Origin of the sequence: Yersinia sp. IP36721, from assembly GCF_003634395.1 — a bacterium.
GTDB lineage: Bacteria > Pseudomonadota > Gammaproteobacteria > Enterobacterales > Enterobacteriaceae > Yersinia > Yersinia entomophaga.
The window spans coordinates 1-57,671 of record NZ_QCZL01000007.1; the positions used below are offsets into that span (position 1 = coordinate 1).

A 57,671-nucleotide genomic window follows, 5' to 3' on the forward strand; every position below is an offset into this window, starting at 1 on the left:
AAGATCAACCCCCTGCAGTTTATGAAAGTGCCTGGTTCATGAGGCACGCTACCGTCTAGGAAACTGGGGTCTATTCAAATAGCTCTAAATCAGTTATCGCTGATACATAAAAATTACCGCATCGACTACCATCTTCTGAGCTATCAGTGATCGCGTAGGAATATGATTTGTTTTATATTTACCTACTTGTATATTCATCCGCCCGGCCTGATGAATTCCTACACTCACGCTACCCCGTTTCCTAATATGCCCCTCATTTACTTCTGAAATGGTAAAGCAATTAAACGGGCCAATGACGCCACATTTTCTGCGGCAATACAGCTGAAATGATTTCCTTCAATATGAGTTACTTTCATTGTCCCTAAACAGATCTCACGCCAAAACGCTAATGTCTGACTATCAATTCCTGGCGCGAAATCATAACCTTGCTGAGGTAGCAAAAAACGAATATCACCCAAATAAGGTGTGGGCGTGAAGCGCCCAGAGAGAAAGCTTTGGCGAAAGACGGTAAAAAGCTCCATAGCCTTCTCCACCGGCATAGTTTGCCCAATGTGACGTGCCTTAGCAGCAACATAACATTCAAATCGTTGACGGCGAGTTTGGGTGTTCAACGTTCTAAACAGTTCGCCTACCTGATCCAAGTTTCCCCCGTTACCTATCGTACCTAACGAATCCATGGGGATGACCCCATTATTAGCTTCAATAACCTGCATAAAACCCTGAACCAATAGGCTGCTATTTATGGCACCTAATTCTAACTGCTCTATTGAGATACTCAGATTGGGCAGAAACAACATTTCGATCATCAATTCATCGTGGACTTCAAAGCGCACCGGATGACTGCTGACTAACACCAAGTCCAGGATGTTAACGCCACGGTCTTTTAAACGTCGGGCAACTTCAACGGCATAAAGCCCTCCCAGACAGTACCCTAAAAGTTGGAGCTGTTGATATCCGGCAGCAAGTAAGAAGGTGGCATAATCATCCGCAATTCGTTCAACCAACCTTTCTGTATCTAGAGCACAATATTTCTTATCGTCAGCGACGCTAATACCGATCACCGCCCCCACAGATTGCTCAGCCATTTCCGTCAATAACGGTTGGAAGCTGTCCATTGAACCTAAACCCGCGTGAAAGACTATGCGGGTAACATCGGTATTACCTCCTCCATAGTGATAAAATATGCCGTTACTTCGAAAGGGTTTAGTATTTTCTCCGCCAATAGCAGTGTGCTGATGGCCAATATTCATTGCCGACATTTTGGGGTAATGCCAAATAAATTCTGCCAGTGCTTCAATGGTTGGTTGATTTAGCATTAGATATAACAATGCATCAAAAGGGATCTCGTCAACACCATATGGCGCTCCTTTTAGCTGTTCACGCATTCTCCTGGCCATCCGCGCCATAATCAGAGAATCGGCCCCCATTTCATACAGATTCTGCGATTGTGTCAGTTGCGTCACCCCTAACGCATTTCTCCACATTTCAGCCAGCTTGTTATTTAATAGATTCGCATTACCCGATGTCGTTGGCTGGCGTTGATAATGTTGCCACGCAGCCATTTGCCACCGACGTAATTGTTTGCGATCCAGCTTACTGTTGGCGGTTACTGGTAATTTATCCACTATTTGCCACTGCTCCGGAATCATATAATCAGGAAGCCGCATCCGAAGAAAGGCACCGATCTGAGTCACTGTAAGAAAAGCACGCTGAGTTTTTAACCGCGCGGCAAATATATGCTGCCCCAAAGAAAACAGCGGATGCGACGATTCGGGTAAGCAAATAACTTCTCCGTCGGTATAGTTAGCAAGCCGGGTCAGCCAGTCGTTTCGGTTTAAATAAGCGGCCTGAGAACGTGATAACCCCGTTTTGCTCTTCATCATAAAAGCCTGTGAAGCCAGTATCCACGGATGTTCCTGCGTGGATTCAGCCAGGATTAGCCAGGCGCCCGGCGCTGCCAGCTCAATCAATTGGCATAAGGCCTCCTCCAGATGACTGATGTTTCCCAGCACGCCATCGACTAGCACAATGTCAAACCCATTTGGCTGTAGCCCCTGACTGCGGTAATCCTGTTCAATATCGAATCGGGTGAATGAGATATCGGGAAAACTACCGAAATTTGCGCGTGCTTCCGAAAGGAAAAAGGTGGATATGTCGGTGAACAGATAATCAACGGAATAGTTACGAAAAATCGATAATACTGCCTGAGTCATCGAACCACTTCCTGCGCCGACCTCAAGTATTCGTAAACGTCGATTAGATAAACGATCTGACGCAATATTGCCGATTAGATCACGCACCGTATCATTGAGATACTGCGCCATCATATTTTCGCAATACAATGCCTGAACGACAGCCATATTGCCCTGTGGTAGCAACAGGTTTTTGGCATCCAGCGTCCCCTTCAATAGCGCCGGTAAGCTGTCAGCACAACGTTTCAGATAGCCAAGAAACTCCGAGTTGGCCAGAACGTTATTCCATAAACATTCAGCTTTTCGCCAGCGATGATGCCCCTCATTTTGATTTATTCGGTTAGCCAGCATGACGGAACCATCAGAGTTTTTTAGTAACCATTTTTCAGTTAATAGCACCGCAAACCATCGTTCTATGAGCCAATAGAAATCGGGGGAGATCGCACTATCACCTATCCATTGTTCTGTCTTTTCCCTGTCATTTAGCGCAAATAGCCCTAACTGTAATAGAGCCGAACGCATTGAGTCCAACATAGCCTCGTTGAGTGACTCTAACGCAGCAACAACTTGAGAAGCGGTGTATTCATATAAGATATGTTTAGTGCGGTACTCCAACCTATTTCGTCGCTCAAGGTTAAAGTGTATTGGTATCGGATCAGGCTGAACGGTGGATTGGCGTGTTTCTACTGCGGCAAAGAGTGAAATATGACCTTCAAACTCGCTGATCGCCACCCCAGCGGCGGCTACGCCTGGATGCTGACACAGTACCGATTCAATTTCACCCAGCTCAATGCGTTGTCCGTTGATTTTGGTTTGGCAGTCTTCACGCCCCAGAAACTCAATTTCGCCTCCTGGAAGATAGCGCCCAAAGTCGCCACTGCGAAACAACCGAGAATGTGTTTCCTTATGGGTTATAAAGCGCTGGGATGTTGTGAATTCATCCCCTATATAGCCTATCGCTACCCCGTCACCACCGATATAAATCTCACCTTTACTCCAAACCGGGCAATCATGCGTGTTCTCATCCAGAACGTGCAATCTCTGATTGGCTAAAGGAAAACCGTACGGAATACTGCGCCACCCCGGTTGAGCGCCTTGATAACAATGATAGTTTGACCAAATCGCGGCTTCCGTCGCCCCACCCAATACAACCAGTTGAAGCTGTGGGAACCGAGCCTTTAGGGCGTCAGGTAAACCAGGCCGCACCCAGTCGCCGGATACTAATGCCAAACGCCAAGCTGGCATACGAATCGGTGGCATACTGGTTAAATAAGTCTCCAGCATTTGGATCATTGCTGGAACCGTATTCCATAGCGTGATGCTATGTTTGAGCATTAATTCAACCCAATGAGCCGGGTCAGATGCGGATGCACGATGAGATCGCGGATAAACCAAGGAGCCTCCAACAGAAAGCAGGCCGAGTGCATCATAAATCGAGAGGTCAAAATCCAAATGAGCCAAGCCCAACACTCGATCCTGAGAGGAAACTTTAAACTTGCGGTTAATATCCAATATGGTATTTAGCGCGGAACGATGAGATACCGTTACGCCCTTGGGTTGCCCCGAGGAGCCTGATGTATAAATGACATAAGCTGGCGATTCTGACGTTATTGTCGGAACCATGATGTCATGACACTGAGATTTAAGACGATCAATATCTACCCGTTTCAATTCTGCAGGCCAACGCATGGTCATCTCTGACGTGGTCAATACCAGCCTGCATCCGGCATCTTTAAGGATGAAAAAACGGCGTACTTCCGGTTGCCCTACATCAATTGGGACATAAACAGCACCCACGGAAAAAATGCCTAATAACGCCGATATCTGTTCCGCACCTTTATTCATCACCACCGCAACGCATTCACCGCTACGACATCCTAACAGTTGCAAACGATTCGCCACCGCCCTGGCTCGTTCAGCCAATTCGCCATAGCTAACTGATTGTTGTGAATCGATAACAGCTGCGGCTCCCGGCGTTCGTTCAGCCTGCTGAAATATGGCCTGATGCAACAGCTTCGAGGTGATTTTCATCATGGTACTGTTGGCTTTTTGCCGTTCTTTTCGCTGCCATGCCGGAAGCGGTAGCTGATATTTTTGCCGCCAGAGACCAACGGAATCAACGAGCCCAAGCAACAACTCGGTGAAGACGTCAAACATGTCATCCGCCATTCCCATAGGAAATATTCCCTCACGGATATCCCAGTTAATCTGTAATCCGTGCGCGTCATCTGCCGCTTGGCAATCAATAAATACCTGAGGTGCCTGCGTGATACCGCGCCCATCCAAACGACCATCGCTACTCAGCAAAGAGTTATAATCCCTTAGCCCAATTGCGCTGGTGAATACAACCGGCATGAGCGCGGCCCCTCGCCCTTTCTGCCTAACCAACTCCCGCAACACCTCAATGCCTGAAAATAGACGATGATCCAGATTAGCAAAAAGCTGTGCGCTGATAGCGGCGGCCTGTTGCGCAAAAGAACTATCTGACTGCCAGTCAACGGGAAATAGACTGACGGATGTAAAATTTCCAACGACCTGCTCTATTTGCGGATAGGCAGCCAAACGATTTAGCACCGTTAAGCTCAGGCAAAACTTTTTGTTCAGACTCCAACGCGCAATAACCGCAGAGAAAGCGGTTAATATAATGGAGGTAGGACTTAACCCGTGTGCCGTTGCATGCTGCTTTAAATCCAGCCAGTCCTCATTATCAAGCCTCAGATGACGCCGCCGAAAACGGGCATTCTCAGGTTGAGGAAGATGTTCGGCGCGCGGCAACTCAGGGGCAGAGGGGAAATTAGCCAAGCTTTGCAACCAATATTGCCGATCGCGACTGTACGTTGGGCTACCGCGCAACTTCCGCTCTGCTAGTAAATAATCCCGGAAAGTGACATCTATCGGATCTAAGGCTTTGTCAGGTTGGGCATACAGTCCTTCAAATTCAGCTAAAAGAAGGCAAATACTGGACCAATCGGCCATTAATAAATCCACCGACAAATGTAATACGCTGTATTCAGCAGTTCGGCTGATTCTTATTTCAAACAGTGGCCACTGTTGCGGATCGTATTTCTTGTGGCTGAGTTCAGCTCGTATTCGATCCAACGCGGTTTGCGCTTGCGCGCTCGTAAGGTTCCTCATATCCCCACAGGGAATGGTAAAAAAGGGAACCTTAGATAAAATCCGCTGACTGTCGCTGGCTTCCATCACGACTCGCAGCATATCATGCCGCGCAATGAGCTGATTCCAAACGTTTTCCGTTCTTGTAGCAACTAAATCTGGATAGGTGACCTCCAGATAGACGTGGCACCCAATGCCGCCGTAGCCATAAACATTTTCACGCCCTAAAAGATAATTGGCCTGCACATCTGTCAGAGGAAAAGGCTGGTAACGCTCAGCGGTATTTTCAAGCAGAATGAATTTATCCCGTTCTGCCAACAACTGGTTTAATAACAATAGCTTGGCTGCTCGTAACGATTTCAAATCCGCTGGCGTCAGTGAACCTTCAGGTGCCCGATAGTGCAACTCTCCATCTTCCTCCCACAGCACGAGCCCCGCAGCTCGCAACCGAGAAAGCAATACCGCCGCAGTGTCATCTGATGCCATATGATTCCCTCTGATTAAAAATCCTTTATTGTTCATTCATTAACTGGGCGAATATTTGTATCATCCCGATTGGTTCATTGCGCCCTCTCCGTTAACGACGCCCCTAGTTACGCCAGATAAATCAATTTTCCCTCAGTGCTGGACAGCTAAAATGACACCGCATAAACGGTAAGCGTCTGGTATATTCCCCCAACCATGTGGTGATGATTTGAAATCACAAGATGAATATCCGTAAGTGCAATAGCAATAATAGGAAAAGTTAATAGTTAAAAAAACATATCTAAAGCGACTCCCCTGGTGCGCCATTACACGGATGGACTTATTACAAAAAATTAAAATGCTGATTATACTTCACAATAGTTTTAGAGATTTTCGACAAACAAAAAAACGAAAGTAAACTTCAAGAAAATCTCATCATGACCCAACAAACAATTGAAGCGTTACATATCAACATATCACCTGAACATAAAAAAACAAATATTAATTATCATGTACTGGACGTTAACCATTTCTTAGCCATAAAAATAAAAGGATGGTAATTCTAATAAAAAACATTATCCATAAATAATTCATTATTAATAACTAGGTATTTATATCTATTTAACCGTCGGGAAAAGTCGTCACTGACATCAGGGAACGCCTGATAGAGAATCAATTACAGTTAACAAACCGACTCCGCTATCCCACTGAAAGATATTAAATAATAAAAAAAGCAAACACCTAAAACACTAACACTCGCTAGTGAGCTAATATGGCGAACACATCGCCCGTTATTAATCTTATTAAGCCGCGAGTAAATAGCTGTCAATTTCATCAATCAAAATGAAAACTCCCCTACTAAACAGACATTAAATGACACCATCGAAGATTAAAAAATGTAGATATAAAAATGCACAATGAAAAACGTCATCGGAATTTCTTTATATTATTAGATACCGATAAACACATGAAATATTAAAGCTCTTCATGTTAATAACATAAATCATCATTGCCCAACAAAGGGAGCCCCCCCTTTATTGGTGCGTGTAAATATCATTCAAAAAACATACCCGTTGATTATCAAACTAAACTGCGGATAATAAATCAACCCAAATTAGCTGGCTATTCGCGACCAGGGGACGCAATTGTCCCCCTCTAATCATTGGCGTCCACCAACAACCCTGTTGATGAGATAACCGGCGGCTTTCCTCGTGTTGAATCTGCCAATCACCGCGAACCACATACACCACACCGGCACGACTGACGGGCAATGGCTGCGCACCAGAAATGATGCAGACATCCGCGCGCCAGCAGCCTCTTCGCGTCATGATATTAAAATCCTGACTGTTACCTCCGAGCAATGTCGCCTCCAGCGCAATATCCCCCGGGAACGAGAATGGCTGTAAAGATTGAGCGAGTTCGTGATCAATATGACCCTCTGCGCTAAATAACCTGACTCCGTCACCCGCCAATAAGGTTATCGAACGTTCAACCTCAGGAAAGGTGGAGAACGGCCCGTTTTGTTCAATGGTCGCAATGCTGGCTCGCCAGCCAAAATCCTCGCCACCTACCGGCCAGCAGGCAATTTCACGGGTTTCTCCCCCGCCATTGCGCCAGCGACTCACGGGTAAACTGGCATAATCAAAAAATGTCAGACTCATTAAGAAGCCTCCCGCAGGCAGTCTTTCAGCACCGCCAAAAATGCCTGAGCGCTCAGCTGCTGTAACGGATGGAAACCGCCAATAATCACCGGCTTACCACCTACGTACACATCGCGGATCTGCGATTTATCACCGGCAAAAAGCCAGCGATTCAGTAACGACGATGAAGGTGTGCCGGCAATGTAAGGATCGTCACCGTCCAACACCAACCAATCGGCTCGATAGCCGACCGCCAATGCTCCAATTTGGGTACCGCAGGCCTGCGCACCGCCGGATAACGCCTGGCTATACAGCAAATCAGCCACCGCCGGTTGCTCAGGGCTGGTCAAGCGATTACGCCGCTGATCTCGTAGCCGCTGCCCATATTCCAGCCAGCGCAGTTCTTCCACCACATTGAGTGAAACGTGACTATCGGAACCAATTCCCCAGCGCCCATGATGTTGAATGTATTCAACCCCCGGGAAAATACCGTCGCCCAGATTGGCCTCTGTGGTTGGGCAAAGCCCCGCTACTGCATGACTGGCAGCCAGCGCGGATAATTCGTCATTATCCAGATGAGTGGCATGCACCAGACACCAGCGGCTATCTACCGGTAAATGATTATATAACCAAGCCACGGGTCGTTGACCGCTCCATGCCAGACAGTCATTCACCTCTTTTTGCTGCTCAGCGATATGAATATGCACCGGCAACTGTTTATCCGACACGGCCAGTATTTGCTGCATTTGCTCCAACTCTACCGCTCGCAGCGAATGAAAACATAACCCTTGATTTTGTAGTGGTTGATGCCGTATCTGTTGGGCAATTTTCTGCTGTTGCTGCAAATAACTCTCTACATCCTGAATAAAGCGCCTTTGACCGGGCTGCGCGGGCTGCCCGCCAAATCCGGCGTAGCGATACAACACAGGTAACAGCGTCATGCCAATCCCGGCTTGTTCCGCAGCCTGACTGAGTTGCCCGGTCATTTCCCCGCTATCTGCGTAAGGTTTACCATCCGGGGCATGGTGCAAATAATGGAACTCAGCCACCTGAGTGTAACCGCCCTTCAGCATCTCAATGTACAGCTGACGGGCAATAATACCGACCTGCTCAGGGGTCAGACGCTGGACTAATCGGTACATTAAATCGCGCCATGTCCAGAAGCTATCCTGCGGATCTCCGGCAATTTCAGCCAGCCCCGACATCATGCGCTGAAAAGCGTGGGAATGAAGATTAGGCATACCGGGCAGGATTGGCCCGCCTAGCAGCAGGCAGCCAGCGTCGCGTCCACCGGTGATAATTTGCGAAATATGCCCCTGTGCGTCGACCTCCAAACGAACATCCGTGGCCCATCCGTCGGGTAAAAAAGCGCGTTTGGCAAAATATGCAGGCATAGTGAATCCCAAGGTTGTGATGACACTCAAACGCGCCGAGACACAGTCGCGTCAATAAATTAATTCGCTTACTTGTATATACATATACATACGCTAAATTCAACCGTAGACTTATCTTATTATTATTTCTTTGACGAGGTTAACGCCGTGGCTGAACAACAGTGCCTATTACAACTCACCAGCGTTATGGATGACGCTCCTGCCCCTATTTATCTGAGGGTTAAACAGGCCATCATTCGGCAAATCCGTTCTGGCGCTTGGCAACCCCATCAGCGCGTTCCCTCAGAAAGTGAATTAGTGGCGGAATTAGGCGTTAGCCGCATGACCATCAACCGCGCGTTACGGGAACTCACCAGTGAGGGTTTTCTGGTTCGAATGCAAGGCGTGGGCACCTTCGTGGCCGAAGCCAAGGCACACAGTGCATTGCTGGCCGTACACAATATTGCTGATGAAATTGCCGCGCGCGGGCATCGCCACAGCAGCAAAATTCTACTGCTGGAAGCTCGTCCCGCTACGGAGGAAGAAGCAATCGCCTTGGGCATTCTGGCCGGACAGCAGCTGTTCTACTCCCAGATTGTTCACTTTGAGAACGATATTCCGGTGCAGGTAGAAAATCGCTGCGTCAACCCGCTGACCGCTCCCGATTATATGCAGCAAGATTTTAGCCGCATCACACCCTACAGCTATCTGACGCAGGCCGCGCCATTGACCGAAGGCGAGCATATTGTCGAGGCCGTCATGCCGGGGCCGGTAGAACGTAAGTTACTGGCGTTAAATGAAAATGAGCCATGTTTATTGATTCGCCGTCGTACCTGGTTCGGCAAAGCCGTAGTCACTTCCGCTCAACTGCTGTACCCCGGTTCCCGCTATCAACTATTTGGTCGTTTTACACCACAGGGAACCCTAACATCCTGATAACAAATTAAAGGTGTGATAGCGCAAATTGCTGCATGTTGCCGGTTGCTGACCTTGGATTTATAGGCTAGGTTGTCTTTGATTGTATATACAACTGTATCGCCCCGCGGGGCGGAGGATAAAGATGGCGTCTGTAATTTACTGCGACAGCTTGTGGTCTGGAGCCGATATCGTCACTATGCGCGGCGGCCACTATCACACTATTAGCGACGGTGTGATTGCCGTTCATGATGGGAAAATTATCTGGATTGGCACGCGCGCCGCTTTGCCTGCCGTGAGAGCCTCGCGGGAAATGACTTTTCCCGGCGGAATCATTACTCCCGGCTTAATTGATTGCCATACACATCTGGTTTTTGGCGGCGACCGCAGCAGCGAATTCGAACAACGCTTAAACGGCGTGAGTTATGCCGAGATCGCCGCTCAAGGCGGTGGGATTATTTCCACGGTAAATGCAACGCGACAAACCAGCGAAGATGAACTGCTGGAACAGGCGTTGTTTCGCATTAAACCGCTGCTGGCCGAAGGCGTTACCTGTCTGGAAATCAAATCCGGCTACGGTCTGAGTTTGCAAAGCGAGCTGAAAATGCTGCGGGTCGCTCGCCGGCTTGGCGAAATGCTGCCGGTCGAGGTAAAAACCACCTGTCTGGCTGCCCACGCTCTGCCGCCGGAATATGCTAATCGAGCCGACGATTATATCGATCTGGTGTGTAATACCATTATTCCGCAGGTTGCCGAAGCCGGGCTGGCCGACGCGGTTGATGCTTTTTGCGAACATTTAGCGTTTTCACCCACTCAGGTAGAGCGAGTTTTCCATGCGGCAAAAACGGCGGGTTTACCGATCAAACTCCATGCGGAGCAGCTTTCCTCATTAGGTGGCAGCACGCTGGCAGCGCGGCATCACGCTCTGTCTGCCGATCATCTGGAATACGCCACCGAGCAAGACGCACAGGCAATGGCCGCATCGGGCACTGTCGCGGTGTTGCTGCCCGGAGCCTATTACATGCTGCGAGAAACCCAGTGTCCTCCGGTAGCGCTTTTCCGTCACTATCGCGTGCCTATGGCGTTAGCCAGCGACGCTAACCCCGGCACCTCTCCGGCGCTGTCATTACGCCTGATGTTAAACATGGCCTGTACGTTATTTCGCATGACGCCGGAAGAAGCGCTGGCTGGCGTGACCTGCCACGGCGCGCAGGCGCTGGGCGTTCAGGAAACACAGGGAACTCTGGAAGTCGGCAAACTCGCCAACTGGGTACACTGGCCGTTATCTCGTCCAGCCGAATTATCTTACTGGCTGGGCGGACAGCTCCCTGCCACCGTGGTCTATCGAGGAGAGGTTCGCCCATGATCATCGCCGATCCCATCAGCTTTCACGCCGGTGAATTACCTTTATTAATCAGTATTCCCCATGCGGGAACTCGCCTGACGCCAGCGGTTGAGGCCGGGCTTAGCGATGCGGCTCGCCCGCTATCTGATACTGACTGGCATATTCCACGTCTTTATTCATTTGCTAAAGATATGGGTGCCAGTCTGTTGGCTGGCAATTATTCACGGCTGGTGATAGATCTCAACCGTCCATCCGACGATCAACCACTGTATACCACGGCAACTACCGGTCTGTTTCCCGAGACCTTGTTCGATGGCCGCCCTTGTTTTGAACCGGAACAAATACCCTCAGACAGCGAACGCCAAGGCTATCTTGAAGCTATTTGGCAGCCTTATCACCAGCAGTTACAGCAAGAGCTGGATCGACTAAAAGCTCGGTTTGGCTATGCTCTGCTGTTAGACGCACATTCTATTGCTTCGGTTATTCCTCGCCTGTTTGAAGGCCAGCTACCTGATCTGAACTGGGGAACCAACGACGGTCAGAGCTGCGCCAGCAGTTTAAGCGAACGTTTGATTGCCTGCTGTCGGCAGCAAACGACTTTCACGCATATATTGGATGGCAGATTTAAAGGTGGATATATCACCCGAGCCTATGGTCAACCGCAGTTGCAACAACACGCAGTGCAGTTGGAACTGGCTCAACTCAATTACATGTCCGAAACCGAGCCTTATGAATTCAACGTAGGTAAAGCCGAGGCATTACAGGGATTACTGAAACAACTGGTAGGCAGCATGATTCTGTGGGGGCGCCAGCAGGAAAGCGGTAGTCACTAAACATTTCTTCGAGCGCTAAACAAAAAAAAAAGCCACCCCATCAAAGGTGGCTTTTTTATCTTTCAATAAAAAAGCGGAGTTGCCCCCGCTTCTTAACTTTCACCAATTTCCGACACAGAAAAGGGTAATAATGACTGCTTTGACAACTTAGAAACGGTAAACCAACGCTGCCGCGACTACGTCGTCGGTGCCCAGACCCAGTTTGTTGTCATCGTTCAGCTGGTTGATTTGGTAGTCAACGTAGGTGTACAGGTTTTTGTTGATGTAGTAAGTCACACCGATATCAACATATTTCAACAGATCCGCATCGCCGCCAGCAACGCCAACCAGATCCTTGCCTTTAGACTGTACGTAACCCAAAGAAGGACGGATGCCGTTTTCGAACTGATACTGTGCTACCAATTCCACGTTTTGGGTTTTGGTTGCGATCACGCTGCCGTATGGCGTCATATTACGAGTTTCACCGTACATCGCAGCGATGTAAACCTTGTTAGCATCGTATTTCAACGCGGTTGCCCATGCCTGAGCTTTATCACCGGTTGCGCTGTTAGCCAGAGTTTTTTGACCTAAAGTACGGTTGGAAGAAGAGTAAGATGCCGCAGCGCCGATACCTGAACCACCGATATCCTGATAGTCAACGGACAGACCAAAACCGTCGCCGTTAGCTTTCTGAATTGCACGGCCATTGTTCGCGCCAACCAGCGTTTCGTCATTTTTACCTTGGTACTGAACGGCAACGTTCAAGCCTTCAACCAGACCGAAGAAATTGCTGTTACGGTAAGTGGCTAAACCGGTAGAACGGCCTGTCATGTTGTTGTCGGTGAAGGACATGGAATCACCGCCGAACTCAGGGAGCATATCGGTATACGCCAGCGTGTCATACACTACGCCGTAGTTACGACCGTAATCGAATGAACCGAATTCAGCAAATTTCAGACCGGCAAAGCCCAGACGGGTTTTATTGCCTTTATCACCTTGAGATTCAGCGTTGTTAGCCTGAATGTTATATTCCCACTGACCGTAACCGGTCAGTTGGCTATTAATTTGAGTTTCGCCTTTAAAACCTAAACGGACGTAAGTGAAGTCACCGTCGCTTCCTTTATCTTTGCTGAACAGATGTTTCGCAGCCACACGACCATACAGGTCAAGTTTATTACCATCTTTATTATAGATTTCAGCTGCGTTAGACAGCGATGGGATCAAGCTTAAGGAGACGGCCAGGGCCAGAACACTGCGTTTCATCATTATTTTCCTTGAATTTTATATAAATTTAACTCATCGCCATCAAATATATTTGAGCGGCCTAGTGGTTAAGTTTTAATTTTTTATAGTGACAAATAAATGTAAAGCCAAGAGACATTAGCATTAAGCGAAAAAAGATAAAATGGAAAAATTGCAGAAATATCGTCATAAACAGTTTATTAATTGTAACAAAATGTGTTTTGAGGAACTTTTATAATACACTGATTATTAATGAATTTAATGCAAACACGGATATCCAAAAGAGTGCGACCGCACCAAAATAGTGCACAAGTGTTTCTTTTTGTTTCTTTTTTATGCGGCATAGTCAACATGATGAAAAATTTGAGGCTATTGCGCCCTGCTATTGTAAACATTCAGATCAGCAAAATTATTTCTGTTCTTTGAAGCAATGCAAAAATAAATGAATGATTCACCTAAAGCCAATCCCAATAGGAAAGCGTTAATTGAGAGAAATAATAACTTTATAAATCGCATGGTTAATTAAGCAGTTAATAAAATCATCAATAACAACGTGCCACTCATGCATTATTTGATGTGATGATTATGCTAATAATGAGAATTTAAGCAGTATTAAACACTGGATTTAATCTAGCAGGTATTATTATGACATTACTATTACAGAGTGCTGAACCTGCCTGTCCGAAAGTGATATTAACCTGCGTGATTAATTTTAACATTTAATGCATTAACTAATTTCATTAATACACTCTGTATGTCAGGTGGCAATCGGTATTCATTGCCACCTGACACACAGCTCTCCTTTCCTTATATTTCTTATATTTCTTATATTCCTTAAATTCATATGCTGTTAGCGTTGCGGTAGCTCCGTTTCGTCCATGCGCACCAGCATCAGGCCCGCGCGCAGTCCTTGGGCAACGTGCGGATTGGGAAACAATAGCCATTCGTAAGGATGTTCGACCCGGTAATTTCCACTGGACTGCTCCATTAACAATCGCCCGTAGGCAAAACGCGCAAAATTGAGGGTTTCGTCGGCCACGTGCAAACAGAAGTTTGCATCGGTTTTGATCAAAGATTTCACCACGCGATACAACAACATCGGCGCATCCGGCGCTCTTTCCGGCAAAGGTGCGCCGCTAACCAGCCCCTGCAATCCTCGATTGATTCCAGCGAATTGAGCCAAGTCGTTCTGTCCAAACGGTAACGCTTTCCCCAGCTCTAGCGTACAACTGTCTGCCTCCCAGTATTCACTGGTGTAATTGGAAAAGGTTCCCCCTGCAGAGGTATGCATGACTAAGGCATCCAGTTCGATATGCTGTAGCCAGCGATATAACTCTGATGAATACGGACGCCCCTGATAAGGCAGTAAGCCGAAACGAGTATGATAGGAACCACGAATTGCCGTGTGTAAATCATAATGCAGCCGCTGATGCACCTTTTCAGTGCTAAAAAATTGGGAAACGGCCTGTTCCACTATCTGAGCTCGCTCTCTTTCGATAGATTCAGGAAAGTCCTGATGGCGGCCGCCAAACATCCGATTGATATCATGTTCGAGATAACGCTTTGCGACGCGAATCGCCGCAGGATTTCCCAATAAAATCAGCAAGCGAACATTTAACTGGAGGCGTCCAAGAAACAAATCGCCAACCAATTGATTTAGCAGCTCGATCGGCGCAGTTTCATTACCGTGAATACCGGCAGACAGCACTACCGCCTGTTGATATTCGCCTAACGGGCACAGTTCCAGCATGCCTTCTCCCAGCCAATGCCAGCGAAACTGTGCCGTTCTCCCCTGATCGTTCACCGGTTGACGCGCAGATAAAGTCAGAGTTAACAAATCCAACATGAAGACTCCTTATCATCCATGAAATGAGTTTTGCTGAAAGTGGTACACCGATCCCAAATCCAGAATCCGCGTCAATTCGTCCAGCGCCTGATGCCCTTCCTGTAGTAATTGCGGATCGGCCAAATCACTGAGCTGCAATCGATCGCGATAATGACGATCGACCCAATCATTGAGCGTGGCAAAAAGAGCGGGGGTCATCATTACGCGAGGATTCACCGCCTTAAGTTCAGTTTCGTTCAGCGCGACCCGCAGCCGCAGACAGGCCGGGCCGCCGCCGTTGCGCATACTTTCCCGCAGATCGAAAACCTTGATTTCGTCAATCGCCCCGCCGCTCGCCACTAACTCGGATAAATAGCGCCAGACACCCGCGTGATCCCGCGACTCCTGCGGAATCACCAGAAGCATTTTTCCGTTGTTCTTACGCAGTAACTGACTGTTAAACAGGTAGGTAGAGACCGCATCAGCCACCGAAACTCGCTCCGTCGGCACTTGTATGGCGTCTAGCTGATACTCCATTTCGCCCATTTGGCGGCGCAATGGTTCCAGAGCACTGTCCCCCGCCATAAAAGCCTGTTGATGGTAAAAAAGAACCTGTTGATTGCTGACCGCGATGACATCGTTATGAAAGACACCGCGATCGATAACCTCTGGATTTTGCTGAAGGAAAAATGTGCGACCGGGATCCAGCTGATGCAATCGCGCCACGGCCTGACTGGCTTCAAGCGTTTGTCGCGCCGGATAACGACTCGGGGCAGAACCGGTCGTCATACCCCGCCTACCGTAGACGAACACTTGCACCCCTGGCCGATCGTAATCACCGCCGAGGCGGTTATGGTTGGCAGCGCCTTCATCACCAAACAGTTCCCCTCCCGGCAGCGCCTGATGATGAACAAAGTGACGATGATGATTGAAAATACGCTGCAATAGCGCGCTCGTTGTTTCCGCCTCGATTGCCCGATGGAATTTATTGTTCAAATTGGCGGCGGTAAAATGCACCCGACCGTCGGCGCTATCCGCCGATGGGGAGACAGTTGCAGCATTGGCAGTCCACATAGAAGAAGCCGAACTTACCGCAGACAAGAGTCTGGGCGCTTCCCGCACTACCTGACTCAAAACCTGCCCATCAGAACCGCTGAACCCTAGCTGCCGTAAAGCGGGTAAGAATGGCCGTTCCTGCGGCGGCATCACGCCCTGCGGGTAACCCAGATCCGCCAGCGTTTTCATTTTCAACAAGCCTTGTTTAGCCGCCAGCTTCGGATTGGACAGGCTATTTTTATGCTGAGTCGAGGCTTCATTGCCGAAAGATAATCCAGCATAGTGATGAGTTAGCCCGACCAATCCATCGAGATTTAATTCATATCCTGCCATAGGGCTTCTCCGCCGCGGCTTATAGAGGATCGGTCACATCAAACGAGATGCCCGGTGATAAAGTCGCTGGCAACGTCAGGCTCTCGCTTTCCAGCGATGCCATCGGCCAGGCGCAGTAATCCGCAGCGTAAAACGCACTGGGGCGATGATTACCCGATGCGCCCACACCACCGAACGGCGCAGCGCTGGAGGCGCCGGTCAACGGTTTATTCCAGTTGACGATACCGGCCCGCGCTTCCTGCAGCAGTTGCTCAAACTGGCGACGATTTGGAGAAACCAGCCCAACGGCCAGACCGAAACGGGTCTGATTGGCAATCTCTAACGCCCGATCGAAATTGTCATAACGAATAATGCAGACCAAAGGGCCAAAATATTCCTCATCCGGCACGTCATTCACGCCGGTGATATCAATAATTCCCGGTGTCAGCACCGCGCCCTGCGCGTCTGGTCTGGTCATAGTCAGCAAGGCTTTCCCGCCCAGTTTGATCAGAGTTTCCTGCGCATCCATCATACGCTCCGCCGCCTGAGGGGAGATCACCGCGCCCATAAACGGCTGCGGCTGCTGATCCCAACGGCCAATCCGCAGCGACTGCGCCACGGCGATAAAACGTTGCAAGAAAGCATCGCCTTCTGCGCCGCGTTTTACCAAAATCCGCCGCGAGCAGGTACAGCGCTGACCGGCAGAAATAAACCCAGACTGGATTGCCAAATTCACCGCCGCATCTCGGTCATCAATTTGTTCGACAATCAGCGCATTGTTACCGCCCATCTCCAACGCCAGCATTTTCTCCGGCTGTCCAGCCAGTTGACGATGCAACTGATAGCCGGTAGCGGCGCTGCCGGTAAACAGCACGCCATCGATATCATTCTGTCCGGCTAGCGCGATGCCGGTATCCCGTCCGCCCTGAACCAGATTCAGTACGCCCGGCGGAATTCCAGCCTGTTGCCAAAGTTTGACAGTTTCTTCCGCAGTTTTCGGTGTCAGTTCGCTAGGTTTAAACACCAGCGTATTACCTGCCAACAATGCCGGGACTATATGCCCATTGGGTAAGTGGCCGGGAAAATTGTACGGGCCAAACACTGCCAGTACACCGTGAGGTCGATGGCGCACCACGGAGCGCGCGTCGGCCATTGGCGATTCGCTGGTGCCGGTACGAACTTGATGAGCTTGCAGTGAAATATTCACCTTGCCAATCATGGCCTGAATTTCTGTCAGCGTTTCCCAATGAGGTTTACTGGTTTCCAGACTGATGGTGCGTGCCAGTTGCTGTTTATGCTGTTCCAGCAGTACGGCAAAACGCTGAATAATTTCCACTCGCTGCGCTAACGACGTTTTCGCCCAAATCGGGAAAGCCGCTCGCGCCGCCTGACAAGCTTTGGCAACATCCTGCTCATCGGCTGCACGGGCTTGCCACAATAATTGCTGATCCATCGGATCGTGTTTTGCGAAAGGCTCACCCTTGCCGGTGTGCCATTCCCCTTGAATAAAAAGTGCAGCATGGGTCATTTTCGTGTCTCCGGGGAAAATAAGCTGACCAGACGAACCGTTCCGCCCTGTTCCACGCCAAGCGCGGCCGCACTTTCAGCGTTGAGGTGCAGAACCTCGTCAGTCAAATCGGTGTGAATCAACAGCGCACGAAAGTGATGATAATCATCATTCGCTACCAGATAAGCGGTGCCGCTGCCGTCTAGAATGACATCATCAATAGAAACCTGCCGTTTGGTACTTTGGCGCACTGCACGGATTTCATCCGTATTGGCTTCCAGCGTTGGACCACCGTCAAAAATGTCCACATACCCTTGGTATTGCAGGCCTTCGGTTTCCAACACCGCTCGCGCTGGCGCAGTATGAGGATGTACCTGGCCAATAACCGCCTGTGCTTCGGCCGCCAGAAAATCTACGTAAAGCGGATGTTTCGGCATCAATTCCGCAATAAAGGCTTTCTGACCAGTGCCGCTCAGATAATCCGCTTTGGCAAATTCAATAGAAAAGAAATGGCGTCCGACGTTTTCCCAAAACGGGGAGCGCCCCTGTTCATCGGTAAAACCACGCATTTCCGCGATCAGCTTGCGCGAGAATAACTGGCGGAAAGCGGCAATAAACAGAAAGCGCACTTTAGAAAGGAAAGGACCATTTTTTCCCTGGCGATATTCAGGATCGAGAAATAAAGTACACAGTTCGCTGTAGCCCGTGTGGTCGTTGCTCAAAAAGAGCGTCGGCACCGACTTGTAGACATTGAGGGTTTTCGACGCATGTACCAGCGTCCCCACGCGAAAGTTGTACCAAGGATCGTTCATGCCAACGGCAACCTCAATCGCGCTGACGCCCACCACCTTTTGACGCTCAGTGTCTTCCAAAACGAACAGGTACCCCTGTTCGCCCGGAGCCAAAGTTCCTTGCCAGGTGTTTAACGCCCGTTCAATGCGTGCTGCGAGATGTTGCTCATTTTGTGGCAGAGAAGTCATGCCGACGCCAGTTTTTCCAGCCAGTTCCAGGATATCGGCCAGATCCCGACGTTCTACCGGGCGAATAATCATCATAATCAAGGTCCTTTTTTACGGCGTTAATCCTACTGGCAAACCTGCGCAATCCCACGGGCAAGACGTGCCAGTCCCTCTTCGACGTCTGATTGAGAAATGATGAGAGAAGGAGCAAACCGCACCACGTCCGGCCCGGCAATCAGCGAAATCAGCCCGTGTTTGGCCGCGGCCTGAATAATGGCTTTGGATTGACCGGCATATTCGCGTTTTAACACGCAGCCAATCAGTAAACCGCTACCGCGGATCTCGGAGAACACGGGATAACGGGCGTTAATGTTTGCCAATCCCTGCTGGAACCACTGATGACGCTGCTTCACGCCGGATAGCACTTCGGGTGTGTTGATCAACCGCAGTACGGTTCCCGCCACGGCGCAGGCCAGCGGGTTGCCGCCGTAAGTGGTTCCGTGGCTACCAACGTTGAGCGCACCGGCAAAACGGTTGGTGGTCAGCATGGCAGCAATTGGGAAGCCGCCCCCCAAGGCTTTGGCACTGGTTAATACGTCCGGCGTTACGCCGTAATGCATATAGGCATAGAGTTCGCCGGTACGGCCGACGCCGGTTTGAACTTCATCAAAAATCAGCAAAGCGTTATGGCGATCGCATAAAGCACGCAGTCCGCGCAGGAATTCGGCGTCCGCCGGAACCACGCCACCTTCCCCCTGAATCGGCTCGACAATCACCGCGCAGGTTTGCTGATTGATCAACGCTTCCGCCGAGGCCAGATCGTTAAAAATGCCATGACTGATACCGCCTGGCAGCGGAGCAAAATCCTGCGAATATTTTGGCTGTCCACCAGCAGAAACGGTGAATAGCGTGCGGCCATGAAACGCGTTGCGGAAAGCCACGATCTGATTTTTCTCGCCCACTTGCCCCGGCAGGTTGGCGTAGGTATCTAACGCATACTTACGCGCCAGCTTCAGCGCCGCTTCGTTGGCCTCCGCACCGGAGTTACAGAAAAAAACCTTTTCAGCAAAAGTCGCGTCAATCAGTTGCTTGGCTAACCGCAGCACCGGTTCATTGGTATAACCATTGCCCAAATGCCACAGTTTTTCCGCCTGTTCATGCAAGGCAGCTTTAAGCGCCGGATGTCCGTGTCCCAAGGCATTGACCGCAATACCACCGGCAAAATCGATGTAAGATTTTCCTTCTTGATCCCACAGGGTCGCGCCTTCGCCACGAACCGGAATAAAGTCAGCCGGCGCATAGGTTGGCACTAGCCATTCATCAAATGATTGGCGGGTGACCGGGATTGGCTGTTCCATATAAACCTCTTTCTCAGCATGAGTTTGGGGTGTGAATGCTTACTGGCGAGCCAATGGCACTCTCTTTTGCCGCCGTCGCCTCACATTGATGGAGTGAGTACGGCGGAGGTAACATGTTATGTCGCGAAATGGCGACTACCGAAGTCGATTGAGTCGCCTTTCGTATATCCTGTTAACTATTCAGAATGAAACAGATTCACTTGATATAAAGTGTAGAGCAGCTTTTATGCTAGCAAGCCCAATATGTGAATAAAATGTATTTTTTTCGTAAAAACAAGAGTTTAAAATGCATAATTATGCAAAAGATGCAATTTATCGTGCATTAATTTATCAAGGAATGGCGTAATTACCGGGGGCTAGGCGAAACATTATTCAAATAATGTGAAGTTCTATTTTTGCTCTACACGATCACATTTATGCAACACAATAATAACAGGCGTGTATGCTAACGCCCTATATATGGGCGGTGAATGCGTCAATTTAGTGCGTTTGTTCTGTCGAATTTGTGTCTGGTAGCAGGTCGATGGGTGAGCATTATTCTCACCCGCGATTTGGTTGGAAAAGAGTTAAGCGTGTTCGCGCTGTGAATATCCCTCTCTAACGACGCGCACTGAGCTGATAAACCAGTTGGCCGAGGGTTTTAATAGCCTGCTCGCAGTGGCTGCTCCATGGGAAGGAGGCATTGAGGCGGAAACAGTGATCAAACTGCTTCCCGGTAGTGAACATCCTCCCTGGCGCAATGCTGATCCCCTGCTCTAACGCGCGTAGATAAAGTTCATTGGTATTAAACGGCGGTTCCATTTCTACCCATAAAAAGAAACCACCGCCGGGATGACTGATTTTCACGTTTTGCGGGAAAGCTTCTGCAACCGCCTGATGCATGGTGTTCAATCGCTGTTCCATCACCCGCCGCAGGCGGCGCAGATGCGTATCGTACCCACCTTGAGTGAGATAATCGGCAATAGCCAGTTGAGTGGGCACACTGGCAGATACGGTACTCATCAGTTGTAAATGCTGAATACGCTGAGCGTGAGCCCCCGCAGCCACCCACCCGACGCGAAAACCGGGTGCCAGACATTTGGAAAAGGAGGAACAGTGCAAAATTTGACGATGCTGATCCAACGCCTTGGCGGGCAGTGGTCGTTCCGCACCAAAATACAGCTCGCCATACACGTCATCTTCTATTAGCGAGATATTATTCTGCTGTAACAGGTTGACCAACCGCTGTTTATGGCTCCACGGCATGGTGGAACCCAGCGGATTCTGGAAATGAGTCATCAGCCAGCAAGCTTTAATCGGATATTGGCCGATAACCTGCTCCAAAGAATCCAGATCGATACCCAACTGCGGATGAGTGGTAATGGCAATGGCTTTTAATCGCAAACGCTCGATGGCCTGTAATGCGCCATAAAATGCCGGCGATTCAATCACGACCCAGTCTCCCGGCTCCGTCACCGCCTGCAAACTCAGGCTCAGAGACTCCATTGCGCCCGCGGTAATCACAATTTCTTCCGGCGAAACATTCATACCGCTGGCGGCGTAGCGTTGGGCAATATTCCTTCGCAGGCTCTCGTTACCCGGCGGCAGGTTAGTGACCGAGCTTTGTGGCGATATTTTCCGCGCTACGCTGGCCAGCGCTTTGGATAACCGCGGTTGCAGTAACAAACTGGGATCGGGGAAAGCAGAACCAAATGGGATAATCGCCGAATCTTTCCCCGCCTGTAGCACATCAAAGATAAAGGCGTTGATATCTACCTGCTCGGACAAATGCAGCTTGGTACCGCGTTGCGGCTGCGGTAGTTGGGTAGGTCGAGATGCCACATAGTAACCAGACTGCGGCCGCGCCACGATCCAGCCCTGACTTTCCAGCAGTTGGTATGACTGCACCACCGTCATCAGACTCAGCCCAGATTGCTTACAACTTTCTCGTAGCGATGGCAGTTTATCCCCGGCCTGCCATACTTTTGACTGAATTTGGGTACGAATCTGGCTGGCTAATTGCTCATATCGGGTCATAATTCATCTGTTATAGGTAATATTGCGTTAACTGTCACTATTATACCTACTTTAACCTGTGGTTAACTTGCTGCCAAGCCCGCCAGCCCGAAAAACCGCCTCGGGCATTGATGAACCCGCCGCATGACCGGTTTAGGATCTCAGCAATTGCCTCGAATAATTCTCCCACAGGGACAGGGTTTTCCGGTTCGGCGCTATCTGTTTCACGGCGATAACCATCACCTGCCGCGTTATTGCGATATACCGCTATGAAAAATAAAAGGAAGTACCATGTTTGATAAGGGGTCCCTATGTTTGGGTTAACTGCACTAGAACTGGCCCGCATTCAGTTCGCTTTCACCGTTTCGTTTCACATTATTTTTCCGGCAATCACTATCGGTTTAGCCAGCTTTCTGGCGGTGCTGGAAGGACTGTGGCTAAAAACCAAAAATCAGGATTACCGCGATCTTTACCATTTCTGGTCGAAAATCTTTGCGGTTAACTTCGGCATGGGCGTGGTGTCCGGTTTGGTTATGGCCTACCAGTTCGGCACCAATTGGAGCTTTTTCTCCGAATTTGCCGGCAGTATCACCGGCCCCTTGCTGACTTATGAAGTGTTAACCGCCTTCTTCCTCGAAGCCGGTTTTCTTGGTGTGATGCTGTTCGGTTGGAATCGCGTTGGCCCCGGCCTGCACTTTTTTGCTACCTGCATGGTGGCGCTGGGCACGCTGATGTCCACCTTCTGGATTTTAGCCTCCAATAGCTGGATGCAAACGCCGCAAGGCTTTGAAGTGGTGAACGGGCAGGTGGTACCGCTGGACTGGATTGAAGTGATCTTTAACCCGTCATTCCCTTATCGATTGGCACACATGTCTACCGCCGCCTTCCTGTCCTCCGCCTTCTTTGTCGGGGCGTCTGCCGCCTGGCATTTACTCCGTGGTCGCGATACTTCCGCCATGCGTAAAATGCTGTCAATGGCGATGTGGATGGCGCTGATCGTCGCGCCGATTCAGGCGCTGATTGGCGATGCACACGGCTTGAATACGCTGAAATATCAGCCAGCTAAAATTGCCGCTATCGAAGGACATTGGGAGAATCATCCCGGCGAGGCAACGCCGTTGGTGCTTTTCGGTCTGCCGGATATGGAGCAGGAAAAAAACCATTTCGCTCTGGAAATCCCCTATTTGGGTAGCCTGATTCTGACTCACAGCCTGGATAAACAGGTGCCCGCGCTGAAATCCTTCCCGCCAGAAGATCGCCCTAACGTACCCGCGGTGTTCTGGGCCTTCCGTATTATGGTGGCATTGGGGATGTTGATGATTGTGGCTGGCGTGTGGAGTCTGTGGTTACGCTGGCGCGGCGGTTTATACCAAAACCGAGCTTTCCTAAATTTTATCCTGTGGATGGGACCGTCCGGTTTGATCGCTTTGCTGGCCGGATGGTTTACCACTGAAATGGGACGCCAGCCTTGGGTAGTCTATGGGTTGATGCGAACTAAAGATGCGGTTTCCGGCCACGGCGAAATCCATATGAGCATCACGCTACTCGCCTTCCTGCTGGTGTATTGCTCGGTGTTTGGCGTGGGTTACGCCTACATGATGCGCCTGATTCGCAAAGGCCCGGTCAAACACGAAGGTGATTCACCGGAACAAGGCGGCCCAGGCCAACAGCGTACTCCGGCACGACCGCTGTCCGCCGTCAGTGACAGCCTAGATAATAACCATTCTGAAAACCGCAGGAGCTAATTATGGGTATGGATCTTCCACTAATCTGGTTCGTTATTATTGTTTTCAGCACCATGATGTATGTGGTGATGGATGGTTTCGATCTAGGCATCGGCATGCTTTTCCCGTTGGTGAAAGACAGCCGTGATAGAGATTTGATGATGAACAGCGTAGCCCCAGTTTGGGATGGTAACGAAACCTGGCTGGTTCTTGGCGGGGCGGCGCTGTTTGGCGCATTCCCCTTGGCCTATGCGGTGATTTTGGACGCGCTAACCATCCCTCTCACCTTGATGCTATTAGGGCTGATTTTCCGTGGTGTCGCCTTCGAATTTCGCTTTAAGGCTACGCCGGAAAAACAGCATATCTGGGATAAAGCGTTTATTGGCGGATCATTGCTGGCTACCTTTACCCAAGGCGTGGTTCTGGGCGCCTTTATCAACGGGTTTGAAGTCACGGGCCGCGCCTATACCGGCGGTCCTTTCGACTGGTTGACGCCTTTCGCTCTGTTCTCCGGCTTGGGGCTGGTCGTGGCTTACTCGCTGTTGGGCTGTACCTGGTTGGTGATGAAAACCGAAGGCCATTTACAAGATACCATGCTGCGCTTGGCTACGCCGCTGACCTTACTCCTACTGCTGGTTATCGGCGCGATTAGCCTGTGGACGCCGTTGGCGCACCCGCAAATTGCCGAACGTTGGTTTAGTTTGCCTAATCTGTACTGGTTCCTGCCGGTGCCTATTCTGGTGTTGGTCGCCACCTGGGCGCTGTTGCGCAGCGTCAAAAATCGCGGCCACTATGCGCCCTTCCTGCTGACGCTGCTACTGGTATTCCTCGGCTACAGCGGTTTGGGCATCAGCGTCTGGCCTTATCTGATTCCGCCATCCATTACTTTCTGGGCCGCCGCTGCGCCCATGCAAAGCCTCGGCTTTATGCTGGTCGGCGCGCTGTTTATTATCCCGATCATTCTGGTTTATACCTTCTGGAGCTACTACGTGTTCCGGGGAAAAATCAATCACGATCAGGGCTATCACTGATTTCTCCGGGCTGGCGATCCCAGCCCGTTCGGATTCATTTGAACAACAGGAAATCCTATGTTTAAAAAAACGGCTCCCGCTTCGACAAGGCTGTCAACACCGGCACCTTGGTGGAAAAAATTGGGCTGGCTGGTGTTGATTTGGTGCGGCAGCGTATTAGCCCTACTGGCCGTCTCCATGCTGTTCCGTATGCTGATGACCGCTGCGGGAATGAAGAGCCATTAGCACTAACACTTTATCCACAAAAACGGTAAGGTAGCGGCGTTTATTGCTCAAAGGAATTCCGCTGAATGAAACGCTACCTGATCCCGATTGTTAATCAGGTTGCCCTGCTAATGCTGTTTTTAGGCCTGCTGGGACTGGCCGGCATGAGTATCTCTTCGTGGATGGCTCAAAGTATTCAGGGTAACGCCCACGCTATCAATAAGGCCGGGTCACTACGCATGCAAAGCTACCGTTTGCTGTCGATGGTGCCGCTGGATAGCCATGATTTACCCTATCTCGATGCGCTGGAGCAGGATAAAACCAGCGCTGACCTGCAACAATCCCTACAGCGGGAAGGATTAACCGAACAGTACCAGCGACTAAATCAGTACTGGATCCAAACTCTTAAACCTCGTTTACAGCAGGCTCAACGCCCCGAAGACGCGGCTGAGCAGGTTGCCAATTTCGTCCACCAATTGGATGCACTGGTACTCGCCATCGATCACAAAACGGAACAGCGTATTGTTCTGGTATCCGTCATCCAATGGATTTTCATCGCGCTGACCCTGATCCTGCTTCTCGCCACAACCTTTTATCTACGTCGCCGTTTGCTTCGCCCATGGCTGCAACTGATCACCATGGCTAATGCCATTGCCCGAGGGGATTTTAGCCATCGTTATTCCCTGACTCGTCACCGTGACGAAATGGGCACACTCGGTCTGGCATTAAATCGCATGTCGCAGGAACTCTCATTGATTTATGCCGACTTGGAACAGCGAGTGGCTGAAAAAACCGCTGATTTACAGCAGAAAAATCAGGTGCTGGCCTTTCTTTACCAAAGCAGCCAGGAATTACATACCCACCAGCCGCTGGCGGATCGTTTAGAACCCATAATCAATCAGCTGAAGTTATTAACGCCGCTGAAAAACATTCAGATTTGCCTGTATAAAAATGGGGGCGAAGGTCAGGCCAACCCGCTGCATACTGCCCAGGGAACCATTATCAGCAGTCACGAGCTGGAGAACGCCTTGACGCCAGATCAACAGTGGGAATCCCTGAGTTGGAGCCTGAGCGATAAGCTGGAACAATACGGCTTATTATTGGCTAAACAGCCGGTGAATCACCCTTTGAGTGATGAACAGTTGCAGCTGATCCACATGTTGGTAGAACAGTTGACCAGTACGCTGGCGCTTGAGAGTCAGGCTAAACATCAACAGCAATTACTACTCATGAACGAACGCTCGGCCATTGCCCGCGAGCTCCACGATTCTATTGCTCAATCCCTTTCCTGCCTGAAAATTCAGATAAGTTGCCTGCAGCAGCAAACCAGGGATCTGCCAGAAGCCAGTCAGATATTGATGCAGCAAATGCGCGAAGAGTTAAATATCGCCTATCGCCAGCTAAGAGAATTGTTAACCACCTTCCGGCTTAAACTGAGCGAAGCTACGCTAAGCGCCGCGTTAGAGGCAACCGCCGCCGAGTTCAGCGAACGTATCGGTATTCCGGTTAATCTAGATTATCAGTTACCTAATGATGGGGTTCCTGTTCATCAGTCTATTCATTTGGTGCAGGTCGCTCGCGAAGCTTTGAGCAATATCTATAAACACGCTCAGGCTACCGAGGTTTCCATACGGGTTTATCGCGATAACGATGAGGTGGTGATGGTGGTTCAGGATAATGGGTTGGGTATTGGCGACAGTAGCGCACGGCCCAACCACTACGGGCTGATGATTATGCAAGATCGCGCGAACAATCTGGGCGGACACTGTGAAATACGCCAGCGGCCAGAAGGCGGCACCGAAGTACGAATTCAATTTACTCCGGATAATGACGATCTAGTTTGATTGAAATCCTAAATAAATACGGGCGGAGGAATTTCCCCGCCGCCTACTTTTAAATCTGATAATCGATAGCGCCTTGATCCCTTTCTTCTGCCAGTACCTGATATTTAATATTCTGCGCTGCCAGAGTCGGATGACGCAGCAGAATACATAGCCAGATAAATTACAAACCTAATAGTCATTCGCAATAATCCCGTCACGGCACGTTCTATAGCACTTTCGGTTCATGCAAATAATTATCATTCACACAACTCAGTGATACAATTGTTTCATCTATTCCGCTGCGCCCCAATTAGCTGAATATCCAATAGAATGAAAAGGATGAGAGAGTGACTACAGACACCACCGCCAATCAGCCCGCGAAACGCCCGACGCCACCTCGTTTGATACAAGTTAAAGAAGTGCTGGATATTTCACCACACCTGCGACGTATTACTTTCCACAGTGATTCATTAGCTGACTATCCAGCAGACTGCGCCGCTTCGCATCTGAAAGTATTTTTGCCTCAGCCGGGACAAACCCAACCCGCATTGCCGGTGTTGACCGATAAAGGCCCTATCTGGCCGGAGGGGGAAATGCGGCCGATTGTACGCACCTATACGGTACGCGCGGTGCGCCCTGCTTCCGGTGAAATTGATATTGAATTCGCCATGCACGATCATCCAGGTCCGGCGGTAGATTTTGCCCGCCATGCTCAGAAAAATGACTGGATCGGCATCAGCAATCCCGGTGGCCCACAGCCGATGTTACCTCCAGCACTGCATTATTATCTGGTTGGCGACCCTTCCTCCCTGCCAGCTATCGCCGCTCTGTTGGAAACCTTGCCTGCTCACGCGCAAGGTCAGGTCATCGTGCGCGTAGATAGCGCGCATGATGTGCTGGATTTAGATAAACCAGCTGGCGTTGAGCTAAATTGGGTTATCGGAGGAACCGAGAAAACTCATGAAATCGTCACTCAATTCTGTTCTTTCGCCTTGCCTACGGAAAATGTGATGTTTTGGCTGGCCGGTGAAGACAAGTTAGTGGTGCTACTACGCCGCTATTTGCGCCGCGAAAAAGGCTGTGAACGCGAACAGCTTTACGCCGTCCCTTACTGGCGCGAAGGGATGAATGAAGAGGCTTACCATCAGAAGCGCCATGATGTGATGGATAATCTCGACGGTTAAATTTCGAAATAAATCCTATATCCACTTGGACATATCGCCCTGATATGTCCATTCTTAATAAGCTAATTAACCAAATATCATTGTTTTTTAAAAAACGTGTAAAGAAACTCTGCCAAACCCTTGTTATTTGCTAATCTTAGTCTCTTTTTTTTGTAAATAGTCGCTTTATGTGCGTCAAACGGAGTTAACGCCACTTTAGAGCTATAAAATAATAAGGAGCGCACCTCAAATGAAGTCGCAAAACGATCCTGGCCGATCTAAATCTCGCCATCATGAGTATTCCCTGATTTTACCTGTTATCGCATTGGCTATTCTCAACGTCTGGGGCGATACCAACAACTTCACCGCTATCATTGTCATTAACCTGATTGCTCTGGTCGCCATTCTTAGCAGCGCTTTCAGCGTGGTTCGCCATGCCGACGTGCTGGCTCATCGCCTCGGTGAACCCTACGGATCGCTGATTCTTAGCCTCTCCGTCGTGGTACTGGAGGTGAGCTTAATTTCCGCTATGATGGCCACGGGTGACGCTGCCCCAGCGCTAATGCGGGATACGTTATATTCCATTATTATGATTGTGATTGGTGGGCTGGTCGGTGTGTCTCTGCTTTTGGGCGGCCGAAAATTTGCCACTCAGCACGTTAATTTAGTCGGCATCAAACAATATTTAATGGCAATATTCCCATTAGCCATTATTGTTCTGGTTTTGCCTTCTACCCTACCCGACGGAAATTTCAGCGTCGCGCAAGCGCTAGTCGTAGCAATGATTTCTGCGGCCATGTACGGCGTCTTCCTGGTTATTCAAACCAAGACTCACCAAAGTCTGTTTGTCTATGAACACGAAGATGAAAGCGATGATCCGAGCGATCCGCACCACGGAAAACCTTCATCACACAGTAGCCTATGGCATACCTGCTGGCTGCTGGTACACCTGATCGCCGTTATTGCGGTCACCAAGTTTGACGCCAACCCGCTGGAAAGTTTATTGACTGAACTGAATGCGCCGGCCAAATTTACCGGCTTCCTGATCGCCTTATTAATCCTGTCACCAGAAGGTTTGGGCGCATTGAAAGCCGTATTGGCTAATCAGGTTCAGCGGGCAATGAACCTATTCTTCGGTTCCGTATTAGCCACTATTTCCCTGACGGTTCCAGCCGTTACCCTGATTGCGGTATTAACCGGACAGGAATTAACCTTTGGTCTGGAAGCCCCCCATATGGTGGTGATGGTCAGCGTATTAGTGCTTTGTCAGGTGTCGTTCTCCAGCGGGAGAACCAACGTGTTAAACGGCACGGCGCATTTGGCACTGTTCGCCGCTTATATGATGACCATAATGCTGTAATTCCGAATCGACACAAATAATCTAGGGCAAGCTTATGGCTTGCCCTTTTTATTTATATCCGACGATGCCTGACTAGCTGTTAACTGAATAAATGCACTGTGCCAAATAAACGCTGTTCTATGGCATCCAATATCCCATTGGACACACATCAGTCATAATTCTGTTCTCCATCGAAAGAAACCAAAGAACGTACTTCGTGCCCAACCCGATATTGATATTTATCGCTCTGCTGTTCCATCGGTGGTTGCTGCTGCGAGGTGCATCCCACCAACAATATCAGACCCAATAGCAGACCTGCCCGTGGTTTCCCTATTTTTAATGACGACACACCAATGAGACGAGTGGTTATTTCCATATCTCACCTCTTCTCACTCTTTATTAAGGCAGCATTAAGCCCAGGCGTTTTATCATGAACATCATTTGGGTTAAATAACCAAAGAGTCGCCCAGATTTTGCTGATTCACTCTCGTAGCCAGTGCTAATAAGGCCTGAGGATTCACGCCAGCGAAATTGAATGATGCAAATAAGGCCAATATTTTATCGTTTGGAATCCTTGCGCTTCAAAGCGACAAATCTCATGTTTGACGATAATATTTCGGCACAAGAGTCATTTTTTTAGCAAAAATACCTGACAGCGGTGAAAAAATCAGGCCCCCGATAGTAATATCGGAGGCCTGTAGAACATTAAAATAGTCTGTCGTACAACCTACCTGTTGAACGGCTAGCGGTTGTACTGCCAATTACGCTAGCGTTTATTCCAACCTATCCCACCGTCGATTCTAAAATAGCTCCGCGTCCATCAATCTGTTTTAGCATCTCGCGACAGTATTATCAGGTATAGGCATTTAATGTGCGTTGGCACAATGCGGAACGCACGCAGTCTTGTTTGTCGAAACGAATAATGCCGATCATTTCATCCTCGGAGAAACGTTCCAGCGCATCACTGAGGCCAGATTTCACGCCGCGCGGTAAATCGCATTGGGTAACATCACCGTTAACGATTACCGTCACATTTTCACCCAATCGGGTCAGAAACATTTTCATCTGACTGGCGGTTACGTTCTGAGCTTCATCCAGAATCACTACCGCATTTTCAAACGTCCGTCCGCGCATATAGGCAAAGGGAGCAATCTCAACTTTACCGATTTCCGGGCGCAGGCAGTATTGCATAAATGACGATCCTAAACGGCGTAGTAGAATGTCATAAACCGGACGGAAATAAGGCGCAAACTTCTCGGAAATATCACCGGGCAGGAAACCCAGATCTTCATCAGCCTGCAATACAGGTCTGGTAACAATAATCCTATCTATCTCTTTATGAATTAGCGCTTCCGCAGCTTTGGCAGCACTAATAAAAGTCTTACCGCATCCCGCTTCGCCGGTGGCAAAGATGAGCTGTTTACTGGCTATGGCTTCCAAGTAATGACCCTGAGCTTCGGTTCGTGCCAAAATAGCGGAGGTATCGCGGCTGTCTCGCGCCATACCGATAGATTCAACACCGCCCATTTGAACTAACGATGTCACATTCTCTTCCTCACGTTGACGATGACTACGTGAATCACGTCTAATCACGCGTTTCGCTTCACGACGAGCTTTGATCACTGCTTTTTGTCTTCCCATAGTGGCACCTTACAGTTTGTTTCACCTACCGCAGCAGTCATTGCCTGCGCGATTATGTTTCACATACGGATTAGGTTTTGGCTTCCTTTGCAGCCAATAAGAGCCAATAAAAAATGCAAATAACCTGAACGATAAACCGTACTGGGTTTTGTCTGGTTCAGATTAATGCAGGAGGAACTTATCAGGGATGAACATAAAAAATCAGAGGGAGGGTTTTGGATCTTGGTTGACAATTCAGGGTCGGTGAGCCGGCCCTCGTTACAACGAGTTTCTGTAGTAAATACTTGGTTTTGTCTCAACAGCCCAAACAAGGACTTTACCATTAGCGATCCTCGCAGTGATAAACAACAGCCTAAGCTGTACACCGTGTGAAAATTACCGCCAGATGATTACAGTATAATGACACTCTCACATTTCGCGTGCTGCAAGTGTAAAAAATATAATTTATTTATGCTGTACGTTTTTTGTTCTTATTAGAACATGGTCGGTTTCCGTTATTTACCCTTTGCCTGTCTCCAACATAATAGCAATCGACAATAGTGCCAATGTACACATTAACCCTATAAGCCTCCCTGCTCATAGAACACGCAATCGCCTGAATAACTCAAGGCAGCGAATAGCTTAAATCGCCGTTTGAAAATCCTGTAAGCGTCTCTTTTGTTTTCCGTCAGCAGTGAAATTTTCTGTGGATAACCATTGTGTTATCGCTCGTTTAACCTCCGGCCATTCACCATCGATAATCGAGAACCAATCGGTATCTCTATTACGCCCTTTTACCACTATGGCCTGTCTGAATTGGCCTTCGTATTTAAAACCATAGCGTTTAGCCGCATTCCGAGAAGGCTCATTGCAGGAATCACATTTCCATTCACAACGGCGATAACCTAAGGTATCGAACACGTAGCTGAGTAAAAGATATATGGCTTCGGTTCCGGCAGAGTTTCTTTTCAGTAATGGAGACCAATTAACCGAGCCTATCTCAATTACGCCATTGTTATTATCAATACGCATCAAAGCCACTGTGCCTATTACATGGCCTCCATGCGTATCCATCACGGCATAATGCACGGCATCGGTAGCGTTAATCATGCTTAGCATATAGTCATGAAACTCAGCCTCTGTTTCCGGACGCGCTTTGAAGAGATAAGTCCAATCGCGGTCATCTTCTATACTGTGATAAGCCTGATACAGCTGTTTTTCATGCTTGGCCATATTGACGGGTTCCAGATAACAGAAACGACCGTTCAGCACTTCTTTTTGCGGTAACAATGCGCCTTGCCAATCTGCCAATTCGTCGCCAATTGCTTGTCCAAACTCATTTAATCTCACGGCTATCCCTCTTTATACATTGAAAACGCTCGCCATCTTTTTCCCGGTTCCAAGCTAGCATAAGCGAAAGAAAAAAGGAGGAACGCGACAGTATTATTCGTCAACTATTGATCATGAAATCAACGGTAAACGATTCCGCTCTCGCTGTTGCATTTATTCCTAAATGGGGTGTAATAAACGTAAAATGATTTACCCAAAGAAAAGAATACGACACACTTAAGGCTAACTACTTAAATTTACGGTTAAAAATATGCCTGACTTTATTCGTCCCAAGCTCACGCTGCCTGATAACCAGAGTAAACTTCTGCTCCATTCCTGCTGCGCGCCTTGCTCCGGCGAAGTTATGGAAGCACTAAATGCGTCAGGCATCGAGTACACCATCTTCTTTTATAATCCGAATATTCATCCCAAACGTGAATATTTGATCCGTAAAGACGAGAATATCCGCTTCGCGGAGAAGCATAATATTCCTTTTATTGACGCCGATTACGATAGCGATAACTGGTTCGAACGCGCCAAAGGGATGGAGAAGGAACCTGAGCGAGGCATTCGCTGCACCATGTGTTTCGATATGCGTTTTGAACGCACTGCGCTATATGCCTATGAACACGGTTTTAACGTCATTTCCAGCTCATTGGGCATTTCCCGCTGGAAAAATATGCAGCAAATAAATGACTGTGGCAAAGGTGCGGCGGATAAATATCCGGGGATACGTTATTGGGATTATAACTGGCGAAAAATGGGCGGTTCATCGCGCATGATTGAAATCAGTAAGCGGGAAAAATTCTATCAGCAGGAATATTGTGGCTGCATTTATTCCCTACGCGATTCCAATCTACACCGCAAAACGCAGGGGCGAGATATCATCCGCATCGGCACCTTATATTACGGCGATGATAACGAAGAATCCTAACCACTCACCGATGATAAAGCATCAGGATAAAGTCAGCATCCCCCAGCCTGGCCGAGGGATGCTTATCTCAGAATATTTAACTTAATGACGGTTGCCGAGTTTCACATCCACCAAACGTCCATCCTCATCGTTATACAGAACGAAATTATTACCGCCTTTTAATTCAGCAATTAATTCAGCCTGAACCGATAAGGTGCTGGCTAATTCATGATCCTCTAAATGAGGACGATGCTGACGACGCTCAACCCGCCAACGAACCTGGTTATATTTCGCCCACGCAATCAGTACCAAGGCGTTAAATAGCGCAATCAGTAAATAAATCACGATGGTACTTAACCCTTCCAGCAGATAGATATGCAGCGGAATCGTCCCCGCGTGCGGGGCATGATGGACAGTGGCAAGCAACCCATTGACAAACAGATAGATAAAACCGCACCAGGCAAACGCGGTAATGATGATATCTATCAATTTCGGCAGCAAACGCTGCTCGGTTTGAATCAGAGGCGCACTCATTCTTTGATTCTCCCAATACCGCGATCCGGACTGACCCACCGGGCACGCTTACGTTTCACTTTCAGCATCACTTTTGGGAAAGCGACCAGCGTAGTAAATAAACTCAGCATCCAGTACACCATCGGATACCAAATGATCCAGAACAGCGACATGCCCAGTTTCGGCTCATAACGGCGTTCAATTACCAAACTAATGGCGAACTGGAGCAAACAGGTCAATGCTAGCACCATGCCGGTAAACGCCGGCGGGAATATATTCTCCACATGAATACCCGGCGGCAATGGCACCACAAAGCCAACGAAGAACAACAGAATACTGATGGCGTAGGTAAAGGCCCAGGTAATAGAAAGCGAATATTCGAGGAACAGTATCCACATCCGACGATTACGCCAGCGCCACAGCTTGAACATATTCTTCAGGAACACTTCTGCACCGCCCTGCGCCCAACGCAAACGTTGTTTCCACAATCCCCGCAAGGTTTCTGGCATCAGAATCCAGCACAGGCCGCGCGGTTCAAAGAACACTGCCCAATGCCGCACCTGTAACTTCCAGCTGATATCGATATCTTCGGTAATCATGTCTGGACTCCAATATCCCACGTCGGCCAGCGCCCTACGGCGGAAAGCCGCAACAACGCCGGAAACGGTGAATACCTGCCCATACACCCGCTGAGTGCGCTTAATCAGACCGATAATGGAAGAAAACTCCCCGACCTGAATACGCCCAATTAATGTGGAACGGGTACGAATACGCGGGTTTCCCGTCACTGCCCCCACCCGTGGATTTTCAATCATCGGAGCAACCAAATACGGCACCGCATGTTTATCCAGCAGCGCATCCCCATCGATGCACACCAGATATTCACTGCGCGCGGCGGCTGTGCCCATTTGCAGAGCAACCGCTTTACCCTGGTTTTGAGCCAGATGCAGCACCCTCAGGCGGCTATCTTCCTTTTGCAGTTCATCCAACACTTCGCCGGTGTTGTCGCTGGAGCCATCATTAATGGCGATCACTTCGATATTCTGATAGGTCTGCGCCAGCGCCGCGTGAATGGTCTCCCGCGCGTTCAATCCCTCGTTAAAGCATGGGATAAGAATGGAAACCAGCGGATTACCTTTCAGTTCCGGTGGTTCAACATCGTCCCCCCACGGCCAATGCCGCTCACGACGTAGCCAGAAGTAGACCCCTCCGGTTATCCAGATTCCTGACATAAATAACGGGTAGAAAAACACGAAGTTGAGCAGAACATCCCCGGTGAACATCAATACCATTCCCGCTGGGATACTCAACACTAAACATAAGATAATAAAAGCAATTATTCTATCTGTCATTTGAGTGGGTACCAGGCTGATGAGAGCGCAGGACGGATAGTCTCCAGCTGTGGTTCGCTGGTAATGAAGTTATCCGGGTAGTAACCAAAGTTTTGCGCGCCATTAAGCTGCAATTGGCGCATCCAATCAGCCAACACTTCGCCGCTGATTTCAGCCTGCCCCTCGGCTTTTCTCCAGTTCAAGGCTTGCAATTCAAAGACGGTTTTATCCAAAGCCCCCGGCCGTTTAGCCACGGTTTTCACCATATTCGCCAGCCATTCGTCAGATTTAGACATTGGCACGCCTTCCATCAACGGCATCGCCATCGGTGCTACCCAGTCATAATTCGCCAGGAACTCATCGAAGTTTTGGGCAAACCAGGCTTCACTTTTCGGATCGATAATCGGCATAGCGTAGATATTGCGGGCAGATTTAATCTGCGGCCCACGAATCGCTTTGGTGTGCTCCATTAACTGATTGGTGAAATCAGTTAAATACTGGCTCTTAAACCGAGTCCAGCGGTTGAAGGTTTCCGGGTTCTGACGAATAGCCTGAATGGAATCAGGGAAACCGGCCTTTTTGTAAGCCGCCATCGCATCCGGAGAAGCATCCTCAAAATCGCTCATCAGAGCGTCATCGTGGAATAGAATGCCTGAGAACGGCGCATAACGCGCCAAATCTTCATACACTTCAATAATGCGCTGACGGTTGACCGCATTAAACGGCGTCAGGCGATGATACGCCTTGGGATCGACATCAACCTTTCCGGTTTCAATATTTATCCGTTGAATGCGCGGCAGTTTAGGATCCATTTCGAAGGCCAGAACCGGCATCCAGGCATAAACCCGCACCTCAGCGCGAGAGGCCAGCTGCCATGAAACCCGGTTAAACAAATCAGCACGCATCGGTATCCAACGGTTAGGGAAATACACCTGACGAATATTCCCGTCGCCTTTTGGATCAGAGAATGCCTGTAGGAACACGGTATTTATCCGAAGGTCATAAATGCGCTGAATCAGTTTATCCAGATTTTTCCCTTGCTGGACAGGATCGGGATCGTAGAGATAATCCAGATCAACGTGCGCCACGCGCATGATCTCTTTTTCCTGCACGCTATTGACGGACTGCGCAAAATCTTTGATGGGAGGATTATTGCTGATCAAAATGCGTGGAATACTCATTAAATTATTCACGTTGCCAATACCCGGCTCCAACGTGAAGGCCAGTTGATAACCGTGGTTGGCGACAATTTCCAGCGCCGTGCCCCCTGCCGCACCATACGGCCAGACCCAAGCCCGCGGCGATTTTCCCGTAGCCTGTTTGATCCGCTCAGTAATCAGCGCCACGTCTTTTTCCATGCGTTGACGATAAGCGGCTTCCGATTCGTAGGTTTGAGTTTTACGATCGTAAATACGGCTCACCGCCGCCGGTTCGGTATTCCCTTGCGGGTTGCCGTTGGCACCATAGTGAGAAGCATAGGTATGCGCACCAATTTCGACTAAACCAGAGCGCGACATTTCGCGGATCTGATCCCAGGTAGCAAAGCGCTTGCGGTCAGTCATTAATCCGCCAAAGTTCACCTTTTTATCCATCGGCGTATCCAACCAAGTGCCAACCGGTGCCAATAAGGCCGGCCAGTTATAGGCGATCAACAGCGGATAAACTCTTTCGTAAAAGCTGCTGTAACCGTCATCAAACGTCAGTAAAACGGCCTTTTTCGGCAAAGGTTTACCGCCATTACGCGCGGTTAAAATCTGCTCAATGGAGACCGGAACATAGTTATTGTTCCGCAGCCAGGCAAATTGATCGTTCAATGCGCTGCTACGCACGCTGAGGTAGCGCTGATCGGCAGCTACGTCTTCCACGTCGTGGTAGGCGATAACCACAAAGTCATTGGTTTTCCAAGGTTTTTCACTTTGCGGCAACGTCCGCATCGCCGGTGGGGTAAACTCTGGAATATCTGACTCCGCGTAAGAGGCAGGCACCAGCGTTACTATCCCAACCACGAGCAGCCGGATTAAGAATGAGAATGTCGGCATGGCGAGGATTCCTTAAAAGCGATAGTTCATGTCAAAAGATAGCTGGACGTCACGTTCCCGTTTCCCATCGTACGGGCGCTTATCCCAGGTTACGGAAACACCGGTATCCACTACGTCATTCCACTGAATGCGCTGTCCATAACCCACGGAGGTTACGGCTCCGGTTCCGTAATTTTTTTCCCAATACGTCCCGGCTCCGAGCTGAAGCTGTTGGCTCCAGACGGTTTTATAACGACGGTACATAATGTGGTCGAAAGTTAGCGACGGCACGGCAGAGAAGTCCCTTTTCGGGTTGTAATACAAGGTGTCTTCTTTGGTATTTTGGCTACTGGACAAATCCAGATTCAGATCGACGGCCAAGTACGGCGCGGTATACACCCGCTGGCGACCGTTGAACGCGTATTCCCAACGATGGTTACCGTCAGAGAAGTGTGACGGTGTCACGCTTAGCTGTGCATCCTGACGATCGCTGCCATTCCAACGGACAAACAGGTTTGCGCTGTCCGAATTAACGTTATTTTTCAAGGCACGAAGCGGCGTGTTTTTTGCCAGTTTCTCCGCAGAACCTCCGATGCGCCAATGGTCATTGAAGTCATGCCAAGCGGATAAGCGCCCGCCGACCTTATTGCCATAACCATAATTATGGTTGGCGACCTCAGCTTCTACCCAGTTATTGCGAGCAGTAAATTCGGCCCCTAAACGTAGCACCCGGTTGATGCCACGGCCTTCTTCGAAATGGCTATTATCAAAGGAACCGCCGGTAAATACGCGCCAGTTTTCATCAATGGGCGGGCTATACAATAGCGCCTCAATGCCCTGATCGTTTTTACCGCTGAGTGGACTATCCGATGCCAAAGTGCGTCCGCCGGAAATGCGCAGCTCCGACATATGGCGAATCTGACGTTGACGAGCCAGCTCCTGAGTTGTGACGTTTTCCGGCACGCGGGCAACCAGATCGTCAATCAGTAATTCAAACTGCCGCCATTCTTGCAACTCCAGCGCGGTTTCAGCCTGCGCCGCCTCAAGAGTAATACTGCTCGGCTCCAGGCTTTCAACTTGCTTCAGTTCTCTTTCTGCCCGACGCGGCCAGCCGCGCGTGGCATACACTTTGGCTAATGCAATTCTCAGATCCATATTGACCGGCGCGGTACCGGTCAGCTTGGTTAAACGACGTTCAGCCGCCGGTAATTCATCAGAATTAACTTCCGATTGGGCCAACAAAAACTGCCCCTCCAACCATTCATCATTTGGTGTTCTGACCGGCAGGTTATACATAAACAGCTGATAAGGTGCCTGATTGCTCACCGCATTGGCAAAGGCCTGAGCTTTATCCAGTTGCTCGCTCTCCAGCAACGCGTAATAAGTGGCATCAATATCTTCCAGTCCCATATTCTTCGCAACGGTTTTGCCGTCTTTGAAGTACATGTCGCTGAGAATGGCCGCCGCTTTTTCCGGCTGACGACGGTCGATATAGGCGCTAGCCGCCCAGCGCTGCGCGTAGCCTGGCAGGGTATAACCTTCACGCTGCATCGCTTCATAATCGTTAATCAGACGGGTCATTTGCGCGCGAGCCAACATTGCCCCCAGTCGGTCAATACGCGCCTGTTGATAGTCCGTCTGGGTTTCGGGGTTGTTCTGCCACGCGATCAGCAGCGCCAGATAGTGTTCCAACGCCTGATCGGCCAGATCAAAACGCTGTTGTTCGCTGCGTGTCGGCAGGCTAGCCTGGCGTACTTTTTCCGCCAGTGCGTCTCTTTCAAGCTGCCGCATCTGCGCCGGAGTGAATAGTTTGCTATTTTCCTGCGCAACTTTTAATGCGGGAGCCGCCACACGGTTCTTTTGCAGCATGGCAACATGGTTCTTTATCACTTCGGGGGAGACCGGTGTAAAATCCATCGCCTTGGTCGCCGCTTCCAGTGCAGCGTAGTTACGATTGGCCGCGCTGTGCAAATAGGACAGCGCCAGATAGCTCTGGGCAGAAGGCGTTCTCTTCACCAATTCGGTGGCTTTTTGCAATGCCTCTTTATCACGACCGGCGTCAGCCTGAGTCATGATCATCGCACTGATCAATTCGGTGTTATTAGGATCAGCTTTCAGGCTGGCCTGCCAAAGTGCTAACGCCTGATCCCAACGTTTTTGATTACGATAGGCGCGCGCGACCGCAGCCAATCCTCTGGCCGGTATTTGCATACTGGATTGATAACGTTGATAAATGGCAATAACGTCATTATCGTGCCCTGCCCAACCGGCAATTTGTAGCCAGTCGGCAACCTGCCCGCTATTAAGCATTCCTGCAGAAGACGCTTTTTGTAGAAAATCTAGAATTGGCGTGGTATTGCCATCCCTTGCTTGAATAATTAATGAATCATAGTGTGTATCTGCGACAACTGGATTAACTGCTAGCCCTGAAACAAATAATGCCAATAAAGTCATTCTGGGTCTTTGAAATGGACGCAGCAGCGTTAATATCGCTTTACTCATTTTATAACCCTTTAGCGAACGTTTTGTTTAATGATAAAACAGCACTATCGAGCAACATCCGTATCCCAATAAAAACAAGGTGAGATTCAGCTGAGATGAAAAGATTGCAAGATGTTAATTATAGTATCTTAAAGAAAATACGCCTGTCGATTTCTTACAAAGATAATTTATTCAAAAAGTAAGGTCAATAGCCTGACTTAACCGATATTTAAAGGCCATCCACCTGCATTCTTGCCACATAAAGCACAATAAACAACTGAATAGTCCAAATTTACGCAATTCCTTAGCGCAAAATATCGCGCCAAGCAGACAAAATGAAGATTTGAAAAAACAACAAAAAAACTTAAAATTCAACAAGTTGCATAACAAGATGTCAAAATAAAGCAGAACGCGCCTAGAAATAAGTAGTTTATTGACCTAGATATAATTACGGAAAAGAATATTTATATTAAAAGATAGGGAAATTCATTTATTCCAATAAGCTTATTGATTTTTTATAGACACGTGCTTTTATCATCCATAGCCCGCCCTATTCAGGGCTAATCTATTGAATTGGTTAGCGTTCTATTTTTCATATTAATCAATGATGTCATTTTTTTGATTGAGTCTAATGGGGGGGATGTTCAATGAAGGGTCAAGCAATAGCCGCATAGCATTAAATTTTGTTGAGTTAATGACAATAGCTAGGAAAAAACCTAATTATCTCCGTCACGCTAGAATAAGAATTTTCTCAACTTTTAATTAAAGGCAGAGTGGATTATGTGTAGGCAACGGTAGCAATCATTCAAACCTTATTCCTCCTCATTCCAAACCCGAATTATCTGTTTATATCTCCTCCCTCTTTTCATTAAATCATTCGCAATAAGCATGCAAATAGTTTCTCAATACGATAGCGTGATTATGCTGCGCGTCTTTGCTACCGTAGAGCAAAGTCAGTGGTCTCTCCTTTGCTATTTCAAGCAACGGACGCCATACAACAGCATTGCTATTTAATTGCATCGTGTAATCTTTTACAAAAGCCGGCCAATCACCTTGTTGATGAAACTGTTTCCGCAGTTCATTCGTTGGGGCGATCTCTTTAAGCCAGATAACACCGTTCAGCCGAACTTTAGTTATTCCACGTGGCCACAGACGATCTATTAGAAAAGTATCGGGATCATAAGGAGGATGAACATCGTAGACTCTTTTAAGAATAATATTCATATACCGCATTTTCTTCTCCTGCCTGTACCCGACTGATGCCGTAAATGCTGGCAGCCATCATCGCCTACCAGCTTCGTATCACTTATTTTCATGCTGAAATCTTACTCAGATTTCCAGGACCATCAGAGCGGAAGGGAAACCAGTTCTCGCGGCAATTTGCTCAAGAACTCAATGCCTGTCTCAGTGACCAATATCATATCCTCGATCATGATAGCGCCCACTCCGTGGCCGTAGTAAGGCGTTTCCAGGCTCATAACCATACCGGGCTGGAACACTTCCGTCGCCTGCGTGCTGACAAATGGCGCCTCTTCCAAACCGAGGAAGACTCCGTCGCCATGCCCCAAATGACCACGGTTGTACTGCTTCAAGCCTGATTTCCGGATAACATCCATCGTAGAATCAAATACATCTTTTAACGCGACGCCGGGCGCGACCATACTCAGCATGTGTTCATGTCCAAGACGAATGCTGTCGTAAATTCGCTGAACCAACGGCGTAGCTTGCCCAAGCACCATGGTTCGGGCAATATCAGCGCCATATCCGGCGACGTCCACGCCACAATCAAATTTAATCAGATCGCTATGCTGCGCCCCGGCGGTTTCTGCTATTAGCTTAGGTGCAAAATTCTCGCCGATGCTGATCAGATGAAAGCGTGAAAGGTTGGTTTCTGGGTGCTGCATAATGGCAGCTTTATAGGCTGCGGTTAACTCAGATGATGTGCAGCCGTGCCGAATTAGTTTACTGGCTTCCGTAATGCCATATTCGGTGATCTCTGCGCTTTTACGTAGATAGGCTATTTCCCACGGACTTTTAATCACCCGGATTTCATTGAAAATCGGCGTAGAATCTACCCACTGCACCCCAGGCGCAACGCGATCCAATACAGTTTTGCCACCGTGAGACATCGCATTTAATTCGATGGCAATTTTTTTATCCAATACGCCAGCATCACACAATGCCGCTTTTAACAAATTGAAGACGGCCGTTACCGGCGGGCCAATCGGGCGCTCTCGCCGTTTATTCGATTGCTCTGGATTAAAGGGATCGTCGACGTCTACCCATACCGGGAAGGTTTTCAGCTCCACATTAGGCATATCAAAAGTTACGCCAGCGGCTTCAAATTCATTCATGATGATCAGTGACGGTAAGTGGGGATCGCGAAATAATACCGCCACCGCCGCACCGGTATGGCGGAAGGTATACATAAAGAAACTGGCAAAACCGGTGAGGTAATAAAAGTTATCGCACAGGGTGACGACCAGAGCATCGATCTTCTCACGCTCCATCACCGCTCTGGCTTTCTCACTAACGCCCTGCAAATGTTTGATTTTTTCATTGTCCACTGACTTTTCCTTCCCACCCATTGATCATCATTGTGGCACTCAGTGTATCCGCTCTTTAGACAGAAAATCTGCATTACCCGCTATCTTGTTCTTCGAAATCCGCCATCGTCGAAATCACCGCCACTATTCCGCATCACTATCCTGTCGAACTGGCCGAAGAATGGATTACCGACCATTCGCTAACCTGGGAACAAATGAAAACGGTCGTTTTTGCTATTAGCGACATTGAAAATGGCCGCCTGTTAGGTGCTATCTCCCTAATGGATATCCATCAGAATCAAGGCGAAATAGGGCACTGGATCGGTACGGAATAGTGGGGACAAGGAATATGTAGCGAAGCATGTAAGGCGCTGTGTCAATTTGCCTTTGAACGCTTAGGATTATTTGTTATTTACGGCCGTCACCTCAGCCGTAATCCGGCCTCGGGAAAGGTCATGCAAAAATGCGGTTTCCGGCATAGCCACAAAAAAGTTGCAATGAATAAGCTGAAGAAAAGAGAGGAACACTTTGAGGTATATCAATTGACGTCAGATAGGCTTATTTTTAACGCTATCGCCCATCGTGGGCAAAATTCGTACTCTGCATATTTTGACGGCCGAAACTCTTTCGCCAAGAAAACTTATCGCGGCTTAAGCTTAACTGCATTTAAATACTATCAGCTAAATACTATCAGCGCGATTCTTGCCGAAGCGCAGAGGCGGTATAGCCAAAGGCACTTTTAAAACGGTGGCTAAAATGACTGGCCGAGCTGAAACCGCAGGCTAATGCTATTTCTGTCAGCGGCAAATCGCCGTGGCGCAGTAATGAAGCCGCCCTCTCCAATCTCACTTTCATGACATATTGATGAGGAGCTAATCCGGTGCTTTGCTTAAACATTCGGGCAAAATGAAATTCACTAAGCTCCGCCAATTTGGCCAGGTCCGCCAGCAGTAATGGCTGAGACAATTGGCTTTCAATATATTCCTGAACCCGTTTTAAAACGCTGGGAGCCAAACCGCCTTTCACCTGCGGTAATGCCCACTGCAATTGGGTGTAATGACGCAACATATGGGTCAGCAATAAAGTACTGGCGCTGCTCAAGGTCAACTGATTGGCTCGATCTTGCCAATCACAGCTGAGTAAAAATTGCCGATATAACAAAGTAATTTGCATATCATCCGCAAATACGCGCTCGTCAACCTGTAGCTGCGCCGGACTTCGGTCCCAAATCTGCTCGGCCAAAGAACGCAAATGATCGTCTGTGCAATATAAATGGACGAAAGACAGATTAGTGCGCACATCCCAGCTGGAATAACTGTCTTTCGGCATAATACAAAACCGATCCGGACCACCGCCGTTTTTCCAGCCACCGGCGGTTTTGTGATAACACTCATAGCCATCGGCCACGTACAAACTCAGAGTATGGTGATCCGGATTATCCAGGGTGACGCAATCCTGACTGTTGGTCCAGGCTGCCAACTGAATGCCAGACCCGAGCCGCACAGAATTTTGCAGCTGCGCCTTATGGCCTCTCAGGGTATCGAAAGCCTGATAATTCTCGGATTTCACCGCAACAACTCCTTATATGACAGAATTCACAGTTTACTGAGTTGCCGTGATGCAAACCAGAGATTCACTACGTAGTTATTAAGAAATGCGCAAGATTATGCAAATGCTGGCAAAGGGCTGAAAGCACAGATTGGGCGAAAGAATCATAATCTCTTTCATGATTTTCTGAACGAGATATTCAATGAATGCTTTATTGTACAGCGCCGTAGTTCTGATTTGGGGTACGACCTGGATTGCCATTACTATGCAACAGGGCAGCGTGCCGGTGACCCAATCGATTTTTTATCGCTTTGTCATCGCGACTCTGACCATGCTGATTATCCTATTGGTTAGCCGTCGATTACGACGTATCGCCTTACGGGATCACCTATTTTGCGTCATTCAGGGGATGTGCGTTTTCGGTTTTAATTTTTACTGTTTTTATCAAGCGGCGGCTTATATTAGCAGCGGACTGGAATCGGTTATTTTCTCCATGGCGGTGCTGTTCAATGCAGTGAACGGACTCATATTTTTCCGGCAACGTTTAAACCCTAACTTTATTCCAGCCAGCATATTAGGGCTGACGGGGATTGTAGCGCTTTTCTGGCACGATCTTATGGCGACACAATTACAGCCTGAATTACTCAAAGGAATTGGCCTGAGCCTGCTGGGTACCTACGGCTTCTCTTTGGGAAATATGATTAGCAGCCGTCATCAACGACGCGGTTTGGATGTCCTGTCGACCAATACCTATGCTATGAGCTACGGGGCGATACTGATGGGGGTTATTGCCTGGGCACAGCACGGTAGTTTTACTCTGGAACTCTCCGCTCACTATCTTGGCGCCTTGTTTTATCTGGCTATTTTTGGCTCCGCTATCGCTTTTGCCCTTTACTTCAGTCTGGTTGGGCGTATTGGAGCCAACGCTGCTGCTTACAGTACTCTGCTATTTCCACTTGTAGCGCTCACTCTCTCCACCTTCTATGAAGGTTATCAATGGCATGCCAATGCCGTACTTGGTCTGATCCTGATTTTACTCGGAAATCTGGTGATGTTCTCCCGTCCCGGTTTTTGGCCGAGTAACTTATGTCTCAAGCGGTCTTGAAAAGAGAGTTTTTAGGGCTGATTACCCAAGTAAAAAGCCCATCAAATTAATGCGTTAAATCACAGACAGGATGCCGGCCACACCTTCTCTGGCCGGTTAATCATCAGTAAGAGCTACCTTCTTTCTTCATTTCACCCTCAGGCATGGGTTTTTTCATACTATCTTTCTTCATCATTTCTTGCTTATGCATATCGTCCTTTTTCATCATTTCCTTCTTATGCATATCGTCCTTTTTCATCATTTCCTTCTTATGCATATCATCCTTTTTCATCATTTCCTGTTTATGCATATCGTCCTTTTTCATCATCTCCTGCTTATGCATATCATCCTTTTTCATACTCATTTCTTTACTTGCCGTGTTGCTCATAGTGTCCTCGGCATGGGCAACTCCCATTCCCAGTGCAATACAGCTACAGAGCATTAGAATAATAGGCTTTTTCATCGCATATTCCTTTTTTGGTTTAGGTCAAGTAGTAGAGGCTGAGGGTGAGAGCAGACTAGCTGCCACCAAACCAGTTATAACCCTGATCTTCCCAAAAGCCTCCGGGGTATGTATTCGTAACGAAAATGGACTGAATATATTTCGGGTTTTTGTAGCCTAATTTAGTGGGCATACGTAGCTTCATCGGAAATCCATATTCCGCAGGCAGGATTTTCCCATCATAAGTTAATGTCAGTTGAGTTTGCGGGTGCAATGCTGTAGGCATATCAATGCTGGTGTAATAATCATCTGCACACTTAAAACCAACGTATTTAGCGTTTAAATCAGCCCCGATCAGACGCAATAAATGGGAAAAAGGAATACCGCCCCATTTGCCAATAGCACTCCAACCTTCAACGCAAATATGCCGGGTAACCTGCGTAACCTGCGCCATTGCATATAACTCAGGTAATGACCACGGGTGTTTATTATCAACCAGACCGCTTATTTCGAGCCTGAAACTTTCCCCATTGACCTGACGGATTTGATCCTGAGAGTAATAGGCGTTAAAAGGAAACGGGCGAGTAATCATAGATTCCGGATAGACCGGAGCCAGATTTTTGGGATTAAACAGCCAGCCTTGTACCCGATCGTTGAAACGAGAAATTCTCATTAACTGTGAATCGATCTGCGCGTCGCTATCAAAATCACAGCCGGTCAGTAGCATCGCACCGCCCAAGGTCAATCCTTGATTGAGAAAACGCCTGCGGCTGGCTGAATCCAACCCTTTGGCCAGAATTCGCGTGACTTCTTTTACCACTTCGTCACCATCCACTGCAGGGTTAACCCTGATTTTCTGTTTCATATTTTTCGCCTCTAGCGCCCACGAATCATGGCTAATAATGTTCGGGGAACCAATATCACCATGATCAGGTGAATCAGCGTGAAGAAAACGATGTAGGTCATAGCAAAGAAATGAATATAACGAGCGGTAGGGTAGCCTCCGAGTAATTCCCGCAATAACGGAAACTGAACGGACTTCCATAAGACTAAACCAGATAGCACCAGAGTAATTAAAGCCAGCACGGTCACCAAATAAAGGAAACGCTGCACCATATTATAGTGGCGCAAATCGGCATGGCTGAGTTTACCGGTTAACGCTGCTCGCATATCTTGCCAAAGTGCAGACAGGCTTAACGGCCAGAATTTTCCTTTAAATCTTCCGGTTATCGTATTCATAAATAAATAAAACAAGCCGTTAAAGAAAATAAGCCACATTGCTGCGAAATGCCATTGCAACGCGCCACCTAGCCATCCTCCTAGCGTCATCCAATCCGGGTAAGAAAAATTAAACAGTGGAGAGGCGTTATAAATCCGCCAACCGCTAGTGACCATGATAATAATAGCCAGCGCATTCACCCAATGCGTTAGCCGCAGCCACCAAGGGTGAATAGTTGTATTTATTCCCGTCGTTTCCGCCGTTACATTGCCCATCGGCTAAAAGACCATTTTGATTAGAATAAGTTAACTATAGCCCATTCCCTTTCATTACTACTTCAGTGGATAAATCGTTTTATCAGTATAAATGCGTTATTTAGACGAATTTAATCTATGGCTTTTTTTGCAAAAGTACGCTAGCGATAGTTCACTCAACCTAACAATAATCAAGTAAAGCTGGGCATTTACATGCACGAAAATGAAGAAGTATTATGATTTTTAAATATAATCTTACGAGATAGAGATAATAACGAATGGTAGAAAAGTACACCGATAAAGAAAATAGCCCCACGCAGAACGGGTGGGGCGAGAAATAGGAATAATCGTTACTTTTGCTTTGGTGCGCCAAACAAGCCGTACAGGCAAAAACCAAAAATAAGCACAATCAAACCCAAGGTTATATAATCGGCCGCTGAGTGCATCTCGCCTCTCCTCTGACAATCGACATATTAACTGACTACGTTAAGCCCGATGGAGAACCCTACCTATCGGGATGGCAGAATAATACACCACAATAGACGCTGATTATGTTGATTCAGGTTAAAAAATCAGTTTTATCCACCAGAATACGGTCTAACACCATTGATCCAGCTTACGGCCTTTCTAACAAACCTACGGTTAAACCACGGGGATGAAATCGAGGGCAAGAATATGGTGAACAAGTTGCGTGCTGGCTAAACGCCTTTGTGAAAATATTTCTGTATAGGAAAATAGGGACGTAAAAAAGGGAAGCCGCGCTTCCCTATTGTACAGGCTGTCGGTTCAGCTAGCGCTTTTCCGGTTCAAACCAGGCCGCCAATTGCAAAATATCGTTCTCTTGCAAAGTACCGGCGTTATAACGTAGCTCTAGCCACGACTGCAACCAACCGTATTTGGCCTCGGCCAGATCCCGTTTGGAATTGAATAACTGCTGTTCCGCCAGCAACACGTCTAGATTAATTCGTTCCCCCCCCAACACGCTACGACGCGTTGCTATCAAAACTTTCTGCGCCGAATCCACTGTCATTTGCCAGGCTCGGATTTTTGCTGCTCCGCTATTACTTAAATTGAACTGACGCTTTAACTCCGCCAATACCTGTCGGGTTTCCTGATCTAATTCAGCCTGAGATTGTTGATAGTGCGCGGTTGCCTGTCGGGTAGCGCTAGATACGCTGCCGCCAGCATAAATAGGCACATTTAACTGCAGCCCGACGCTTTGCGTATCGTATTTCTGATTGTAGTTATATTCCGATTCAGAGCGGGAATTCCGGGATGAAGCAACTAATTGCAACGTCGGTAAATGTCCACTCCGGCTACTTTCTATTTCATAGTGTTTGGCATCCAGGTTATTCCGCTGCCCAGCCAAGCGTGCATTATGCCGCATGGCTAAATCTCGCCATTGAGCCAATGTCCGTCCATCGCTGATATTTTGCGGCAAAGTTTCCAGCGTAAGTGGCCGTAACTCCGCCAGATCCACCGAGCGGCCAATCATATTTTCCAACTCGGTTAGCTGACTATCCAGCGCATCCTGCTGCTCGATTAGCTGTACCTGAGTCAGAGTCAAACGCGCGGCGGTTTCATCAATATCGGTTTGAGTGCCTTCCCCGGCAGCCAGCAACCGGCGATTCAACTGAATTTGCTCCTGATACGCGCGTAGCTGCGCCTCCAGCAGAGATTTCTTTTCCTGCGCCAATAGCGCACTGCTATAAGCGCGATACAAACGCACGATCAATTCCTGACTTTTATCGCGAAAACGTTGATCGGCAAAGAGTTTACGTGCGATCCCCTGCCGATAGCGTGCGTACGCCCCGTAATCAATCAGCGGCTGACGTAAAGATAACATCGAGACATAGCTATCATAATCGCGCTTCACTTTGCTGCTGCTTCGGTTATCCGTCTGGCTTACCGTGGAAGAGTTATTGTTAGCGCCATAACTGTATTGCACCGTGGGCAGTAGTCCTGACAGCCCCAACGCCTCTTCTTCCTGACCGGCGTCTCTTTCATAACCCGCAGCCTGATATTGCGGATCGTGGCGCACCGCCAGTTCCCACGCATCCAACAGACCCAATGCGTTTCCCCTCCCCGGTAATACTAATAAGGTGAGAAAAATGATTCGTAACGTTAATGGCATCCTGCGCTCCCTACTCTTCCGTTAATGCCATATGTAGGCGATCCATCAGAGGTTTAAACAGATAGTTGATCAACGAACGTTCACCGGTGCGAACAAAACCCTGAACCGGCATTCCGGGCTTAATCTGTAAACCATCCAGTTTTTGCCGCCCTGCATCACTGACCTCAACCCGCAGACTGTAATAAGGTTCCTGAGTGCGTTCATCCAACACTCTGTCGGCAGATATCAGCTTCACCGAACCTTCTACTTTTGGCGTAGTGCTCTGATTAAATGCGGTAAATTGCAGTTCCACCGGCAGCCCAGGGTGAATTTTATCCACCATTTCCACCGGTACTCGCGCATCGACAAACAGCGGCTGGTTATCAGGCACGATCTCCATCAGCGATTGACCGGCAGCAATCACGCCACCTTCGGTAAAGACTTTCATTTCCACCACGGTCCCGGCCACCGGCGAGCGCATCTGGACATTAGCTAAATCGAAATCTGCCTTTTCCAACTGGCTAGCCACTTCCGTTAATGTAGATTGCACCTCCGCCAACTGAGTATTGACTTCTTTTTGATACTCTTGCTGGCGCTGCTTAATTCTCAATCCCTGTTCCTGAATTTCACGCTCTCCACGGGTGATTTCGCCGCCGATCTGCGCAATTTCGCCATTAAGTTGTGAATAAAGCTGTTTGGTTTCCAGCATTTTATTTCGCGGTACATAGTTTTCATCTGCCAAAGATTTCAAACCGTCCAGCTGCTGGGATAACGCCTGCCGCTGACTGTTTTTATTACTCCTCACCTGCTTTTGTGCACCCATCGCAGCCTGTAATCCGGCAATATTGGCGTTCAGCGCATCAGTTTCCATTTGCAACGCCTGCTGCCGACTGTTCAGCAATTGCTGCTGCAAAGCCAGAATTTCCACCATACCTTTTTGCTCACGGCTCTGCTGCAAACGGGGCGTTATAACTAACTGTGACTCGCCTTTTTGCTCGGCTAAAAGACGCGCTTCATTGGCTAATAATTGATGATATTGAGACGTCAGCCCATCGCTGGCAGAACGCGCCCGCACAGCATTTAAGGTGATTAAGACCTCTCCGGCCTCAACCCGATCGCCATCGTGAACCATAATACGATCGACGATACCGCCTTCAGGATGTTGAATAGCCTTACGATTGCCGGAAACTACCACGGTGCCCGTAACCGGAACGCCTTTATCCAGCGGTGCTAACAGCGCCCATAGCATAAAGCCGCCAAATCCGGCCAAGACCAGCCCCCATCCCCAGTACAACGCCCGATTCTCGCTATGTTGTACTTCCCGTAAAAATGCCAGTTCCGTTTTTTTATTGTCTTCGGACATATGCCTGGTTTCTCTTTTATTGTCACTTAACCCGGAATTCCCGCCGTTTGCGGCTCGCGTTTCAATGCAGGTTGATTTGCCGCGTTCAACTGCTGCAACTCCGACATCACTTCCCCTGCGGGACCGAACCGCTGCTGCTGTCCTTGATTCAGAATCAACAGCTTGTGAGCCCGCGCCGTTAACGCCGGTCGGTGAGTGATCAAAATCAGCGTACAGCCGCGCTTTTGTAGGGCATCCAACGCCATTAACAAAGCGCGATCCCCTTCCATATCCAGACTGGCATTGGGTTCATCCAGCACCAACAGACAAGGATCGCCATAAACCGCACGAGCCAGCGCAATACGCTGACGCTGCCCACCCGACAGGCCCGCGCCGCCTTCCCCAAGCACCGTGTCATAGCCCTGTGGCAAAGAAAGTATCAGTTCGTGAACGCCAGCCAGCTTAGCGGCGGCGACCACTTTTTCTGCGTCTGGTTCGCCAAATCTGGCGATATTCTCCGCCAAGGTGCCACTGAACAGTTGAATATCCTGAGGAAGATAGCCGATATAAACCCCGGAAATTTCTTTATCCAACTGATTCATATCTGCCGAATCCAGCCTGATCGTGCCTTGCGTCGGCGGCTGTACGGCCACCAACAGGCGTGCTAACGTAGATTTACCTGAGCCAGAAGCGCCAAGAATCCCCAGAGTCTCTCCAGCCTGTAAAGCGAAATGGATATTATGCAAACGCGGCGCTTGGTTATGATTCGGGCGGAAACTGATATGCTCGACGCTTAAATGACCGGTCGGCGCGGGCAGCGCCATTGCGTCTTCGCGATGCGGGTGATTATCGAGCAACAAATGCAGCCGATGCCATGCTTGACGAGCCGCAACCCATTGTTTCCACACGCCAATCAGTTGATCGATTGGGCTCAGCACTCGCCCCACCAAAATGGAACCGGCGATCATCATTCCAGCAGTAATATCTCCTTTCACCGCCAACAAAGCCCCCAGCCCCAGCATCAGTGATTGCAAGATTATGCGGGAACTTTTCGACAAAGCATTAACGCCAGCTGAACGTTCACTGGCAAGATTCTGCTGGCGAATAAATCCATAGTGTTGGGACAACCACCGATTGCGCATATTTCCCAACATTCCCATGGCTTCGATCACTTCCGCATTGCGTAAATGGGTATTTGCCTGATGAGTCGCTTGCATCGATAGTTTATTCGCTTCTGCCAGAGGGCGGCGAGTTACGTATTGGTTGAGCCAAGTGAGGAAAATCAGAAAGACAGCGCCGCCTAATGCCAACATGCCGAGCCACGGATGCAGCAAAAATACGACCGCCAGGAACAGAGGGAACCATGGCGCATCAAAAAAGGCAAACAGGGCATTACCGGTAACAAACTGGCGTAATTGGGTAAGATCCGTCAGCGCCTGCCCAGCTTTAGAATCTCCATCCCGCAAATTACGTTCAAAAGCGGCGTTAAATACCTGTTTATTCAATCGCAAATCTAATCGGGTACCGAGGCGAATTACCACCAAACTGCGTACCCACTCTAGCGCGCCCATAAAAAAACATAAGCCAACCATCAGGATCGTTAGCATCAGCAATGTCATTTCATTGCCGGAGGCCAGAACCCGGTCATAAACCTGCAACATATACAGGGAGGGCGCCAACATCAGTATATTAATAATGGCGCTGAAAATGCCGACGCCGTAAAAACTCCGTCGACATGCGCCCAGCGCCTCTCGTAACCGGTCATAATTGCGAATTGGATGAGAAACCATAACCTTTCCTTAACGGCTTTCTGGCGGGCGATAATTATTTTCTGACTTCACTCTTAGGTAAAAGTGAAGTCATCAGATTATCCGTAACGAAAATTAATCCTGTACGCGGCGTAATATCATTACTCCCGCATCATCCGGTAGCGTCATTTCATAACCGTCTTGGGTTCGCTCAAAAAATGCCACAGCCCCACCGGTTTGATCCGTCAGGGTGATACCATCCGGCGTTGGCCGCCAACCCTGTGGCGCGCTGCCCAGCAATTGTTCTAAGCAGGCAACATCGCCGCTGGCATGCCAAGTGAGATTGGGTTTTATTGCCGTGGACTTCAATTCAATACTGCAGGCTTTTTCTGCTGATTTATTTAACTGTACTTGCCATTGACCGCTTAAATCGCTGGCTTTAGGTAATACCTGGCTGCTTGCCATAATCTCTCCAGAACTTATTGAGGTTAATAACGCCAAAGTGGCACACAAAAATGTTCGATAAGGTTGAAGTAATAACCGCTTCACCATAACTGCTCCTGTATTAATAGCGCATAGGAATATCCGTACATGTGCTATTCCAGATGTTGATCGACTTAGAAAATAAAATCCGTATCCAAGCCAAGCTTACCAATAATGGAAACTTCAAAATGATCTTCCATAACGCCATTATTAACATTCGCCATGTGAAAATGGGTTATATCGCTAGCTGAATCATACTCCAGCATTGCATCACCAGTCGTTGATAAACAATTAAAGTCATCCACAACATTTAACCTCGCCCCATGGAGCGATGTCATATCTGAAACATCCAATCTATCGACGAAAAATTAAAAATACCACATAAAATCAATTCGATAACAGGATTGATCTTTTATATCCTTGTAGGCATAAATATCTTTGCTCGGCATGGGAGAATTAAATATTTTGCCGCCATATAATCCACTTGCGTTATTATTGACATTCCCATCATCTAGACAATCGATACTGCTTTTATTAATGGTACAAATTTTGTGGACAACGCTGTAAGACACTTCACTCATTTCATTCTTTATGTTTTTCATAATTAAATCCCTTTCAATTGAGAAAACATTATGTTAACTCGAGCGCCATAACCAGAGAAATTAATGAGAAAACATAAAATAGCCTTTCTATTCTCTTTTTTATCGCCGACGTCTAATTAAGTCAATCAGACGCCGGCAATATTTTATTATCAACTATCAAACGAGAAAATCAGCAGCCTTCATCGGTTGGCCAATAATTTTCAAGGTAAAATCAGATGAAAGTCCGCCGCCCGAATGATTCAACGCAAATTCGTTCATTCCGGTTGTTTCATCAAAACTCAGTATCGCTTCTCCTGCTTTACCGCTGAACTCATTCACCAGCCGCGCACTATTTTCAGCAATATTCAAACCTCTCAGGTCAATTTTATCTATGCCGCTGACGAAATCATAAATAGTATCCGGGTTCTCTGATGTTGAATCCTGGATATTGCCATAAAAGAAGGTATCGCGACCTTCGCCGCCGAACAGATGATCTCCCCCACCTGCACCATAAATAACATCGTTGCCGGCGTTGCCTTTTAAGATGTTACTGACATGATTACCCATCAAAATGTCATTCCCTGAACCACCAATCGCGTTTTCGATCACCGCGCCCGCCGCAATGGACACATTTTTTTCCAAACCGCCGACATCGGAAAATGACTGTTCGTTCAAGTTAATCCGTTGATTGTTTGAATAGCCAGAGAAATCAAACGCATCATTACCACCCGCGTCCCAAACTGCGAACACCTTCTTATCACTGCTATGGTTTAAGCTCAGAGAGTCTCGATTCGTATTTGAGTTGAAACCATAGACAGTATCTTCAGTTCGTGTGTTCATATTTGCGCCATAAAGACGCTGAGCTGCCGCGATATCATCTATTTGAGGGCCAACTGGATAGAAACCTTTAAAATCAGCGCCAGTATTCCACTCACTCCAGTAGCTCATTATGCTGTACTGCCTACTGTCTTCCGCATAACCCGCATTACCATAATTTGGCGTACCTTTTAGAGAGTCATAGCGCCCTGGATGGCTTAACCCAAGCGCATGACCTATTTCATGGCTTAAGGTCTGATGACCTGATTGATATAAATCTGGACGTTGATTCCCTTGATGATTGTTATTAATCCATACTCCTACCTGACTCGATGGCCCCCAAGGGAAATATGCATATCCGGTTTTAAAGCTAGGGTTAGAGTCTTGCCCGGTGTAAATTTCATAATTACCAAAACGAATATTCGCATCATGAACCGCGCTGGTTTCATTAAATGTCACATTGGCTACGTCAGCCCAACTTTGCATTGCCTGTTTTGCCGCGGTGACCTGCGCTGAGTTAAATTTCGTCAACCCAGAGTCACCCGCAGGCGTTTTAGCGCCATACCTAGGGTTCAAAAATAAATAATTGACCTCTGCCGATTGATCAATTTGTTTCATGCCATTCCAACTGTGACCTGTTCGTGTAATGGCATCGGCGGCTTCTTCCGAAGTAAACGACACTTTATTCTGCTTTAACGATGTGCCTATTCGATCAGTTGCTCCCGCCATTAGCCCCTGCGCGTATAAACTTCCCAACTGATATTCATTATGTTGTCCCTGCTCTGTTATTTTATTTTTACTTTGCTTCATCACGTATATTCCGGATAGTTTGGTTAGATAAAACCAATGCTTTTGTCATGACCCTCAATTCAAAAGCATCACCGTTCACAGATTTTTCGAACTGTACGGCTGCAAGCACCTTTAACACAAAATGCTTTAGCGATCTGGGTATCCACTAATGAATAATTAAAATCACTATACCGCTGCCGTAAAACCACCCTACGTGATAAATCTTTTAATCATAAATCTTATTAAGGAAAATATTTTCTTTATAATAAATAAAAATATTCCTAAAAATTATTAGTCAATAACTTATAGATTTATCTTATTCTCATAAAAAACACAGACAAAACCTGCCATTAATTTTTTATTCATAGCCAACGCCTGATTTAATCAATCAGACATTGGCTATATTTCACTTTTTCTATCAGACGATAAAGTCAGTCGCCTGCATTGGCTGACCCACAATTTTCACCAGGAAATCAGGAATGGCTTCTGCACCACCGATATTCACAGCCAAATCGCTGATATTAGTGTCAGGATTGTAAGTTAATAATGCTTCACCCGCAGAACCGGAGAAGTAATCGACAAAATGAATTCCACCTGTCCCAACATGGAATCCCGACAGATCGATTTTATCGATACCGCCTTCAAAATCCATAATCCAGTCAGGGTTGGCCAGTGTCGAATCCGTGGCGCGACCGTAAACAAAGATATCGCTGCCGCTGCCGCCCCACATTTTATCTGCACCTTCGCCGCCAAACAGCACGTCATTACCCGCTCCGCCGCGCAACTCATTATTGGCTTCATTACCAATGATGACGTCATTACCGGAACCGCCAATCGCATTCTCGATAGTGACACCCGCCGCAATGGAAACGTTAGCTTTCAGGCCGCCTACGTCAGAGAATGACGTCGCTTCCAGATTAATGCGTTGATCAACGCTATAGCCTGAGAAATCAAAGGTGTCGTTGCCACCCGCATCCCAAACGGAGAACACTTTCTGATCGCTGCTATCCGCCAAAGTGAAAGAGTCACGATGAGTATTGGAGTTAAAACCGTAAGTATTATCTTCAGTACGCGTGCTCATATTAGCCCCGTACAAACGTTGAATTGCTGCAATATCGTCCACCAATGGCGTTAATCCGTAGTGCCCTTGATGATCCGCTCCAGATTGAGTTTCATCCCAATAACTCATAATACTGAACTGACGAGTATCTTCGCCGTAAACCGCATCAGCTTTAAAGGTATTGCCTTGACCCGCGTTATAATCCGCTGGATGGCTCAGCCCCAGAGCATGGCCTAATTCATGTGCCAATGTTAAGCGACCATATTCCATTGAGCCTGGCTCGCGAATATTATCCACGTTGTAATTATACCAGGTACCCGCGTTTGCAATTTTGCCATCACTGTAATAACTGGTGCTGGTAAATGCCTGACCGCCCGCTAACTGGCCAGTAGAGGTTAACGAATAGTTGCCCAATGTAATATTGGCTTTCTCCGTTGGACCGACTTCAGTGAAATGGACATTAGCAACATCAGACCAGGATTGGAGTGCAAGTTTAGTTTGAATTACCTGCTCCGGATTAAATTTAATGAATCCGTTAATCCCAGTAGGAATTTTGGAATTGTGGTCTAAAAATGAATATTTAAGATCGGCATCCTGCCCTAAATTCATTTTACCATTCCAACTTAATCCACCGCGATTTAACTGCAATACGGCTTTATCCAAAGCATAACTCGCTTTACCGCTAGTAGTGGTAACGCCATCGCCACGAACAGAATCTAAGAATAGATTGATTACATCACTATAACCTTCCATATGATTATTTGAGGCGAGTTGAGCGTCAGATGTCTTCTTGATTGTTTTCAACGTTAAGTTCCTTGTAATTAAATAAACTCACCACCACGGCGACTATCTACACTCATTAACGGGTAAGATTTACCCGTGTAAAAAATGCAAATCCATGTCATCTCCTTTGTAGTGGTATTACATAAAAACATACTTCATATATACAATTATTTTCAGACTAATTAATACATAAAGATAATTTGTTTAATCATCAAAATGCGTTTTGATTATATGTTTTACGTTATTAAAAACAAGTAATAATAATCATCATGAATTTAAAAAAGATAAATCCTAATTACAACCATTAAATTTACGCGTTATTTTCCCAGAAAAATCCTATTAGCTTATTCCGGAGTTTCTGATTTAAGTCATTAACAACGTCTAATAAAAATCATTAGACGTTGTTTTTATTTCAAGAATCTAAGCTATCAAACAATAAAATCTGTCGCCTGAGCCGGTTGCCCAACAATCTTCACTAGGAAATCTGCGAATGACCGGTCGCCAGCGATATTTAATGCTAAATCGCTTACGTTGCTTCCTGCGTCATAAGTCAGCATGGCTTCACCTGCTTTACCGCTGAAGTTATCGACAAAATGCAGGCCACCGCTTTTACCCAGATTAAAGGCCGAAAGATCGATCTTATCGATACCTCTTTCGAAATCCATGATCCAGTCGGTAGCTTTCGGTGTGGAGTCGCTTACTTGAGCAAAGACAAAAATATCTTTACCCGCGCCACCCCACAGCACGTCCGCCCCGCCGCCGCCGAATAACACATCGTCGCCATCGCCACCTATTAAGGTATTGCGCGCATCATTACCCACGATGACATCATTACCGGAACCGCCAATGGCATTTTCGATGGTTACGCCTGCGGCAATAGATACGTTGCCTTTCAGCCCGCCCACGTCAGAGAAAGATTTTTCGTTCAGATTAATACGCTGATTATTGCTATAGCCGGAGAAGTCGAAAGTATCGTTGCCATCGGCATCCCATACGGAGAATATCAACGCCTTGCTGCTATCGGTCGCGGTGTAATAATCACGATCGGTGTTTGAATTGAAACCGTAAATAGTATCGCCGGCGCGGGTCGTCATATTTGCACCGTACAAATGTTGGACCGCGGAAATATCATCTAAAAGAGGTGCGGCGGCGTAATGGCCTTTGTTATCGCCACCGGTATTTTTCTCACCCCAGTAACTCATAATACTGAACTGACGAGTGTCTTCCGCGTAGGTTACATCCTTATAAGACGGATAACCTTGAC

43 protein-coding genes and 1 pseudogene (1 of these 44 running past the window's edge) are annotated in these 57,671 nt (G+C 48.1%); 12 read left to right on the forward strand and 32 right to left on the reverse strand.

The features are described 5' to 3' along the window. Positions 1-257: 257 nt before the first annotated feature. The 3 genes from DBA33_RS08145 to DBA33_RS08155 all read right to left on the reverse strand — a co-directional run bounded on the left by DBA33_RS08145 (position 258) and on the right by DBA33_RS08155 (position 8,805). A complete protein-coding gene (locus DBA33_RS08145) occupies positions 258-5,792 on the reverse strand; it encodes a non-ribosomal peptide synthetase (protein WP_162975184.1) in 5,535 nt (1,844 codons plus the stop codon). A gap of 1,064 nt (positions 5,793-6,856) precedes the next feature. Continuing rightward, positions 6,857-7,432 carry a HutD family protein gene (locus DBA33_RS08150; protein ID WP_064513386.1) on the reverse strand — a complete coding sequence of 192 codons (576 nt, stop codon included), beginning with the start codon at positions 7,430-7,432 and terminating at the stop codon, positions 6,857-6,859. Further along, positions 7,432-8,805: a formimidoylglutamate deiminase gene (locus DBA33_RS08155; protein WP_120806178.1), complete on the reverse strand. Its 1,374-nt coding sequence runs from the start codon at positions 8,803-8,805 to the stop codon at positions 7,432-7,434. The genes DBA33_RS08150 and DBA33_RS08155 overlap by 1 nt, the downstream gene beginning before the upstream one ends. 147 nt (positions 8,806-8,952) lie before the next feature. On the opposite strand from DBA33_RS08155, the gene hutC reads away from it, so the two are divergent. The 3 genes from hutC to hutG all read left to right on the forward strand — a co-directional run bounded on the left by hutC (position 8,953) and on the right by hutG (position 11,877). Then, a complete protein-coding gene (hutC, locus tag DBA33_RS08160) occupies positions 8,953-9,720 on the forward strand; it encodes a histidine utilization repressor (RefSeq protein ID WP_064513382.1) in 768 nt (255 codons plus the stop codon). Positions 9,721-9,844: 124 nt separating this feature from the next. Beyond that, positions 9,845-11,065: an imidazolonepropionase gene (gene hutI, locus DBA33_RS08165; protein ID WP_120806180.1), complete on the forward strand. Its 1,221-nt coding sequence runs from the start codon at positions 9,845-9,847 to the stop codon at positions 11,063-11,065. Next, complete coding sequence (gene hutG, locus DBA33_RS08170; protein ID WP_120806181.1) at positions 11,062-11,877, forward strand: N-formylglutamate deformylase; 816 nt, start codon at positions 11,062-11,064, stop codon at positions 11,875-11,877. Before hutI ends, hutG begins: the two co-directional genes overlap by 4 nt. Positions 11,878-12,024: 147 nt before the next feature. Here the strand turns inward: hutG and DBA33_RS08175 are convergent, their stop codons facing one another. The 7 genes from DBA33_RS08175 to DBA33_RS08205 all read right to left on the reverse strand — a co-directional run bounded on the left by DBA33_RS08175 (position 12,025) and on the right by DBA33_RS08205 (position 22,131). Continuing rightward, complete coding sequence (locus tag DBA33_RS08175) at positions 12,025-13,122, reverse strand: porin (protein WP_064513377.1); 1,098 nt, start codon at positions 13,120-13,122, stop codon at positions 12,025-12,027. Positions 13,123-13,948: 826 nt separating this feature from the next. Then, positions 13,949-14,944: a succinylglutamate desuccinylase gene (astE, locus tag DBA33_RS08180; protein ID WP_064513375.1), complete on the reverse strand. Its 996-nt coding sequence runs from the start codon at positions 14,942-14,944 to the stop codon at positions 13,949-13,951. 12 nt (positions 14,945-14,956) lie between these two features. Continuing rightward, the gene (astB, locus tag DBA33_RS08185) at positions 14,957-16,312 is read right to left on the reverse strand and encodes an N-succinylarginine dihydrolase (RefSeq protein ID WP_064513373.1); all 1,356 of its coding nucleotides are present in this window, start codon (positions 16,310-16,312) and stop codon (positions 14,957-14,959) included. 19 nt (positions 16,313-16,331) lie between these two features. Then, positions 16,332-17,819, reverse strand: a complete 1,488-nt coding sequence (astD, locus tag DBA33_RS08190) for a succinylglutamate-semialdehyde dehydrogenase (protein ID WP_064513372.1) — start codon at positions 17,817-17,819, stop codon at positions 16,332-16,334. After that, positions 17,816-18,853 (reverse strand): arginine N-succinyltransferase, encoded by a 1,038-nt coding sequence (astA, locus tag DBA33_RS08195; RefSeq protein ID WP_064513369.1) that lies wholly within the window; start codon positions 18,851-18,853, stop codon positions 17,816-17,818. Before astA ends, astD begins: the two co-directional genes overlap by 4 nt. A gap of 29 nt (positions 18,854-18,882) precedes the next feature. Then, positions 18,883-20,115: an aspartate aminotransferase family protein gene (locus DBA33_RS08200; protein WP_064513367.1), complete on the reverse strand. Its 1,233-nt coding sequence runs from the start codon at positions 20,113-20,115 to the stop codon at positions 18,883-18,885. Positions 20,116-20,712: 597 nt separating this feature from the next. Further along, the gene (locus tag DBA33_RS08205; RefSeq protein ID WP_120806183.1) at positions 20,713-22,131 is read right to left on the reverse strand and encodes a PLP-dependent aminotransferase family protein; all 1,419 of its coding nucleotides are present in this window, start codon (positions 22,129-22,131) and stop codon (positions 20,713-20,715) included. Between the two features lie 290 nt (positions 22,132-22,421). Here DBA33_RS08205 and DBA33_RS08210 point away from each other — a divergent pair, with 290 nt between their 5' ends. The 6 genes from DBA33_RS08210 to chaA all read left to right on the forward strand — a co-directional run bounded on the left by DBA33_RS08210 (position 22,422) and on the right by chaA (position 29,415). Next, complete coding sequence (locus tag DBA33_RS08210) at positions 22,422-23,855, forward strand: cytochrome ubiquinol oxidase subunit I (protein WP_120806185.1); 1,434 nt, start codon at positions 22,422-22,424, stop codon at positions 23,853-23,855. A 2-nt stretch (positions 23,856-23,857) separates the two neighbouring features. After that, complete coding sequence (gene cydB / locus DBA33_RS08215) at positions 23,858-24,865, forward strand: cytochrome d ubiquinol oxidase subunit II (protein WP_120806186.1); 1,008 nt, start codon at positions 23,858-23,860, stop codon at positions 24,863-24,865. A 57-nt stretch (positions 24,866-24,922) separates the two neighbouring features. Beyond that, a complete protein-coding gene (locus tag DBA33_RS08220; RefSeq protein ID WP_064513359.1) occupies positions 24,923-25,090 on the forward strand; it encodes a DUF2474 domain-containing protein in 168 nt (55 codons plus the stop codon). A 65-nt stretch (positions 25,091-25,155) separates the two neighbouring features. Then, positions 25,156-26,913, forward strand: coding sequence for a nitrate/nitrite two-component system sensor histidine kinase NarX (gene narX / locus DBA33_RS08225; protein WP_064513358.1), 1,758 nt, complete (start codon positions 25,156-25,158; stop codon positions 26,911-26,913). A 326-nt stretch (positions 26,914-27,239) separates the two neighbouring features. Beyond that, positions 27,240-28,076 carry a siderophore-interacting protein gene (locus DBA33_RS08230; RefSeq protein WP_064513356.1) on the forward strand — a complete coding sequence of 279 codons (837 nt, stop codon included), beginning with the start codon at positions 27,240-27,242 and terminating at the stop codon, positions 28,074-28,076. 229 nt (positions 28,077-28,305) lie between these two features. Next, positions 28,306-29,415, forward strand: coding sequence for a sodium-potassium/proton antiporter ChaA (chaA, locus tag DBA33_RS08235; protein ID WP_064513354.1), 1,110 nt, complete (start codon positions 28,306-28,308; stop codon positions 29,413-29,415). Positions 29,416-29,563: 148 nt separating this feature from the next. On the opposite strand, the gene DBA33_RS08240 is transcribed toward chaA, so the two are convergent. The 3 genes from DBA33_RS08240 to DBA33_RS08255 form a co-directional block, all read right to left on the reverse strand. Next, positions 29,564-29,770, reverse strand: a complete 207-nt coding sequence (locus DBA33_RS08240) for a hypothetical protein (RefSeq protein WP_120806188.1) — start codon at positions 29,768-29,770, stop codon at positions 29,564-29,566. Between the two features lie 476 nt (positions 29,771-30,246). Then, positions 30,247-31,035, reverse strand: coding sequence for a phosphate starvation-inducible protein PhoH (gene phoH, locus DBA33_RS08245; RefSeq protein ID WP_064513349.1), 789 nt, complete (start codon positions 31,033-31,035; stop codon positions 30,247-30,249). Between the two features lie 621 nt (positions 31,036-31,656). Continuing rightward, positions 31,657-32,364: a GNAT family protein gene (locus DBA33_RS08255; RefSeq protein WP_064513347.1), complete on the reverse strand. Its 708-nt coding sequence runs from the start codon at positions 32,362-32,364 to the stop codon at positions 31,657-31,659. A 250-nt stretch (positions 32,365-32,614) separates the two neighbouring features. On the opposite strand from DBA33_RS08255, the gene DBA33_RS08260 reads away from it, so the two are divergent. Next, a complete protein-coding gene (locus tag DBA33_RS08260; protein WP_064513345.1) occupies positions 32,615-33,277 on the forward strand; it encodes an epoxyqueuosine reductase QueH in 663 nt (220 codons plus the stop codon). 81 nt (positions 33,278-33,358) lie between these two features. On the opposite strand, the gene pgaD is transcribed toward DBA33_RS08260, so the two are convergent. From pgaD to DBA33_RS08290, 6 genes are all read right to left on the reverse strand, one after another. Then, positions 33,359-33,790 (reverse strand): poly-beta-1,6-N-acetyl-D-glucosamine biosynthesis protein PgaD, encoded by a 432-nt coding sequence (pgaD, locus tag DBA33_RS08265; RefSeq protein ID WP_064513342.1) that lies wholly within the window; start codon positions 33,788-33,790, stop codon positions 33,359-33,361. Then, positions 33,787-35,121, reverse strand: coding sequence for a poly-beta-1,6-N-acetyl-D-glucosamine synthase (gene pgaC, locus DBA33_RS08270; protein WP_120806189.1), 1,335 nt, complete (start codon positions 35,119-35,121; stop codon positions 33,787-33,789). The genes pgaD and pgaC overlap by 4 nt, the downstream gene beginning before the upstream one ends. After that, the gene (gene pgaB, locus DBA33_RS08275; protein ID WP_120806191.1) at positions 35,118-37,139 is read right to left on the reverse strand and encodes a poly-beta-1,6-N-acetyl-D-glucosamine N-deacetylase PgaB; all 2,022 of its coding nucleotides are present in this window, start codon (positions 37,137-37,139) and stop codon (positions 35,118-35,120) included. Before pgaB ends, pgaC begins: the two co-directional genes overlap by 4 nt. Before the next feature lie 12 nt (positions 37,140-37,151). After that, complete coding sequence (gene pgaA / locus DBA33_RS08280; protein WP_120806193.1) at positions 37,152-39,620, reverse strand: poly-beta-1,6 N-acetyl-D-glucosamine export porin PgaA; 2,469 nt, start codon at positions 39,618-39,620, stop codon at positions 37,152-37,154. A gap of 852 nt (positions 39,621-40,472) precedes the next feature. Further along, entirely contained in the window at positions 40,473-40,823 is a 351-nt protein-coding gene (locus tag DBA33_RS08285; protein ID WP_120806253.1) for a DUF488 family protein, read from the reverse strand. Positions 40,824-40,945: 122 nt separating this feature from the next. Continuing rightward, a complete protein-coding gene (locus DBA33_RS08290; RefSeq protein ID WP_064513331.1) occupies positions 40,946-42,166 on the reverse strand; it encodes a M24 family metallopeptidase in 1,221 nt (406 codons plus the stop codon). 125 nt (positions 42,167-42,291) lie between these two features. Here DBA33_RS08290 and DBA33_RS08300 point away from each other — a divergent pair. Further along, positions 42,292-42,888, forward strand: a pseudogene (locus tag DBA33_RS08300) (GNAT family N-acetyltransferase). Here the strand turns inward: DBA33_RS08300 and DBA33_RS08305 are convergent. Further along, on the reverse strand, positions 42,836-43,714 hold the full coding sequence (locus DBA33_RS08305; RefSeq protein WP_064513327.1) for a helix-turn-helix domain-containing protein: 879 nt from the start codon (positions 43,712-43,714) through the stop codon (positions 42,836-42,838). The pseudogene DBA33_RS08300 and the gene DBA33_RS08305 sit on opposite strands and share 53 nt — an antisense overlap. A 181-nt stretch (positions 43,715-43,895) precedes the next feature. Here DBA33_RS08305 and DBA33_RS08310 point away from each other — a divergent pair, with 181 nt between their 5' ends. Next, positions 43,896-44,798: an EamA family transporter gene (locus DBA33_RS08310; RefSeq protein WP_120806199.1), complete on the forward strand. Its 903-nt coding sequence runs from the start codon at positions 43,896-43,898 to the stop codon at positions 44,796-44,798. 103 nt (positions 44,799-44,901) lie between these two features. Here DBA33_RS08310 and DBA33_RS08315 read toward each other — a convergent pair whose 3' ends face one another. From DBA33_RS08315 to DBA33_RS08370, 12 genes are all read right to left on the reverse strand, one after another. Further along, positions 44,902-45,240 (reverse strand): hypothetical protein, encoded by a 339-nt coding sequence (locus DBA33_RS08315; RefSeq protein WP_064513323.1) that lies wholly within the window; start codon positions 45,238-45,240, stop codon positions 44,902-44,904. A gap of 55 nt (positions 45,241-45,295) precedes the next feature. Continuing rightward, a complete protein-coding gene (locus DBA33_RS08320) occupies positions 45,296-46,084 on the reverse strand; it encodes a molybdopterin-dependent oxidoreductase (protein ID WP_120806201.1) in 789 nt (262 codons plus the stop codon). Between the two features lie 11 nt (positions 46,085-46,095). Next, positions 46,096-46,713 carry a cytochrome b/b6 domain-containing protein gene (locus DBA33_RS08325; protein WP_064513319.1) on the reverse strand — a complete coding sequence of 206 codons (618 nt, stop codon included), beginning with the start codon at positions 46,711-46,713 and terminating at the stop codon, positions 46,096-46,098. Between the two features lie 769 nt (positions 46,714-47,482). Further along, complete coding sequence (locus DBA33_RS08330) at positions 47,483-48,826, reverse strand: TolC family outer membrane protein (protein ID WP_064513317.1); 1,344 nt, start codon at positions 48,824-48,826, stop codon at positions 47,483-47,485. Positions 48,827-48,836: 10 nt separating this feature from the next. Further along, positions 48,837-50,168, reverse strand: coding sequence for an HlyD family type I secretion periplasmic adaptor subunit (locus DBA33_RS08335; RefSeq protein ID WP_064513315.1), 1,332 nt, complete (start codon positions 50,166-50,168; stop codon positions 48,837-48,839). Positions 50,169-50,194: 26 nt separating this feature from the next. Further along, positions 50,195-51,937 carry a type I secretion system permease/ATPase gene (locus DBA33_RS08340; protein WP_120806203.1) on the reverse strand — a complete coding sequence of 581 codons (1,743 nt, stop codon included), beginning with the start codon at positions 51,935-51,937 and terminating at the stop codon, positions 50,195-50,197. Positions 51,938-52,030: 93 nt separating this feature from the next. Continuing rightward, complete coding sequence (locus DBA33_RS08345; RefSeq protein WP_064513311.1) at positions 52,031-52,360, reverse strand: protease inhibitor Inh/omp19 family protein; 330 nt, start codon at positions 52,358-52,360, stop codon at positions 52,031-52,033. A 152-nt stretch (positions 52,361-52,512) separates the two neighbouring features. Next, positions 52,513-52,731, reverse strand: a complete 219-nt coding sequence (locus DBA33_RS08350; protein ID WP_276148115.1) for a M10 family metallopeptidase C-terminal domain-containing protein — start codon at positions 52,729-52,731, stop codon at positions 52,513-52,515. A 15-nt stretch (positions 52,732-52,746) separates the two neighbouring features. Then, positions 52,747-52,980: a hypothetical protein gene (locus DBA33_RS08355; RefSeq protein ID WP_120806205.1), complete on the reverse strand. Its 234-nt coding sequence runs from the start codon at positions 52,978-52,980 to the stop codon at positions 52,747-52,749. Between the two features lie 156 nt (positions 52,981-53,136). Then, positions 53,137-54,585, reverse strand: coding sequence for a serralysin family metalloprotease (locus DBA33_RS08360; protein ID WP_120806207.1), 1,449 nt, complete (start codon positions 54,583-54,585; stop codon positions 53,137-53,139). A gap of 397 nt (positions 54,586-54,982) precedes the next feature. Next, the gene (locus DBA33_RS08365) at positions 54,983-56,377 is read right to left on the reverse strand and encodes a serralysin family metalloprotease (protein WP_084414281.1); all 1,395 of its coding nucleotides are present in this window, start codon (positions 56,375-56,377) and stop codon (positions 54,983-54,985) included. Between the two features lie 458 nt (positions 56,378-56,835). Beyond that, a protein-coding gene (locus tag DBA33_RS08370; protein ID WP_064513303.1) for a serralysin family metalloprotease crosses the window boundary here: on the reverse strand, positions 56,836-57,671 show its 3' portion. 601 nt of this gene lie beyond the right edge of the window; the window shows 836 of its 1,437 coding nt (coding positions 602-1,437); its start codon lies off the right edge, out of view — the gene reads right to left on this strand; its stop codon occupies positions 56,836-56,838.

What these genes read in the sequence shown, in the direction of transcription:
- phoH (WP_064513349.1), bottom strand. Translation starts at nt 31,035, where the DNA reads ATGGGAAGACAAAAAGCAGTGATCAAAGCTCGTCGTGAAGCGAAACGC.
- astA (WP_064513369.1), bottom strand. Translation starts at nt 18,853, where the DNA reads ATGATGATTATTCGCCCGGTAGAACGTCGGGATCTGGCCGATATCCTG.
- DBA33_RS08335 (WP_064513315.1), bottom strand. Translation starts at nt 50,168, where the DNA reads ATGTCCGAAGACAATAAAAAAACGGAACTGGCATTTTTACGGGAAGTA.
- pgaD (WP_064513342.1), bottom strand. Translation starts at nt 33,790, where the DNA reads ATGAGTGCGCCTCTGATTCAAACCGAGCAGCGTTTGCTGCCGAAATTG.
- DBA33_RS08355 (WP_120806205.1), bottom strand. Translation starts at nt 52,980, where the DNA reads ATGAAAAACATAAAGAATGAAATGAGTGAAGTGTCTTACAGCGTTGTC.
- astE (WP_064513375.1), bottom strand. Translation starts at nt 14,944, where the DNA reads ATGTTGGATTTGTTAACTCTGACTTTATCTGCGCGTCAACCGGTGAAC.
- DBA33_RS08310 (WP_120806199.1), top strand. Translation starts at nt 43,896, where the DNA reads ATGAATGCTTTATTGTACAGCGCCGTAGTTCTGATTTGGGGTACGACC.
- pgaC (WP_120806189.1), bottom strand. Translation starts at nt 35,121, where the DNA reads ATGACAGATAGAATAATTGCTTTTATTATCTTATGTTTAGTGTTGAGT.
- DBA33_RS08155 (WP_120806178.1), bottom strand. Translation starts at nt 8,805, where the DNA reads ATGCCTGCATATTTTGCCAAACGCGCTTTTTTACCCGACGGATGGGCC.
- DBA33_RS08365 (WP_084414281.1), bottom strand. Translation starts at nt 56,377, where the DNA reads ATGGAAGGTTATAGTGATGTAATCAATCTATTCTTAGATTCTGTTCGT.
- pgaA (WP_120806193.1), bottom strand. Translation starts at nt 39,620, where the DNA reads ATGAGTAAAGCGATATTAACGCTGCTGCGTCCATTTCAAAGACCCAGA.
- DBA33_RS08320 (WP_120806201.1), bottom strand. Translation starts at nt 46,084, where the DNA reads ATGAAACAGAAAATCAGGGTTAACCCTGCAGTGGATGGTGACGAAGTG.
- DBA33_RS08175 (WP_064513377.1), bottom strand. Translation starts at nt 13,122, where the DNA reads ATGATGAAACGCAGTGTTCTGGCCCTGGCCGTCTCCTTAAGCTTGATC.
- chaA (WP_064513354.1), top strand. Translation starts at nt 28,306, where the DNA reads ATGAAGTCGCAAAACGATCCTGGCCGATCTAAATCTCGCCATCATGAG.
- DBA33_RS08325 (WP_064513319.1), bottom strand. Translation starts at nt 46,713, where the DNA reads ATGGGCAATGTAACGGCGGAAACGACGGGAATAAATACAACTATTCAC.
- DBA33_RS08210 (WP_120806185.1), top strand. Translation starts at nt 22,422, where the DNA reads ATGTTTGGGTTAACTGCACTAGAACTGGCCCGCATTCAGTTCGCTTTC.
- DBA33_RS08330 (WP_064513317.1), bottom strand. Translation starts at nt 48,826, where the DNA reads ATGCCATTAACGTTACGAATCATTTTTCTCACCTTATTAGTATTACCG.
- DBA33_RS08150 (WP_064513386.1), bottom strand. Translation starts at nt 7,432, where the DNA reads ATGAGTCTGACATTTTTTGATTATGCCAGTTTACCCGTGAGTCGCTGG.
- DBA33_RS08220 (WP_064513359.1), top strand. Translation starts at nt 24,923, where the DNA reads ATGTTTAAAAAAACGGCTCCCGCTTCGACAAGGCTGTCAACACCGGCA.
- DBA33_RS08260 (WP_064513345.1), top strand. Translation starts at nt 32,615, where the DNA reads ATGCCTGACTTTATTCGTCCCAAGCTCACGCTGCCTGATAACCAGAGT.
- astB (WP_064513373.1), bottom strand. Translation starts at nt 16,312, where the DNA reads ATGGCAGGATATGAATTAAATCTCGATGGATTGGTCGGGCTAACTCAT.
- DBA33_RS08205 (WP_120806183.1), bottom strand. Translation starts at nt 22,131, where the DNA reads ATGACCCGATATGAGCAATTAGCCAGCCAGATTCGTACCCAAATTCAG.
- DBA33_RS08240 (WP_120806188.1), bottom strand. Translation starts at nt 29,770, where the DNA reads ATGGAAATAACCACTCGTCTCATTGGTGTGTCGTCATTAAAAATAGGG.
- hutG (WP_120806181.1), top strand. Translation starts at nt 11,062, where the DNA reads ATGATCATCGCCGATCCCATCAGCTTTCACGCCGGTGAATTACCTTTA.
- DBA33_RS08145 (WP_162975184.1), bottom strand. Translation starts at nt 5,792, where the DNA reads ATGGCATCAGATGACACTGCGGCGGTATTGCTTTCTCGGTTGCGAGCT.
- narX (WP_064513358.1), top strand. Translation starts at nt 25,156, where the DNA reads ATGAAACGCTACCTGATCCCGATTGTTAATCAGGTTGCCCTGCTAATG.
- DBA33_RS08285 (WP_120806253.1), bottom strand. Translation starts at nt 40,823, where the DNA reads ATGAATATTATTCTTAAAAGAGTCTACGATGTTCATCCTCCTTATGAT.
- astD (WP_064513372.1), bottom strand. Translation starts at nt 17,819, where the DNA reads ATGACCCATGCTGCACTTTTTATTCAAGGGGAATGGCACACCGGCAAG.
- hutI (WP_120806180.1), top strand. Translation starts at nt 9,845, where the DNA reads ATGGCGTCTGTAATTTACTGCGACAGCTTGTGGTCTGGAGCCGATATC.
- DBA33_RS08200 (WP_064513367.1), bottom strand. Translation starts at nt 20,115, where the DNA reads ATGGAACAGCCAATCCCGGTCACCCGCCAATCATTTGATGAATGGCTA.
- cydB (WP_120806186.1), top strand. Translation starts at nt 23,858, where the DNA reads ATGGGTATGGATCTTCCACTAATCTGGTTCGTTATTATTGTTTTCAGC.
- DBA33_RS08345 (WP_064513311.1), bottom strand. Translation starts at nt 52,360, where the DNA reads ATGGCAAGCAGCCAGGTATTACCTAAAGCCAGCGATTTAAGCGGTCAA.
- DBA33_RS08340 (WP_120806203.1), bottom strand. Translation starts at nt 51,937, where the DNA reads ATGGTTTCTCATCCAATTCGCAATTATGACCGGTTACGAGAGGCGCTG.
- DBA33_RS08315 (WP_064513323.1), bottom strand. Translation starts at nt 45,240, where the DNA reads ATGAAAAAGCCTATTATTCTAATGCTCTGTAGCTGTATTGCACTGGGA.
- DBA33_RS08360 (WP_120806207.1), bottom strand. Translation starts at nt 54,585, where the DNA reads ATGAAGCAAAGTAAAAATAAAATAACAGAGCAGGGACAACATAATGAA.
- pgaB (WP_120806191.1), bottom strand. Translation starts at nt 37,139, where the DNA reads ATGCCGACATTCTCATTCTTAATCCGGCTGCTCGTGGTTGGGATAGTA.